Origin of the sequence: Streptomyces sp. NPDC001222 (assembly GCF_042896945.1) — a bacterium.
Lineage (GTDB): Bacteria > Actinomycetota > Actinomycetes > Streptomycetales > Streptomycetaceae > Streptomyces > Streptomyces gibsoniae.
Map to the genome: position 1 here is coordinate 197,570 of NZ_JBIAXT010000005.1, position 57,671 is coordinate 255,240.

Annotated in this window: 45 protein-coding genes and 2 pseudogenes (1 of these 47 cut by a window edge); 24 read left to right on the forward strand and 23 right to left on the reverse strand. The window is 72.3% G+C overall.

The genetic code is table 11. From position 1 onward, the window contains the following. The 7 genes from ACFY2Z_RS10055 to ACFY2Z_RS10085 form a co-directional block, all read right to left on the reverse strand. The coding region (locus ACFY2Z_RS10055; RefSeq protein ID WP_390743693.1) for a TetR/AcrR family transcriptional regulator at positions 1 to 600 on the reverse strand (600 nt) is incomplete at its 3' end. Beyond that, positions 588 to 1,319, reverse strand: a complete 732-nt coding sequence (locus ACFY2Z_RS10060; protein WP_390743694.1) for an enoyl-CoA hydratase family protein — start codon at positions 1,317 to 1,319, stop codon at positions 588 to 590. The genes ACFY2Z_RS10055 and ACFY2Z_RS10060, both read right to left, overlap by 13 nt. Positions 1,320 to 1,369: 50 nt before the next feature. Then, positions 1,370 to 2,530 (reverse strand): acyl-CoA dehydrogenase family protein, encoded by a 1,161-nt coding sequence (locus tag ACFY2Z_RS10065; protein WP_390743695.1) that lies wholly within the window; start codon positions 2,528 to 2,530, stop codon positions 1,370 to 1,372. 20 nt (positions 2,531 to 2,550) lie between these two features. Next, a complete protein-coding gene (locus ACFY2Z_RS10070; RefSeq protein ID WP_390743696.1) occupies positions 2,551 to 4,389 on the reverse strand; it encodes a biotin carboxylase N-terminal domain-containing protein in 1,839 nt (612 codons plus the stop codon). Between the two features lie 6 nt (positions 4,390 to 4,395). Further along, positions 4,396 to 5,994, reverse strand: coding sequence for an acyl-CoA carboxylase subunit beta (locus tag ACFY2Z_RS10075; RefSeq protein ID WP_390743697.1), 1,599 nt, complete (start codon positions 5,992 to 5,994; stop codon positions 4,396 to 4,398). Beyond that, a complete protein-coding gene (locus tag ACFY2Z_RS10080; RefSeq protein ID WP_390743698.1) occupies positions 5,991 to 7,682 on the reverse strand; it encodes an acyclic terpene utilization AtuA family protein in 1,692 nt (563 codons plus the stop codon). Before ACFY2Z_RS10080 ends, ACFY2Z_RS10075 begins: the two co-directional genes overlap by 4 nt. Then, complete coding sequence (locus ACFY2Z_RS10085; protein WP_390743699.1) at positions 7,679 to 8,476, reverse strand: TIGR03084 family metal-binding protein; 798 nt, start codon at positions 8,474 to 8,476, stop codon at positions 7,679 to 7,681. The genes ACFY2Z_RS10080 and ACFY2Z_RS10085 overlap by 4 nt, the downstream gene beginning before the upstream one ends. Before the next feature lie 581 nt (positions 8,477 to 9,057). Here ACFY2Z_RS10085 and ACFY2Z_RS10090 point away from each other — a divergent pair. The 3 genes from ACFY2Z_RS10090 (at position 9,058) to ACFY2Z_RS10100 (ending at position 12,599) form a co-directional block, all read left to right on the forward strand. Next, positions 9,058 to 9,192 carry a hypothetical protein gene (locus ACFY2Z_RS10090; protein ID WP_311694577.1) on the forward strand — a complete coding sequence of 45 codons (135 nt, stop codon included), beginning with the start codon at positions 9,058 to 9,060 and terminating at the stop codon, positions 9,190 to 9,192. Positions 9,193 to 9,330: 138 nt separating this feature from the next. Then, complete coding sequence (locus ACFY2Z_RS10095) at positions 9,331 to 11,499, forward strand: ABC transporter ATP-binding protein (RefSeq protein WP_390743700.1); 2,169 nt, start codon at positions 9,331 to 9,333, stop codon at positions 11,497 to 11,499. 146 nt (positions 11,500 to 11,645) lie between these two features. Continuing rightward, complete coding sequence (locus ACFY2Z_RS10100; protein ID WP_390743701.1) at positions 11,646 to 12,599, forward strand: DMT family transporter; 954 nt, start codon at positions 11,646 to 11,648, stop codon at positions 12,597 to 12,599. Positions 12,600 to 12,615: 16 nt separating this feature from the next. Here ACFY2Z_RS10100 and ACFY2Z_RS10105 read toward each other — a convergent pair whose 3' ends face one another. The 3 genes from ACFY2Z_RS10105 to ACFY2Z_RS10115 form a co-directional block, all read right to left on the reverse strand. Beyond that, positions 12,616 to 15,090 (reverse strand): MFS transporter, encoded by a 2,475-nt coding sequence (locus ACFY2Z_RS10105; RefSeq protein ID WP_390743702.1) that lies wholly within the window; start codon positions 15,088 to 15,090, stop codon positions 12,616 to 12,618. Between the two features lie 287 nt (positions 15,091 to 15,377). Next, on the reverse strand, positions 15,378 to 16,502 hold the full coding sequence (locus ACFY2Z_RS10110; protein WP_390743703.1) for a lipid II:glycine glycyltransferase FemX: 1,125 nt from the start codon (positions 16,500 to 16,502) through the stop codon (positions 15,378 to 15,380). A gap of 107 nt (positions 16,503 to 16,609) precedes the next feature. Continuing rightward, positions 16,610 to 19,519, reverse strand: coding sequence for an FAD-binding and (Fe-S)-binding domain-containing protein (locus ACFY2Z_RS10115; RefSeq protein ID WP_390743704.1), 2,910 nt, complete (start codon positions 19,517 to 19,519; stop codon positions 16,610 to 16,612). 275 nt (positions 19,520 to 19,794) lie between these two features. Here ACFY2Z_RS10115 and ACFY2Z_RS10120 point away from each other — a divergent pair, with 275 nt between their 5' ends. The 7 genes from ACFY2Z_RS10120 to serC all read left to right on the forward strand — a co-directional run bounded on the left by ACFY2Z_RS10120 (position 19,795) and on the right by serC (position 26,601). After that, a complete protein-coding gene (locus ACFY2Z_RS10120; protein WP_390743705.1) occupies positions 19,795 to 21,588 on the forward strand; it encodes an ATP-binding protein in 1,794 nt (597 codons plus the stop codon). Next, entirely contained in the window at positions 21,585 to 21,992 is a 408-nt protein-coding gene (locus tag ACFY2Z_RS10125) for a roadblock/LC7 domain-containing protein (protein ID WP_311694571.1), read from the forward strand. Before ACFY2Z_RS10120 ends, ACFY2Z_RS10125 begins: the two co-directional genes overlap by 4 nt. Further along, on the forward strand, positions 21,989 to 22,336 hold the full coding sequence (locus tag ACFY2Z_RS10130; RefSeq protein ID WP_390743706.1) for a DUF742 domain-containing protein: 348 nt from the start codon (positions 21,989 to 21,991) through the stop codon (positions 22,334 to 22,336). The genes ACFY2Z_RS10125 and ACFY2Z_RS10130 overlap by 4 nt, the downstream gene beginning before the upstream one ends. Continuing rightward, positions 22,317 to 22,934 carry an ATP/GTP-binding protein gene (locus ACFY2Z_RS10135; RefSeq protein ID WP_390743707.1) on the forward strand — a complete coding sequence of 206 codons (618 nt, stop codon included), beginning with the start codon at positions 22,317 to 22,319 and terminating at the stop codon, positions 22,932 to 22,934. Before ACFY2Z_RS10130 ends, ACFY2Z_RS10135 begins: the two co-directional genes overlap by 20 nt. Further along, positions 22,931 to 24,154, forward strand: a complete 1,224-nt coding sequence (locus ACFY2Z_RS10140; RefSeq protein ID WP_390743708.1) for a cytochrome P450 — start codon at positions 22,931 to 22,933, stop codon at positions 24,152 to 24,154. Before ACFY2Z_RS10135 ends, ACFY2Z_RS10140 begins: the two co-directional genes overlap by 4 nt. Next, on the forward strand, positions 24,151 to 25,374 hold the full coding sequence (locus ACFY2Z_RS10145) for a cytochrome P450 (protein ID WP_390743709.1): 1,224 nt from the start codon (positions 24,151 to 24,153) through the stop codon (positions 25,372 to 25,374). The genes ACFY2Z_RS10140 and ACFY2Z_RS10145 overlap by 4 nt, the downstream gene beginning before the upstream one ends. A gap of 108 nt (positions 25,375 to 25,482) precedes the next feature. Further along, positions 25,483 to 26,601: a phosphoserine transaminase gene (gene serC, locus ACFY2Z_RS10150; protein ID WP_390743710.1), complete on the forward strand. Its 1,119-nt coding sequence runs from the start codon at positions 25,483 to 25,485 to the stop codon at positions 26,599 to 26,601. Between the two features lie 12 nt (positions 26,602 to 26,613). Here the strand turns inward: serC and ACFY2Z_RS10155 are convergent, their stop codons facing one another. Beyond that, positions 26,614 to 27,654 (reverse strand): WD40 repeat domain-containing protein, encoded by a 1,041-nt coding sequence (locus tag ACFY2Z_RS10155; protein ID WP_390743711.1) that lies wholly within the window; start codon positions 27,652 to 27,654, stop codon positions 26,614 to 26,616. A gap of 140 nt (positions 27,655 to 27,794) precedes the next feature. Here ACFY2Z_RS10155 and ACFY2Z_RS10160 point away from each other — a divergent pair, with 140 nt between their 5' ends. From ACFY2Z_RS10160 to ACFY2Z_RS10170, 3 genes and pseudogenes are all read left to right on the forward strand, one after another. Next, positions 27,795 to 28,478: an SGNH/GDSL hydrolase family protein gene (locus ACFY2Z_RS10160; protein WP_390743712.1), complete on the forward strand. Its 684-nt coding sequence runs from the start codon at positions 27,795 to 27,797 to the stop codon at positions 28,476 to 28,478. Between the two features lie 90 nt (positions 28,479 to 28,568). Further along, positions 28,569 to 29,166: pseudogene (locus tag ACFY2Z_RS10165) on the forward strand (Uma2 family endonuclease). 59 nt (positions 29,167 to 29,225) lie between these two features. After that, entirely contained in the window at positions 29,226 to 30,218 is a 993-nt protein-coding gene (locus ACFY2Z_RS10170; protein ID WP_390743713.1) for an aldo/keto reductase, read from the forward strand. A 304-nt stretch (positions 30,219 to 30,522) separates the two neighbouring features. On the opposite strand, the gene thpR is transcribed toward ACFY2Z_RS10170, so the two are convergent. Continuing rightward, a complete protein-coding gene (gene thpR, locus ACFY2Z_RS10175; RefSeq protein WP_390743714.1) occupies positions 30,523 to 31,095 on the reverse strand; it encodes an RNA 2',3'-cyclic phosphodiesterase in 573 nt (190 codons plus the stop codon). A 105-nt stretch (positions 31,096 to 31,200) separates the two neighbouring features. Between thpR and ACFY2Z_RS10180 the strand changes: the two are divergent. Beyond that, a pseudogene (locus ACFY2Z_RS10180) lies at positions 31,201 to 31,788 on the forward strand (Uma2 family endonuclease). Positions 31,789 to 31,833: 45 nt separating this feature from the next. Here the strand turns inward: ACFY2Z_RS10180 and ACFY2Z_RS10185 are convergent. Then, positions 31,834 to 33,309, reverse strand: a complete 1,476-nt coding sequence (locus ACFY2Z_RS10185) for an MFS transporter (protein WP_390743715.1) — start codon at positions 33,307 to 33,309, stop codon at positions 31,834 to 31,836. Positions 33,310 to 33,398: 89 nt separating this feature from the next. Continuing rightward, positions 33,399 to 33,836 carry a MarR family transcriptional regulator gene (locus ACFY2Z_RS10190; RefSeq protein ID WP_311694561.1) on the reverse strand — a complete coding sequence of 146 codons (438 nt, stop codon included), beginning with the start codon at positions 33,834 to 33,836 and terminating at the stop codon, positions 33,399 to 33,401. A 191-nt stretch (positions 33,837 to 34,027) separates the two neighbouring features. On the opposite strand from ACFY2Z_RS10190, the gene ACFY2Z_RS10195 reads away from it, so the two are divergent. Further along, positions 34,028 to 34,210 carry a ribbon-helix-helix protein, CopG family gene (locus tag ACFY2Z_RS10195; RefSeq protein ID WP_390743716.1) on the forward strand — a complete coding sequence of 61 codons (183 nt, stop codon included), beginning with the start codon at positions 34,028 to 34,030 and terminating at the stop codon, positions 34,208 to 34,210. Between the two features lie 15 nt (positions 34,211 to 34,225). On the opposite strand, the gene ACFY2Z_RS10200 is transcribed toward ACFY2Z_RS10195, so the two are convergent. Next, entirely contained in the window at positions 34,226 to 35,674 is a 1,449-nt protein-coding gene (locus tag ACFY2Z_RS10200) for an NCS2 family permease (RefSeq protein WP_390743717.1), read from the reverse strand. A gap of 257 nt (positions 35,675 to 35,931) precedes the next feature. Here ACFY2Z_RS10200 and ACFY2Z_RS10205 point away from each other — a divergent pair, with 257 nt between their 5' ends. Both ACFY2Z_RS10205 and ACFY2Z_RS10210 read left to right on the forward strand, forming a co-directional pair. After that, the gene (locus ACFY2Z_RS10205) at positions 35,932 to 36,201 is read left to right on the forward strand and encodes a DUF2530 domain-containing protein (protein WP_390743718.1); all 270 of its coding nucleotides are present in this window, start codon (positions 35,932 to 35,934) and stop codon (positions 36,199 to 36,201) included. 105 nt (positions 36,202 to 36,306) lie between these two features. Next, the gene (locus ACFY2Z_RS10210; RefSeq protein WP_390743719.1) at positions 36,307 to 38,700 is read left to right on the forward strand and encodes an HAD-IC family P-type ATPase; all 2,394 of its coding nucleotides are present in this window, start codon (positions 36,307 to 36,309) and stop codon (positions 38,698 to 38,700) included. A gap of 6 nt (positions 38,701 to 38,706) precedes the next feature. On the opposite strand, the gene ACFY2Z_RS10215 is transcribed toward ACFY2Z_RS10210, so the two are convergent. The 5 genes from ACFY2Z_RS10215 to ACFY2Z_RS10235 form a co-directional block, all read right to left on the reverse strand. Further along, a complete protein-coding gene (locus ACFY2Z_RS10215; protein WP_390743720.1) occupies positions 38,707 to 40,248 on the reverse strand; it encodes an FG-GAP-like repeat-containing protein in 1,542 nt (513 codons plus the stop codon). Between the two features lie 107 nt (positions 40,249 to 40,355). Continuing rightward, positions 40,356 to 40,835: a hypothetical protein gene (locus tag ACFY2Z_RS10220; RefSeq protein ID WP_390743721.1), complete on the reverse strand. Its 480-nt coding sequence runs from the start codon at positions 40,833 to 40,835 to the stop codon at positions 40,356 to 40,358. Positions 40,836 to 41,419: 584 nt separating this feature from the next. Further along, positions 41,420 to 42,343 (reverse strand): hypothetical protein, encoded by a 924-nt coding sequence (locus ACFY2Z_RS10225; RefSeq protein ID WP_390743722.1) that lies wholly within the window; start codon positions 42,341 to 42,343, stop codon positions 41,420 to 41,422. Positions 42,344 to 42,569: 226 nt separating this feature from the next. After that, positions 42,570 to 45,686: a sacsin N-terminal ATP-binding-like domain-containing protein gene (locus ACFY2Z_RS10230; RefSeq protein ID WP_390743723.1), complete on the reverse strand. Its 3,117-nt coding sequence runs from the start codon at positions 45,684 to 45,686 to the stop codon at positions 42,570 to 42,572. Positions 45,687 to 45,989: 303 nt separating this feature from the next. After that, the gene (locus ACFY2Z_RS10235; RefSeq protein WP_390743724.1) at positions 45,990 to 46,916 is read right to left on the reverse strand and encodes a DUF3027 domain-containing protein; all 927 of its coding nucleotides are present in this window, start codon (positions 46,914 to 46,916) and stop codon (positions 45,990 to 45,992) included. Positions 46,917 to 47,317: 401 nt separating this feature from the next. Between ACFY2Z_RS10235 and ACFY2Z_RS10240 the strand changes: the two genes are divergently transcribed. The 4 genes from ACFY2Z_RS10240 (at position 47,318) to ACFY2Z_RS10255 (ending at position 50,859) form a co-directional block, all read left to right on the forward strand. Continuing rightward, positions 47,318 to 48,736, forward strand: a complete 1,419-nt coding sequence (locus tag ACFY2Z_RS10240; protein ID WP_390743725.1) for an MFS transporter — start codon at positions 47,318 to 47,320, stop codon at positions 48,734 to 48,736. A 71-nt stretch (positions 48,737 to 48,807) separates the two neighbouring features. Next, entirely contained in the window at positions 48,808 to 49,269 is a 462-nt protein-coding gene (locus ACFY2Z_RS10245; RefSeq protein ID WP_390743726.1) for a DUF2771 domain-containing protein, read from the forward strand. Next, positions 49,266 to 50,015 carry a futalosine hydrolase gene (locus tag ACFY2Z_RS10250; protein ID WP_390743808.1) on the forward strand — a complete coding sequence of 250 codons (750 nt, stop codon included), beginning with the start codon at positions 49,266 to 49,268 and terminating at the stop codon, positions 50,013 to 50,015. Before ACFY2Z_RS10245 ends, ACFY2Z_RS10250 begins: the two co-directional genes overlap by 4 nt. Next, positions 49,999 to 50,859 carry a 1,4-dihydroxy-6-naphthoate synthase gene (locus ACFY2Z_RS10255; protein WP_390743727.1) on the forward strand — a complete coding sequence of 287 codons (861 nt, stop codon included), beginning with the start codon at positions 49,999 to 50,001 and terminating at the stop codon, positions 50,857 to 50,859. Before ACFY2Z_RS10250 ends, ACFY2Z_RS10255 begins: the two co-directional genes overlap by 17 nt. Positions 50,860 to 50,887: 28 nt before the next feature. Here ACFY2Z_RS10255 and ACFY2Z_RS10260 read toward each other — a convergent pair whose 3' ends face one another. Beyond that, positions 50,888 to 51,271, reverse strand: a complete 384-nt coding sequence (locus ACFY2Z_RS10260; RefSeq protein ID WP_390743728.1) for a cold-shock protein — start codon at positions 51,269 to 51,271, stop codon at positions 50,888 to 50,890. A 175-nt stretch (positions 51,272 to 51,446) separates the two neighbouring features. Between ACFY2Z_RS10260 and ACFY2Z_RS10265 the strand changes: the two genes are divergently transcribed. After that, on the forward strand, positions 51,447 to 51,698 hold the full coding sequence (locus ACFY2Z_RS10265; protein WP_390743729.1) for a hypothetical protein: 252 nt from the start codon (positions 51,447 to 51,449) through the stop codon (positions 51,696 to 51,698). Between the two features lie 79 nt (positions 51,699 to 51,777). Here the strand turns inward: ACFY2Z_RS10265 and ACFY2Z_RS10270 are convergent, their stop codons facing one another. Both ACFY2Z_RS10270 and ACFY2Z_RS10275 read right to left on the reverse strand, forming a co-directional pair. After that, a complete protein-coding gene (locus ACFY2Z_RS10270) occupies positions 51,778 to 52,395 on the reverse strand; it encodes an HAD family hydrolase (protein ID WP_390743730.1) in 618 nt (205 codons plus the stop codon). Positions 52,396 to 52,458: 63 nt separating this feature from the next. Next, the gene (locus tag ACFY2Z_RS10275; protein ID WP_390743731.1) at positions 52,459 to 53,490 is read right to left on the reverse strand and encodes a hypothetical protein; all 1,032 of its coding nucleotides are present in this window, start codon (positions 53,488 to 53,490) and stop codon (positions 52,459 to 52,461) included. Positions 53,491 to 53,660: 170 nt separating this feature from the next. On the opposite strand from ACFY2Z_RS10275, the gene ACFY2Z_RS10280 reads away from it, so the two are divergent. Both ACFY2Z_RS10280 and ACFY2Z_RS10285 read left to right on the forward strand, forming a co-directional pair. Further along, positions 53,661 to 56,237: a helicase-associated domain-containing protein gene (locus ACFY2Z_RS10280; protein ID WP_390743732.1), complete on the forward strand. Its 2,577-nt coding sequence runs from the start codon at positions 53,661 to 53,663 to the stop codon at positions 56,235 to 56,237. Between the two features lie 66 nt (positions 56,238 to 56,303). Then, positions 56,304 to 57,671: the 5' portion of a DNA repair helicase XPB gene (locus ACFY2Z_RS10285; RefSeq protein ID WP_390743733.1), read on the forward strand. Its footprint extends 276 nt past the window's final position; the window shows 1,368 of its 1,644 coding nt (coding positions 1–1,368); it begins with the start codon at positions 56,304 to 56,306; its stop codon lies off the right edge, out of view.

Consider the following 57,671-nt stretch of genomic DNA (forward strand, 5'->3'; position numbering starts at 1 on the left):
GTGGCCCAGAACCTCGTCCAGCAGTGCTCCCCACTGGGCCACCACCCGTTCCCGGCGGCCCGCATCGTCCGTGAGGAGGTTGGCGAGGCCCAGGCCGCGGGCCATGTCCAGCAGGCCCTGTACGGTCTCGCGCACCCCGGGCCGGGACTCGTCGGCACCCAGCAGTTCGACCGCCATACGGTGGGTCTCCCGGCCGACGCGGGCCTCCAGTTCCGTCACCCGCGGGCCCAGTTGCTCCTCGCTGGAGGCGGCGACCCACAGATGCAGGGCCGCGCGGAACAGCGGCCCGGTGTAGAGGTCGACGAGGGCGGCGACCACCGCGCGCCGGTCGGCGGCACCCTCCGGGAACAGCGCCCGTACCGCCGTCGAGCGCTGCTCGGCCATGTACTCGACGGCTCCCGTGAACAGGTCCTCGCGGGTCGGGAAGTGGTGCTGGGCGGCGCCGCGGGAGACGCCCGCACGCTCGGCGACGACGGAGACGGTGGAGCCCGACCAGCCACGTTCGGCGAGGCACGCCACCGCCGCTTCCAGGAGCCGCTGCCGGGTGGCCCTGCTGCGGTCCTGCTTGGGAACGCGGTCGGCCGTGCTCACACCACCCATACGGGATCCCGTCTCTCGAGGAAGGCCGTCATCCCCTCGCGGGCCTGCGGGGAGGCGAACAGCCGGGCCGAGAGCGCGGTCAGGTCGGCGGCGTCCCGGTCGAAGGTCTCCAGCACAGTAGCCGTGAGCAGCCGTTTGGTCTCGGCCAGGCCCTGGGGCGAGGCCCGGCGCAGTCCGTCGAGCACGGGCGCGAGGACCTCGTCGACGTCCGTGCCCGAGGCCGTGAGCAGTCCGGTGCGTACGGCCTCGGCGGCGTCGAAGCGTTCGCCGGTGAGGTAGTAGCGGGCGAGCGCGCGGGGGTCCGTGCGGGGCAGCAGGGGCAGGGAGATCACGGCGGGGGCCACGCCGATGCGGACCTCGGTGAAGGCGAAGGTGGCGTCGGTGGAGGCGACCGCGATGTCGCACGCTCCCAGCAGACCGAGGCCGCCCGCCCGTACGTGCCCGGTCACCCGGGCGACGACAGGCATGCGCAGCTCGACGATCTGCCGCAGCAGCCCGACCAGTGCGTCGGGGTGCGGCGGGTCGCGCAGGTCGGCGCCCGCGCAGAAGGTGTTGCCGGTGTGGGTGAGGACCACGGCGCGTACGTCGTGGTCCTTGCCACAGCGGGTGAGCGCGTCCGTCAGGCCCTGGACCAGCTCGGCCGACAGGGCGTTTCGGTTGCCGGGCGAATCGAGGGTGAGGGTGGTGATGCCCCGGTGGTCGGCGGCACGGACGGACATGGCTCCTCCTGGTACGTGCGACTCGGTTCGGCCTCGTACGGCCGTACGGCCTAGTAGGACTTCGGCAGGCCGAGGCTCTGGTGGGAGACGTAGTTGAGGACCATCTCCCGGCTGACGGGCGCGATCCGGGACACGCGTGCCGCCGTGATCAGCGAGGCGAGTCCGAACTCGCGGGTCAGGCCGTTGCCGCCGAGGGTGTGCACGGCCTGGTCGACGGCCCGTACACAGGCCTCCCCGGCGGCGTACTTGGCCATGTTGGCGGCCTCCCCGGCGGCGATGTCGTCCCCGGAGTCGTACAGGAAGGCGGCCTTCTGCATCATCAGCCGCGCCAGTTCGAGGTCGATGTGCGCCTGGGCGAGGGGATGCGCGATCGCCTGGTGGGCGCCGATGGGCTGCTTCCAGACGGTGCGGTCGCGCGCGTACTCGACGGCCCGGGAGATCGCGTAGCGGCCCATGCCGATCGCGAAGGCGGCGGTCATGACGCGCTCGGGGTTGAGACCGGCGAACAGCTGCAGCAGCCCGGCGTCCTCGTCGCCGACGAGGGCGTCGGCGGGCAGCCGTACCTCGTCCAGGGTCAGTTCGAACTGCTTCTCCGCGCTGCTGAGTTCCATGTCGATCGGGCGGCGCTCGAACCCGGGCGTCTCGCGCGGGACGACGAACAGACAGGGCTTGAGCTTCCCGGTGCGGGCGTCCTCGGCGCGGCCGACGATCAGGGTCGCGTCGGCGATGTCGACGCCGGAGATGAACACCTTGCGGCCGCTCAGCACCCAGTCGGTGCCGTCGCGGCGGGCGGTGGTGGTGATGCGGTGGGAGTTGGAGCCGGCGTCGGGTTCGGTGATCCCGAAGGCCATGGTGCGGGTGCCGTCCGCGAGGCCCGGCAGCCACTGCCGCTTCTGCTCCCCGGTGCCGAAGCGGGCGATCACGGTGCCGCAGATGGCGGGCGAGACGACGAGCATGAGGAGCGGGCAGCCCGCGGCGCCCAGTTCCTCCAGCACGATGGACAGTTCGGCGATGCCGCCGCCTCCGCCCCCGTACTCCTCGGGGAGGTTCACGCCGAGGTAGCCGAGCTTGGCGGCCTCCGCCCACAGCTCGGTGGGGTGGCGGCCCTCGGCGACGACCGTGGCGAGGTAGCCGCGGCCGTAGCGCTTGCCGAGGGCGGATACAGCGGATCGGAGTGCCTTGTGCTCTTCGGTTTCTGCGACGGGGGTCATGGGGCCTCCTCGGAGGACGGTCAAGGGGCTTGTACGACGGCGAGCAGGGTGCCGACCTCCACCTGTCGGCCGGGGGTCGCGTGCAGGGCCGTGAGCGTGCCGCTGACGGGCGCCGTGATCCTGTGCTCCATCTTCATCGCCTCCAGCCAGAGCAGGGGCTCTCCGGCCTGCACGGGCGATCCGACGGTCAGGTTCTGGGCGACGCGTACGACGGTTCCCGGCATGGGCGCGAGCAGGGAGCCGGGGGCGTGGTCGGGGGCCGGCTCCCGGAAGCGGGGCAGGGCGGTGAGGGCGGTGGCACCGGCGTACACCTGGTCGCCGTACCGGCTCACCGCGAACTTCCGCCGTACCCCGGCCACTTCGAGAATCACGAGCCGGGCGTCCGCGTGCACGACGCTCACCCCGTCCGCGGTCAGGCCCTCGCGGGTGTGCCGGTAGCGCACCTCGTGCTCCTCGCCCGCCACGAGATACCGCTTGACCTGCTCCTGGGACGGAAGATTGCGCCAGCCGCCGAACCGTGAGCGGCCGTGCGCGTCGGCGAGGGCGGCGGCCAGCGGCGCGTACGGGTCGGGGGCGGGCTCGGTCAGCGCGGTCAGATGGCGGTCGTAGAAGCCCGTGTCCATACGGGCCGCCGTGAACTCCTCGTGGCGCAGGGAGCGTACGAGCAGGTCCCGGTTGGTCGCCGGGCCGTGGATCTCGGCCCGCTCCAGGGCGCCCGCGAGCCCCCGGACGGCCTCCGCGCGCGTGGGGGCGTGGACGACGGCCTTGGCGAGCATCGGGTCGTAGTGGACGCCGATCGCGTCGCCGTCGGTGTACCCGGAGTCCAGGCGGGCGCCCGGCACGGCGAGCCGGTGCAGGGTGCCGGTCTGCGGGGCCCAGCCGCGCGCGGGGTCCTCGGCGTAGAGGCGGGCCTCGATCGCGTGACCGTGCGCGCGGGGCCGCTCGCCGTCGAGCGCGGCGCCCTCCGCGACCCGGATCTGCAGCGCCACCAGGTCGATCCCGAACACCTCCTCGGTGACGGGGTGTTCCACCTGGAGCCGGGTGTTCATCTCCAGGAAGTGCGCCCGGCCGTCCGCGACCAGGAACTCCACGGTGCCCGCGCCCACGTAGTCGACGGCCAGGGCGGCCCGTCGGGCCATCTCCTCCAGGGAGTCGGCGAGTTCCGGGGTGAGGCCCGGCGCCGGGGCCTCCTCGATCACCTTCTGGTGGCGCCGCTGGAGAGTGCAGTCGCGAGTGCCGAGCGTCCACACCGTGCCATGGGTGTCGGCGAGGACCTGCACCTCGATATGGCGTCCGCCCTCCACATACGGCTCGACGAAGACCTCGTCGTCACCGAAGGCGGCGAGGGCCTCGGCGCGCGCGGCGGTCAGCTCGGCGTCCAGGTCGGCCAGGTCCCGTACGACGCGCATGCCGCGACCGCCGCCGCCGGCCGCCGCCTTGACCAGGACGGGCAGATCGTCGGCCGTGACCGTGGCCAGGGGCTCCAGGCCCATCAGCTTCTTGGCGCGGGTCTTGGAGGCCATCGCCTCGATCGCCTCGGGCGGCGGCCCGATCCAGGTCAGTCCCGCGTCGAGCACCGCGCGGGCGAAGCCGGCGTTCTCGGACAGGAAGCCGTACCCGGGGTGCACGGCGTCGGCGCCGGCCGCGAGCGCCGCCTGAACGATCAGGTCGCCGCGCAGATACGTGTCCGCGGAGGCCGACCCCGGCAGCCGTACCGCCGCGTCGGCCACGCGCGCGTGGAGCGCGTCCGCGTCGGCGTCCGAGTGCACGGCGACCGTGCGGATGCCGAGCTCACGGCAGGTACGGACGATACGGCAGGCGATCTCGCCGCGGTTCGCCACCAGAACGGAATCAATCACGGGGCCTCACATCCGGAAGACGCCGAACCCGCCACGCACGCCCTCGTAGGGCGCCGTGTGGATCGCGGACAGGCACAGGCCGAGCACGGTACGGGTGTCGCGGGGGTCGATGACCCCGTCGTCGTACAGCCGCCCGGACAGGAACATCGGCAGGGACTCGGACTCGATCTGCTGCTCCACCATCGCGCGCAGGGCCGCGTCCGCGTCCTCGTCGTAGGGCCGGCCCTTGGCGGCCGCGGACTGGCGGGCGACGATCGACAGGACGCCGGCGAGCTGCTGGGGGCCCATCACGGCGGACTTGGCGCTGGGCCAGGCGAACAGGAAGCGCGGGTCGTAGGCGCGTCCGCACATGCCGTAGTGCCCGGCCCCGTACGAGGCGCCCATGAGCACGGACAGATGCGGGACCCGGCTGTTGGACACCGCATTGATCATCATCGCGCCGTGCTTGATGATGCCGCCCTGCTCGTACTCCTTGCCGACCATGTAGCCGGTGGTGTTGTGCAGGAACAGCAGCGGGATGTCGCGCTGGTTGGCCAGCTGGATGAACTGGGCCGCCTTCTGCGACTCCTCGCTGAACAGCACCCCCTGGGCGTTGGCCAGCACCCCGACCGGATAGCCGTGCAGGGCCGCCCATCCGGTGCACAGGCTTCTGCCGTACAGCGGTTTGAACTCGTCGAAGTCGGAGCCGTCGACGATCCGGGCGATGACCTCGCGCGGGTCGAAGGGCACCTTCAGATCGCCGGGCACGATCCCGAGGAGTTCGTCCGCGTCGTACTTGGGAGGGATCGCCGGGCCCGGATCAGGGTGCGCCTTGCGGTGGTTGAGGCGCGCGACCACCCGGCGGGCCTGGCGCAGGGCGTCCTGCTCGTCCACGGCGTGGTAGTCGGCGAGGCCCGACACGCGCGCGTGCATCTCGGCGCCGCCCAGGGACTCGTCGTCGCTCTCCTCGCCGGTGGCCATCTTCACGAGCGGGGGTCCGCCGAGGAAGACCTTGGCCCGCTCCTTCACCATGATCACGTGGTCGGACATGCCGGGGATGTAGGCGCCTCCGGCGGTGGAGTTGCCGAAGACGACGGCGACGGTGGGGATCCCGGCGGCGGACAGCCGGGTCAAGTCCCTGAAGATCGCACCACCGGGGATGAAGATCTCCTTCTGGGACGGCAGGTCCGCGCCCCCGGACTCCACCAGGCTGATGCAGGGCAGCCGGTTCTCCAGCGCGATGTCGTTGGCCCGCAGGGCCTTCTTCAGGCTCCACGGGTTGCTGGCGCCACCGCGCACGGTGGGGTCGTTGGCGGTGATCAGGCACTCGACGCCCTCGACGACACCGATCCCGGTGACGAGCGAGGCGCCCACCGTGTGCTCGCTGCCCCAGGCGGCGAGCGGGGACAGCTCCAGGAACGGGGTGTCGGGATCGAGGAGCAGCTCGATCCGCTCACGGGCGAGGAGCTTGCCGCGGGCGCGGTGCCGCTCCACGTACTTCTCGCCGCCGCCCGCCAGTGCCTTGGCGTGTTCGGCGTCCAGCTCGGCGAGCTTGGCGAGCATGGCCTCGCGGTTGGCCCGGTACTCCGGGCCGCCCGTGTCCAGGGCCGAGGCAAGGACGGTCACAACAGGTCCTCCGGTATGTCCAGGTGGCGGGCGCGCAGCCATTCGCCCAGGCCCTTGGCCTGCGGATCGAAGCGGTGCTGTGCGGCGACGCCCTCGCCGAGGAGCCCCTCGACGACGAAGTTCAGGGCGCGCAGATTCGGCAGGACGTGCCGTGCGACGGGCAGTCCGGCCGTCTCCGGCAGGAGTCCGCGGAAGCGGTCGACGGTGAGCGCCCGGACGAGCCACCGCCAGGCGGCGTCCGTGCGCACCCACACCCCGACGTTGGCGCTGCCGCCCTTGTCACCGCTGCGGGCGCCGGCGACCAGACCGAGGGGCGCACGCCGGGTCGGACCCTGGGGCCCCGGCTCCGGCAGGGGCGGCTCCGGTACGTCGTCGAGTACGCGGGTGTCGCGGCCGCCCGGCACCGGGATCCGGCGGCCGTCGTGGAGCACCGCGGTGTGCTCGACGGCATCGCGGTGCACGTAGGCAGCCTCGAAGACCCCGTAGGGGGAGCCCTTTCCCGGTGGGGCGACCACATGAAAGCCGGGGTAACTCGCGAGCGCCAGCTCGATCGCGGCACCGCTGAACGCCCGGCCCACCGCCTCCTGGGCGGCGTCGCGCACGACCAGCCGGAGCAGGGCGCTCGCCGTCTCCTCGGTCGGGGCGTCGGAGTGGTCGGTACGGACGAGGTCCCAGCGGATCTGCGCGGGCCGGGACTTGGCCCCCTCCAGGGCCGCGTCCATCTGGTCGCGCACGTACGCGGCCTTGGCCTCGATGTCGAGCCCCGTCAGCACGAAGGTGACCTCGTTGCGGAAGCCGCCCAGCCGGTTCAGGCCCACCTTGAGGGTCGGGGGCGGCGCCTCTCCCCGTACGCCCTCCACCCGTACCCGGTCGGGCCCCTCCTGGGTGAGCCGGACCGTGTCGAGGCGGGCGGTGACGTCCGGGCCCGCGTACCGCGCGCCGGCCGTCTCGTACAGCAGCTGCGCGGTGACCGTGCCGAGGTCGACGACACCGCCGGTGCCGTCGTGCTTGGTGATGACGCTGCTGCCGTCCTCGTGGAGTTCGGCGAGCGGGAAGCCGGGGCGGCGCAGCAGTGCGGGCGGGTGCTCGGCGAAGAAGGAGTAGTTGCCGCCGGTGGCCTGGGTTCCGCACTCCAGGATGTGCCCGGCGACCACGGCGCCCGCCAGCCGGTCGTACTCCTCGGGTCCCCAGCCGAAGTGGGCGACGGCGGGCCCGGTGACCAGCGCGGCGTCCGTGACGCGGCCGGTGACCACGACGTCGGCGCCCTCGCGCAGACAGGCGGCGATGCCCTGGCCGCCGAGGTAGGCGTGGGCGGCGAGGGTGCCCGGGTGTGCGGCGGTGAGGTCGTCGCCCTCGACATGGGCCACGCGTACGGGGATGCCGAGGCGGCCGGCCAGCTCTCGTACGGCGTCGGCGAGTCCGGCGGGGTTGAGGCCGCCCGCGTTCGTCACGATGCGGACCCCGCGCGCGTGGGCGAGGCCGAGGCACTCCTCCAACTGGCCCAGGAAGGTGCGCGCGTAGCCCCCGGCGGGGTTCTTCAGGCGGTCGCGGCCGAGGAGCAGCATGGTCAGCTCGGCGAGATAGTCGCCGGTGACGACGTCGAGCGGGCCGCCGGTGAGCATGTCGCGCAGGGCGTCGAAGCGGTCGCCGTAGAAACCGGAGGCGTTGCCTATGCGCAGGGGCCTCACGTGGCGTCCCCCTTCGGCGGGCGTCCGGCGCCGGGCGGGCCCGCGAAGGCCTGGGCGATGTCCAGCCAGCGGTCGGCGTCCGGGCCCTCGGCCCGCACCGCGAGGTCGGCGCGGTGCGCGCGCCGGGTGACCAGCAGGCAGAAGTCCAGGGCCGGGCCGGTCACCCGCTGGGCGGCGTCCTCGGGGCCGTAGGTCCACAGGTCGTCACCTGACGGTGAGACCAGCTCCACCCGGAACTCCTCGCGCGGTGCGCTCAATTGCCTTACGGCATAGGCATAGTCCCGCGCCCGTACCCCGATGCGGGCCACATGTCGCAGCCGGTCGGTGGGGGTGCGCACCACACCGAGGGTGTCGGCGATGTCCTGCCCGTGCGCCCAGGTCTCCATCAGCCGGGCCGTCGCCATGGAGGCGGCGGACATGGGCGGGCCGTACCAGGGGAAGCGGCTGCCGGCGGGGGCGGCGCGCAGGGCGCGGTCCAGGGCGGCCCGTCCGCTGCGCCACTCGGCGAGCAGCCGCGCGGGCGGCAGCACGGCGCCCTCGCGCGCGGCCTCGTCGACCCAGGTGCCGGGCGATGCCAGCGCTTTCTCCACCTCCGTCGCGAACCCCTCCGGGTCGGTGACGGACAGCAGCGCGGCGCGGTCCGTCCAGGCGAGATGCGCGATCTGATGGGCGACGGTCCAGCCCGGGGCGGGCGTGGCGAGCGCCCAGCGCTCCTCCCCCGACTCGGCTACCAGCCGGTCGAGTTCCTCGCTCTCCCGGCCCAGATCGTCGATCACTGACGATGCGTCGGACACGATGCGCTCCCCTCCGGGGACGACGGCGTGCGTGGCGGTGCGCTGAGGAGCATGGCAGCGGGGCGCGAAACAATCAAGCGTGCTTGCATGATTTGGCTCCCGTGTGCTGCAGACTCAAGCCGCCGTTCCCTTCGCGTCCTCGGCGGGCAGGTGTTCCCTTCGCGTCCTCGGCGGGCAGGCAGGCTGAGCGCCGGGCACGAGACCGACCCCAGTCCGCTCGCATCTCACTGTGTCGCGGCAATGGTCAGGAAACGGCGTCCGGGCCCGCCGTCCCCGGCGTGCGACTGCCTCGCGCGCAGGTTCGCACCCGTTCGAGTTCGGCAACCCGGTCATCAACTGGGATCTCACAGCGAAGAGCCCGGGCTACACGGAACGCTCAGGTTCCTCCGGCAACTGCCAGCGACTCCAAAGGCTTTCACAGGCCCCGTTTGCTCTTTCTTGCCCAAGAGGGCGGGGAGGGGCATGTAAGTTCTTTCTCGTCGGGCCGCGGAGGGAATTCCAAAGGCGAACAGCCGGAATTCCCGTCCCAGTCCGCCGAGAATTCTCGCACCATGGCACAGCACCACTCTCAAGGAGTCGTAATGAGCTTCAAGAAGCTTGCCCCGCTGCCCCCGAAGCCCAAGTCGAAGCAGCTCCCGCCCCCGCCCCCGCCGAAGCCGAAGAAGCGTCACGAGCCGAAGCCGCTGCCCAAGCCGCTGCCCGGCCAGGACCGCTGACACATCTCTGAAAAAGAGGGCCGACGGTGCACAGTCGGCCCTCTTCGGCATTTCCCGGAATAATTGTCGCGGCATCTCACAGGTTATTGCGAGGGAATTCCCAGGGGTGGCCAATGCGGGTGACAGAGCCTGGTGGGCATGACCGGTACGGATGGGTACGAGCACGCGAACGTGACCGAGCGCGCCGAGCGCGCGGACGACGAGGCGTACACGGACGACGACGAGTACGGCGAGGCCCCGACCATCCCCGCGCGTACCGCCTTTCGGCGCTTCTGGCCCCTCACCAAGGGACTGCGGGGCTGGCTGGTGGCCGTCTGGGTGTGCACGGTGCTGTCCGCGCTCGCCGAGACCGAGGCCATCCTGCTGTTCAGCGACCTCACCGACCACGCCCTGAAGAAGGGCTCGTTGAGCGCGTTCTGGGATCCGGCCGTCAAGTGGCTGGGCATCGCGGTGGTCGGCGCGATCGTGGCGTACGCCGGCAACTCGCTCGCCGCCTGGATCACCGAACGCTTCGTGATGCGGTTGCGCGAGCATGTCTTCGACCACGTACAGCAGTTGCCGCCGCACTTCTTCCAACGACACCGGCAGGGCGACCTGCTGTCCCGACTGACCAGTGACGTCGAGGCGATCGAGACGATGGTCGTCTCCGGTCTCGTCGGCGCGGCCTCGGCGGCGTTCAGCGCGCTCTTCTACGCGGCCGCCGCGTTCTGGCTGCGCTGGGACCTGGCCGCGGCCACCTTCGTCCTCGCGCCCCTGTTCTGGCTGGCGGCCCGCCGCTTCTCCGGCTCCATCAAGGACGTCTCCCGTGCGGGCCGGGTCGCCGACGGCGCGATCACGTCCGTGGTGGAGGAGTCGCTCGGCAACATCGTCCTGACCCAGGCCTACGACCGCAGGGACGCCGAACGCAGGCGGCTGAGCGAGGAGGCGAACGCCTGGTTCCGCGCCTCGGTCCGCTCGACGCGGCTCAACGAGGCCTACGAGCAGCTCGTAGGGATCATCGAGACGGTGTGCGTGCTCGCGGTGATCGGCATCGGCGCATGGGAGATCTCCACCGGCCGTATGACCCTCGGCCAGCTCCTCGCCTTCGCCGCCTTCCTCGGCTATCTCTACCCGCCGGTCCGCGGCCTCGCCCAGCTCGGGCTGACGGTCAACGCGGCCACGGCGGGTGCCGAGCGGCTGATCGAGATCCTGGATGTACGGCCCGCGGTGGGCGACCCGGCGCGCTCCCCGGACACCTCGGTCGGCCGGCCCGACGGCGCCGTGGAGGTGCGGGACCTGTCCTTCCGCTACCCCGGCACGGACAAGGCGGCCCTGGACGGACTGTCCTTCTCCGTCGAGCCCGGCGAGCTGGTGATCATCACCGGGCCGAGCGGCGCCGGCAAGTCCACCGTCTCCAAGATGCTGCTGCGCTTCTACGATCCCGACTCCGGCACGGTCCTGCTCGACGGAACCCCGATCCGCGACTTCCCGCTGGCCCGGCTGCGCGAGTACGTCACGCTGCTGCCGCAGGAGACCCTCGTCCTGCACGACACCGTCCGTGCGAACCTCGCCTGCGGGCGGCCCGGCGCGAGCGACCGGGCCATCGTCGAGGCGGCGCGGGCGGCGGACGCGCACGACTTCGTCATGAAGCTGCCGGAGGGCTACGACACCAAGGTCGACCCCAACTCGGCGCGGCTGTCCGGCGGCCAGCTCCAGCGTCTGGCGATCGCGCGCGCCATCCTGCGCGACGCGCCGGTCCTCGTCCTGGACGAGCCGACGACCGGCCTGGACGCGATGGCCGCCCGCCGGGTCGTCCGGCCGCTGCGGCGCCTGATGACCGGCCGGACCACGATCGTGATCACGCACGATCTGAATCTGGCGCCGGACGCCGACCGCATCCTCGTGGTCGACCAGGGCCGGATCGTCGAGACGGGCCGGCACGAGGAGCTGCTCGCCCGGGGCGGGGCCTACGCCCGGCTGCACCGGTCGCAGAACAACGCGCTGATGGACACCGGAGAGCTACGGCTGCCGCTGTTCCCCGAGCCGGCGGCGGCTCCCGCCGGGGGCCCGGTGGGGTACGTGGGGGCGGAACCATACCCGGGCTGGGCTCCCCACCCTCACGGCCACCCCTTCGAGTACACCGGCGATCCGGTCGGCGCCGGGGCCCGTCACCTTCCCGGCCAGCTTCCCGACGGCCGTCCTCTCTTCCGTGACGAGCTCCCCGCGGGATTCCACGACGGAGTCCAGGACGGATTCCAAGGCACCTACCAGGACGGGTTCCACGAGGGGTTCCACAACGGGACGCACCCGTACGGCCACGGAGGCTGATCCCTCCCGGTCGACCCGGTCCTCCTGGTTCCCTGGTTCTGCCGGGACAGGCTCGTTTAGGGTTCACACACCTGACCGAGTCCACTACCCTGGACTCTTGAGTGCAGCACACTGCACACGCCACGTCGAGTCCTCTGGAAGGCCCCGTGAACCCCGCCAGTGCCGCCCCCTCCTCCCCGGTCCCGGCCGCGACCGCGACTGAACGCGCGCCGTCGGTGTCCGGCGGGCCGGGCCGTCGCGGTTCCCTCGGGCCGGTGGGGCTCGTGCTCGCCGGAGGCGTCTCCGTGCAGTTCGGCGGGGCGCTCGCGGTGAGCCTGATGCCGCGGGCCGGCGCGCTCGGTGTGGTCACCCTGCGGCTCGTCGTGGCGGCCCTCGTCCTGCTGCTGGTCTGCCGGCCCCGGCTGCGGGGGCACTCGCGCGCCGACTGGGGCACGGTGGTGGTCTTCGGTATCACCATGGCCGCGATGAACGGCCTCTTCTACCAGTCGGTGGACCGCATCCCCCTGGGCCTCGCGGTGACGATGGAGGTCCTCGGCCCGCTGGCGCTGTCCGTGTTCGCCTCCCGCCGCCTGGTGAACCTTCTCTGGGCGGGCCTCGCCCTGGCCGGCGTCTTCCTGCTGGGCGGCGGCGGTTTCGGCGAACTGAACGCGGCGGGGGTCGGCTTCGCCCTCGGGGCGGGCGCGATGTGGGCGGCGTACATCGTCTTCAGCGCCCGTACCGGACGGCGTTTCCCCCAGGCCGACGGGCTGGCGCTGGCGATGGGGGTCGCCGCGGTGCTGTTCATGCCGCTGGGGATCGCCGAGTCCGGCACGAAACTGCTCGTACCGGCGACCCTCGGACTGGGCGCGGGCGTGGCGATGCTCTCCTCTGTGCTGCCCTACACCCTGGAACTGCTCGCCCTGCGCCGGCTGCCCGCCTCCACCTTCGCGATCCTGATGAGCCTGGAGCCGGCGATCGCGGCGACCGCCGGTTTCCTGGTCCTCGGCCAGTCCCTGACCGCGACCCAGGCGGCGGCGATCGCCCTGGTCATCGCGGCGAGCATGGGGGCGGTCCGCACCCAGACCCGCCGTGCCGCACCTCCGGTCGAACCCACCGCCTGAAGCGCGCTGCCGGGTCTCACTGGTCCGGGTGGGCCAGCTCCATGTCGTGACCGCTCCGCCCAGGGCCGTCCAGGGACAGCGAGGTGGCCACGGGCGCGTATCCGCTGGCGGTCACCGTGTACTCGCCGCTGTCCAGGTCGGTGAAGACGTACGAACCGTCGTCGTCGGTGATCGCCGTGCCTGCGACATTGCCCGCAGCGTCCACCAGCGTGACCCGCGCGTCGGGCAGCGGCCGGCGGCCGGCCCCCGCCCTCACCGTGCCCTGCAGTACGGCACCGCGGCTCAGGTCGACTTCGAGGCGGGTCATGTGGTCACCCACCTCCACCGGCAGCGCCACCGGCCGGTAGGCAGCGGCGCTGACCGCCACGGTGAAGGTGCCCGCGACCAGTTCGTCGAAGGTGAAGGCACCCGACTCCCCGGTCGTGTGCGTGACCAGCACCTCGCCACGGACATCGGTGACGACGACCATGGCTTCGGCCACCGGATTCCCGTCGGCCGCGTCGCGCACCACTCCGGTCAGGCCGCCTGCACCCGAAAGGACCACGTCGTAGCCGAGCGGTTCCTCCCCCACGACCAGCGTGGACGCTTGCGGTTGACGTCCGTCGGCCGCCGTGATCAGCACGTAGGTGCCGCCGGCGGGCGCCGTCAGTGCGTATCCGCCGTCCGGGCCCACATGGGCGCGGCCCAGCTGTGTGCCCTGCAACGAGATCAGGGTCAACGTGGCCGCTCCGACCGCGGTGCCCGCGCCGTCGCGCACGAATCCGTGAACGACGGTGCCGGGCATGCCGTCCAGGTGAGCCTCCCGGCCGGACGGGCCTGAGAGCGCCGCGGTGTAGCCGGTGGCCGGTTGCCCGACAGCGGTGCCCGCACCCACGAGCTGCGGCTCAGGGGCCGGCTCCCGGACCGTGACCTGGGTGCTCCCTGTCGCGACGGGCGAGGCGGCCGGCTGGCCCGGACGGTTGCGGATGAGGAGGACAGCTGCCGCGCCGCCTGCCAGGATCGCCGCACCCGGGATCAGCACAGCCAGATGCAGTGCCCCGGAGAACGCCTCGCCCACGGCTGCGGTGATCGTCTCCCGCAGAGCGCGGGAGGCTCTGGACGCGGGCGCCCCGCTGCTGACGGCGGCGGTCAGCTTCTCGGCGACCGACGGCCGCAGCCCCCGGCCCGTCAACCGGTCAGGCAGTCGGGACGTCAGCCCGCTGGTGAGGATCGTCCCGGTGACGGTCGCCCCGAGCGTGCCGCCGACCTGGCGGAACAGGTTGACGGTCCCGCTGGCCATGCCACCGTCGGCATGCGGCACGCTGATCACCGACACCGCGGTGACCGGAGGAAGGATCAGCCCTGCCCCGGCCCCGAACATCGCCATCAGGATCCCGACGGTCGTCAAGGACGTCGACGGGTCCTGGTTGATCATCAGCAGGTTACCGGCCGCGGCGAGCAGCGCACCGATCCCCAGCGTCGCCTTGAAGCCGATCGCACGTGCCAGCGGAGCGGCCACGAAGCTGAAGATCACGTAAGCCAGCATCAGCGGCAGCAGCAGGAGACCCGATCTGAGGATCGACTCGTGCCGGACCCGCTCGAGGTAGAGCACCTGGGTGAACGCCGTCGCCACGAATCCGTACTGCGCGATCAGCGCGACCACGTTGGCCGTGGCGAACGACCGAATGCGGAACAGCCGCAGCTTCAGCATCGGTGTGCGCGTACGCGCCTCGACCAGGACGAGCGCCACCAGAGCCAACGCGGCCACGACGAACGCCCCCACGGCCCGGGCCGACCCGAAGCCCGAGTGGCCGCCGTCGATGACGCCGTAGTTGAGAGCGCCGATGGCTGCCACCCCGAGCACCAGGCCCGGGGGGTCGAGATGGCGGCCGGGGTGCCGGCTCTCGGCGACGAAGCGGGGGGTGAGGAGCAGCACGACGGCCGCCAGGCCCACATTGACGAGGAACACCGCGTGCCAGGAGTAACGCTCGAGGATCGCTCCGGCGGCGATCGGGCCGACTCCCAGGCCGATGCCGGAGACCGCGGCCCAGATGCCGACCGCCCTGGTCCGCTCGTGCGCATCGGTGAACAGGTGGGTGACGATCGACAGGCTGTTGGGAAGGACCGCCGCCCCGCCCAGGCCCATGATCGCCTCCCCGGCGAGGACACCGGCCGAACCCGAGGACAGGGAGACGGTCAGGCTTCCCCCGCCCAGCAGGAACGCGCCGAGGGCGAAGATCCGGCGGCGTCCCACGATGTCGCCGACCGTCCCGGCGGACAGGACGAAGCTGGCGACCATCACGGAGTAGAGGCTGGCCATCCAGACGAGGGTCGAGCCGGGGACGTGCAGGTCCTGCTGGATCGGTGTCAGGATCGCTGTCGTCTGCGTGATGTTCACGAACATCACCATTTGTCCGAGGCAGGCGACGAGGAGTCCGATCCACCGCCGTCGCGCCCGCTGGGTGTCGGCTGTCGCCCGGGCGGCAGGCGCCTCAGCGGCGTGGCTCGCCATGCACAGTCCTCTCCAGGTTAGTCCAGCTTTCAAACTTTCACGGCGACCAACCTAGCAAGCTGAGTATCAAAAGCAAACTCAGGTGGACAGGGGAACGCCCCGGTCGGCACGCGCCACCCGATACGCCGGCGCGAAGACCCGCCAGAACTACGCCGGCGCCGACCCCGAAGCGACCGCGTGGTCACACCAAGCCCACGCCCGGCCCGCTCGACACCCCGACGACAAGAAGCGTTCGGCCGGCCTCACCGGCCTCACCGGCCTCACCGGCCTCACCGGCCTCACCGGCCTCACCGGCGGGACATGTACAGGTTCAGCGCCTTGTGCAGCAGGCGGTTGAGGGGGAAGTCCCACTCGCCCAGGTACTCCGCCGCATGACCGCCCGTGCCGACCTTGAAGCGGAGGAGGCCGAGGAGGTGGTCGGTGTCCTCCAGGGTGTCGGTGATGCCGCGCAGGTCGTAGACCGAGGCGCCGAGCGCGTGGGCGTCGCTCAGCATCCGCCACTGGATCGCGTTGCTCGGCTGCACCTCGCGCCTGCGGACGGTGGAGGCGCCGTACGAGTACCAGACGTGGGTGCCGACCGTCAGCATCGTCGCGGCGGCCAGCACCTCGCCGTCGTGATGGGCGAGATAGAGCCGCATACGGTCGGGGTGCTCCGCCGTCAGCGCGGTCCACATCCGCTGGAAGTACGGCAGCGGGCGCGGGACGAAGCGGTCGCGTTCGGCGGTCTCCGTGTAGAGGGCGTAGAAGACCGGCAGATCGTCGCAGCCGCCCTGGACCACCTTCACGCCCGCCTTCTCGGCCTTCTTCACATTGCGCCGCCACTGCTGGTTGAGGCCGCGGTGGAGGTCGTCCAGGGTCCGTCCGGCGAGCGGCACCTGGAAGACGTACCGGGGCTGTCCGGCCGCGAAGCCGTCCTCGCCACCGGGATCCGTCTGCCGCCAGCCCATCCGGCGAAGTCGGTCCGCCAGCTCCGCGGCGCCCGGATCCTCCTCCGTCGCGGGCACGTCCCGCAGCCGCCGCGCCGCCGGGTCCGCGATCGCCGCCTTCACCGCGTCCGCGCTCCAGCGGCGTACGACCACGGGTGGGCCCATCTTCACCGAGAAGGCGCCGCGGCCCTTGAGATACCCGAGCAGCGGCTCCAGCCACCGGTCCAGGTCCGGCGCGTGCCAGTCGATGAGCGGGCCCTCCGGCAGATACGCCAGACTCCGCCCGAGCCCGGGCAGCGGGCGCAGCAGGACCAGGCCCGCCCCGGCCGGCCGTCCGCCGCCCTCCTCGAACCAGCCGAGGCTCTCCGCCCGCCAGTCCGGCTTCACCTCGCCCCAGGACGGCACCTGCATATGGCTGGCCGACGGGCGCGCGGTGACGAAGGCCAGGTGTTCTTCGCGGGAGATCGGGCGGACGCGGAGGGTCATGCGGGGCTCCTCGGTGGGACGCGGTGACACCGGTCCGAGCACAGGCACGGACCCGCTCCTCGATCCTCCCGGAGACCCGCCGGGCCTTCACCCCGGCCGGCGGGATTTCACTGCGCCGGGCTCACCCTCTGCGCCCGGTCCAGGCCGTCCGCCAGGACCTCCGCCAGGTGCCGTGCCCTGCGGCCCGCCAGTTGGGCCAGCTGGGTGCGGCAGGAGAAGCCGTCCGCGAGGACGACCGCGTCCCCGGGCGCCGACCGAACCGCCGGGAGCAGTTGCTCCTCCGCGCAGGCCGTCGAGACCTCGTAGTGGCCCTTCGTGAAGCCGAAGTCGCCGGCCAGTCCGCAGCAGCCGCCGCTCAGCTCGCCGGTCAGGCCGGCCGCCGCGCGCAGCCGGCGGTCGGCCGCGTCGCCCAGGACGGCGTGCTGGTGGCAGTGGTTCTGGCCGACCACCGGACCGTCCAGCGACGGGGGTGTCCAGTCCGGGGCGTGCCGTTCCAGGGCTTCCGCGAAGGTCACGACGGCCGCCGCCAGCCTGGCCGCGCGCGGGTCGTCGTGCAGGAGTTCCGGCAGGTCCGTGCGGAGGGCCGCCGCGCAGCTCGGTTCGAGGACGACCACCGGGAGGCCGGCCGCCAGGACCGGTTCCATCAGGTCGAGGGTGCGCCGCAGGACTGCGCGGGCGCGGTCGAGCTGACCCGTGGAGACGTAGGTCAGGCCGCAGCAGACCCGGCCGTGGGACGCGGGCAGCGGGGCGCGCCGGGCCCGTACCGTCGGCGGCGGGAGCACCCGTAGGCCCGCCGCCTCCAGCACCCGTACGGCCGCCCTGCCGACGGACGGGGACAGATGCTCGGTGAAGGTGTCCGGCCACAGGACGACCCGGTCGCCGGGAGGCGTCCCGGTGCCCGCCCGGTTCCGTCGCGCCCTCTCTCGCCGCCACCACCGGCTGAACGTCTCCCGCGCCGGCCTCGGCAGCCCCCGTTCGGGCGCGATCCCGGCGAGCCGCTTGGCGAGCGCGGCGGCCGGGGCCAGGGCGGCGAGCGCGTTGACCACCGGGGCCGTGCGGGTGCGGGCGACGGCCCGCAGCCACACCGGCAGCCACCCCATCGCGTAGTGCGCGGCCGGTCTGCGCCGTCCCGCGTAGTGGTGGTGCAGGAACTCCGCCTTGTAGGTGGCCATGTCGACGCCGACGGGGCAGTCCGTGCGGCAGCCCTTGCAGGACAGGCACAGGTCCAGGGCGTCCCGTACCTCCGTCGACCGCCAGCCGTCGGTGATCACCTCGCCCGCCAGCATCTCGTGCAGCAGCCGGGCCCGTCCGCGGGTGGAGTGCTCCTCCTCGCCGGTCGCCCGGAACGAGGGGCACATCACCTCCGCGCCGGACCTCGTCGTCGTACGGCACTTGGCGACGCCCACACAGCGCCGGACCGCGGCCGAGAAGTCGCCGCCGTCCGCGGGGTAGCCGAAGGAGACGTCCACCGGTTCGCGGGGCAGCACCGCGAACCGCAGGTCGGCGTCCAGCGGGGCCGGGCGGACCAGCATCCCGGGGTTGAGCAGGTCGTCCGGGTCCCAGACGCCCTTCGCCCGCTCGAACAGGGCGACCAGGTCCGGCCCGTACATCGTGGGCAGCAGTTCCGCCCGGGCCTGCCCGTCGCCGTGCTCCCCGGAGAGCGAGCCGCCGTGGGCGACGACCAGCGCGGCGGCCTCCTCGGAGAAGCGGCGGAAGCGGGCGACGCCCGCCGGGGACAGCAGGTCGAAGTCGATGCGGACGTGGATGCAGCCGTCCCCGAAGTGCCCGTACGGCACCCCGTGCAGGCCGTGTTCGGCCAGCAGGCGCCGGAAGTCACGGAGGTACTCCCCGAGGCGGGCCGGGGGCACCGCGCAGTCCTCCCAGCCCGGCCAGGCCTCCCGGCCGTCCGGTGTGCGGGTCGCGGTGCCGCTCGCGTCCTCGCGCAGCCGCCACAGCGCGCGCTGTCCGGCCGGGTCCGTGATCACCAGGGCGTCCGTGACGTCCGCCGCCCGCACGATCGCCTCCGCACGCGCACGTGCCTCCGCCTCGCTCGCGCCGCCCGTCTCCACGAACAGCCAGGCGCCGCCGCGCGGCAGCCCCGCCGAGACCGGCAGCAGGTCGGCGGCCATGCCCTCCACGGTCAGCGGGCCCCAGGGGAGCAGTCCGGCCGCCGCCTGGGCCGCCGCGCTCTCGTCCGCGTATCCCAGGACGGCGAGGGCCCCTGCGCGCGGCGCCTCGACGAGGTCCACGACCGCCTCCGTCAGCACGCCGAGGGTGCCCTCGGAGCCGCAGAACGAGCGGGCCACGTCCCTGCCGTGCTCGGGGAGCAGCGCGTCCAGCGCGTACCCGGAGATACGGCGCGGGAGGGCCGGGTAGCCGGTGCGCAGCAGCGCCGACTCACCTCCGGCGAGGGCGAGCAGGCCCTCGGGGGCGCCCTTGCCGTCGCGGCCCAGGGTGAGTGCCTCGCCCCGCGCGGTGAGCACCGACAACTCGCGGACGCTGTCCGCCGTGGTGCCCCAGGCCACCGAGTGGGAGCCGCACGCGTTGTTGCCGATCATGCCGCCGAGGGTGCAGCGGGAGTGGGTGGAGGGGTCCGGGCCGAAGCGCAGCCCGTGCGGGGTGGCGGCCTCCTGGAGCCGGTCGAGGACGAGGCCGGGCCGGACCACCGCCGTGCGGGCCTCGGGGTCCAGGGCCACGATCCCGTTCATGAACCGGGTGAAGTCCAGCACCACGCCCGTGCCCGTGGCCTGCCCGGCGATCGAGGTGCCGCCGCCGCGGGCGACCACCGGCACCGCGTGTGTCCGGCACACGGCGAGCACGGCCGCCACGTCGTCCGCGTCCCGGGGGGCGACCACGCCGAGCGGCACCCGCCGGTAGTTGGAGGCGTCCATGGTGTGCAGTGCCCGTGCCGTCGTACGGAAGTCGACGGCACCGCGCACCGCGGCGCTCAGCTCCGCGCGCAGCGCGCCGATGTCCGCGCCGGTGGCCTCCGGCCGGCGTTCCTCGGGATCCGTCATGCTCCCCAGGATGCCTCCGGCGACGGGCGGTGACCGCTCCGGCGCCTCGGGCACGTTCCGTCGGACCACGCGACGAGGGCGCGGAGGACCGCTGCCCTGTTTGCCTCCCCATTGGCTGTCCGTTCGTGCACAGTCAAACGGAATACGTCCATTCCGATCACGAACTCACCTATAGTGACGCGCAGTTGACCAACACGGGTCACTCTCACACTCCGGCTCCCACGCACCGCACCCCACCGCCCTGGACCTGCCCGAGGCTTCCGAGGACACCATTCATGACCGCCCCCACACCGCCCGACGAACGCCCCGCCCTCCGTGCCGTCGCCCCCGCCCCGCTGGCCACCGCCGTGCTCGCGGGCCTCTTCGTCGCCGTCGTGGTCGTCATGGCGCCGAGGACGGCTCGCGTCCCCCTCGTGTGGGGCGGCGGCGCCCTGACGCTGGTGCTGTGCGCGGCTGTCGCCGTCGCCGCCCACGGCCTGCGCTCGGCCCGGCTGGCCCGCCGCCGCCTGGACGCCGCGACCCAGGACGCGGCCCGGCTGCTCCAGGAACGCGCCCGCCTCGCCGAGGACTTCAGCCAGGAGCGGGCCCGGCTGACGGACGGATTCATCGAGGAACGCGTCCGGCTCACCGAGGAGTTCGAGCGGGAACGGGCCCGGCTCGCCGAGGAGTCCGCACGGGAGCGCATCCGCTGGGCCGACGAGTCCGCGCAGGAACGCGCCCTGCTCAACGACGAGTTCGACCGCGAGCGCGACCGGCTCACCGCCGACCTCGCCCGGCTCACCGAGGAGAACGCCCGGCTCACCCGCGGCCTGCGCCGGGCGGCGAACGCCCGGGACTCGGCCGTCTCCGTCACCGCCAACGTCGCCGGCCGGATGCAGGCCCTGGCCACCGGCATGCTCGCCGACCTGCGCACGATGGAGGAGAAGCACAGCGACGAGGACGTCCTCGCCGACCTGCTCCACCTCGACCACCGCACCGCACAGACGGGCCGCCTCGCCGACTCCGTCGCCGTGCTCACCGGTGCCCGCTCCGGCCGCCGCTGGGCGCGCCCCATCGCCATGGAGTCGATCCTGCGCGGCGCGATGGGCCGTATCAGCGGCTACCAGCGCGTCCGCGTCCACTCCGCCAGCGCCGCCGCGGTCACCGGGCACGCCGCCGAGGGCGTGATGCACGCCCTCGCCGAACTCCTCGACAACGCCGCGAACTTCTCCCCGCCGACCGCCGAGGTCCACGTCTACGTCGAGGAGGTGCCCTCCGGGGTCATCGTCTCCGTGGAGGACGCGGGACTGGTCATGAGCGACGTGCAGCTGCGCCGCGCCGAGCGCGCGGTCTCCGGGGACGCCGCCGAGCTGAGCGGGCTCACCGGCACCCGGCTCGGTCTCGCGGTCGTCGGCCGGCTCGCCCGCAAGCACGGCCTGAAGGTCTCCTTCCGGCCGTCGGCGCGGGGCGGCACCGGCGTCCTGCTGCTGATCCCGCAGGAGATCCTGGCCCAGTCGGCGCCCTCCCCGGCCGCCGTTCCGAGCGCGACCCCGGTCGCGAGCCCGGCGCTCGCCCAGCCGTCCGGGACCGCGCCCGCGCCGGCCGCCGGGCACCGGCCCTCCTACGCCGCCGCCCGCGCCGTCGAGGATCTCGACCCCGACCCGGTCCCCACCCACGACTCACCCCGCCCGGACACCTCCGGGACCGGGGGACTGCCCCGGCGCCGTCGCGGCCACGCCCTCGCGGCGGCCGAACGCGCCCACCCCGGCGCCCGCGCCGAACGCGAAACGCGCACCCCCGACGACGCCAAGACCCGGGCCGCCCGCTTCAGCAGCTTCCGCCAGGCGGTCCGCGGCACCGTGCCGGACCAGGCCGCGGTGCAGGGCACGACGGCCGAGCCCGAGGCCCTACGGGAGCCGGCACCCGCGGATCGCGTACGGGACCACGACGCCGCGCCCGGCCCCCAGGTCCGGGCCACCCCGCACGAACCGGCCGCACACCGGACACCGACCCCCGGTCCCGTACCGGACCTCGCCGCACTGGACGCGGCCGTCACCCCCTCGCACCCGGAAGGCGACACCACTTCATGACCGGCATCACGACCGCCGACGAGAAGCTCACCTGGCTCATCGAGGGACTGCTCGAGCGCACCCCGGGTGCCCGGCACGCCCTCGTGCTGTCCCGGGACGGGCTGAAGCTGTGCCGCACTCCGGAGCTGTCCGTCGACCAGGCCGACCAGCTGGCCGCGATCTCCGCCGGCATCCAGTCGCTGTCCCACGGCGCGTCCGTGGAGTTCGGCGACGGGAGCGGCGGCGTGCGGTCGGCGATGGCCGAGTTCTACGGCGGGGTCCTGTTCATCGTGGAGGCGGGTCAGGGCGCGCATCTCGCCCTGGTCACCGACGAGGACGCGGACGCGGGTCTCGTCGGGCACAACATGAGCGAACTCGTGGAGCAGCTCGGCGAGCACCTGACCGCGCAGCCGCGTACGTCATGAGCCGCCCCGGCAGGGACGACGCACCCGACCGGCTGTACACCCTCACGGGAGGGCGCAGCCGGTCCGACGCGGCCGCCCGGTTCGACCTGGTGACGCTCGTGGTGGCCGAGTGCGATCCGGTGCCGGGCATGCAGTCGGAGCACGCCACGATCCTGCGGATGTGCGACCGGCCGACGGCGGTCGTGGAGATCGCCGCCGAGCTGCGGCTGCCGGTGAGCATCACGAGGATCCTGCTCTCCGACCTCCTGTCGGCGGGCCGCGTCAGCGCCCGTCACCCCCGCACCGCCGCACTTCCCGATCCCGACGTCCTGGAACAGGTGCTCGTTGGACTCCGCAACCTCTGACACCCGCACTCCGCTGGGTCCCCAGGCCGACAACGGCCTGAAGATCGTGGTCGTCGGCGGCTTCGGCGTCGGCAAGACGACCCTGGTCCGCTCGGTGAGCGAGATCCGCCCGCTCAGCACCGAGGAGACGATGACCCAGGCCGGCGCGACGGTCGACGACGTCAGCGGGGTCCGGGAGAAGTCCGCGACCACCGTCGCCTTCGACTTCGGCCGGATCACCCTGGACGCCCGCAATGTGCTGTACCTGTTCGGGGCGCCGGGCCAGGAGCGGTTCTGGTTCCTGTGGGACCGGCTCTTCACCGGCACCCTGGGCGCGGTGGTCCTCCTCGACACCCGGCGCATCGACGACTCCTGGTACGCCATCGACCGCCTGGAACGCCACGGGATGCCGTTCATCGTGGCCTGCAACGACTTCGGCGGCCCCCGGCACACGCCCTCCGAGGTCCGCGCCGCCCTCGACCTCGACCCGCACATCCCGCTCATGGACTGCGACGCGCGCTCCCGGGAGTCCGGCAAACACGTCCTGATCACGCTCGTCGAACATGTGCGGCGGCTCAGCGCCGCCCCTGCCCCCACCGCCGAACAGGAGCTGGTGTGACCACCGCCCCCGTGCCCCTCAGCGGGCCCCGGTTCCAGACCGAACCCGCCGCGCTGTACCGGGAGATGCGGCGCGAGCACGGCGCCGTGACCCCGGTGGTGCTCGACGGCGGGATACCGGCGTGGCTGGTGCTCGGCTATCGCGAGCTGCACCAGGTCACCGGCGACCCGGTGCTGTTCAGCCGGGACTCCGAGCTGTGGAACCAGTGGGACGGCATCCCCGACGACTGGCCGCTGCTGCCGATGATCGGCCGCCGGCAGCCGTCGATCCTCTACACCGTCGGCGAGCGCCACCGCGAACGCGCCGGGATGATCAGCGACGCGCTGGAGGCCGTCGACCCGTTCGAACTGCGCGGCCACGCCGAGCGGTTCGCGGACGAGCTGATCGACGCGGTGTGCGGCCGGGGCGAGGCGGACCTCGTCGCCGAGTACGCGATGCTGCTGCCCGTACGCGTCCTCGCGATCCTCTACGGCTTCGCGGAGGAGCAGGGCCCGGGGCTGGTCACCGCCCTCAACGACATGATCGACGGTCGGGAGCGGGCGATCGCGGGCCAGACGCATCTGGCCGGCTCCATGACCGAACTGCTGGCCGCCCGGAAGGCGAGCCCCGCGAACGACGTGGTCTCCCGGATGCTCGACGACAAGAGCGGTTTCACCGACGAGGAGATCACCCAGGACCTGATGGTGATGATGGCCGCGGGCCACCAGCCGACCGCGGACTGGATCGGCAACTCGCTGCGGCTGATGCTCACCGACGCCCGTTTCGCCGCCTCCCTCTTCGGCGGCCGCAACAGCGTCGCCGAGGCCATGAACGAGGTGCTGTGGGAGGACACCCCCACCCAGAACGTGGCGGGCCGCTGGGCCTCCCGTGACACCCGGCTGGGCGGTCGGCACATCCGGGCCGGAGACCTGCTGCTGCTCGGCCTGCAGGGCGCCAACAGCGACCCGCAGGTGCGCACCGACGGCTCCGCGCTGACCGGCGGCAACAACGCGCACTTCTCCTTCGGGCACGGTGAGCACCGCTGCCCGTTCCCGGCCCAGGAGGTGGCGGAGGTCATCGCGCGGACGGGCATCGAGGTGGTCCTCGACCGGCTGCCGGACATCGATCTGGCCGTATCCGCCGAGGAGTTGACGCGTCGTCCGTCGCCGTGGCTGCGCGGTCTCACCGCACTGCCGGTGAGCTTCACCCCCACCCCCTCCCTAGGAGGCCCTTCCGCATGACCACGATGGACAGATGCCCCATAGCCCTTGACCCCCTCGTCTCCGATCTGGACGCCGAGAGCGCCCGGCTCCGGGACGCGGGACCCCTCGCCTCCGTGATCCTGCCCGGCGGCGTCCCGGTGTGGGCGGTCACCCACCACGCCGAGGCCCGGCAGCTGCTCACGGACCCCCGGCTGGTGAAGGACATCGACGTCTGGGGTGCCTGGCAGCGGGGCGAGATCGCCCCCGACTGGCCGTTGATCGGGCTCGCCAACCCGGGCCGGTCCATGCTCACCGTGGACGGGGCCGACCACCGGCGGATGCGCACCCTGGTCGCCCAGGCGCTGACGCCCCGACGGGTGGAGGAGATGCGGCAGCGGATCACCGAGCTGACCGAGGAGCTGCTGGACCGGCTGCCCACGGACGGCCGTGAGGTCGACCTCAAGGCGGAGTTCGCCTATCCGCTGCCCATGTACGTCATCGCGGAGCTGATGGGCATCGAGAGGTCCCTGCTGCCGCGACTGCAGGAGCTGTTCGAGAAGTTCTTCTCGACGCAGACCCCGCCCGCGGAGGTCGTCGCGACGCTCACCGAGCTGGCCGGGATCATGGCGGAGACGGTCGCGGCGAAGCGCGCCGAGCCCGGCGAGGACCTCACCTCCGCCCTCGTCCAGGCCTCCGAGGACGGCGACCGCCTCACCGACGAGGAGATCGTCTCCACGCTTCAGCTGATGGTGGCCGCGGGCCATGAGACGACGATCTCCCTGATCGTCAACGCGGTGGTCAATCTGTCGACCCATCCGGAGCAGCGCACCCTCGTCCTCAAGGGTGAAGCGGACTGGTCCGCGGTGGTCGAGGAGACCCTGCGCTGGTCCACCCCCACCTCCCATGTGCTGATCCGGTTCGCGACGGAGGACGTCCCGGTCGGCGACCAGGTCATCCCCGCCGGGGACGCCCTGATCGTGTCGTACGGCGCGATCGGCCGGGACGAGCAGGCGCACGGCCCGACCGCGGGCGCCTTCGACATCACCCGGGAGACAAAGAACCGGCACATCTCCTTCGGCCACGGCCCGCATGTGTGCCCCGGGGCGGCCCTGTCCCGCCTGGAGGCCGGGGTGGCGCTGCCCGCGCTCTACGCCCGCTTCCCCGGCCTGCACCTGGCGGTCCCGGCGGACGAGCTTCGCAACAAGCCGGTGGTGACGCAGAACGACCTCTTCGCGCTGCCGGTGCGGCTGACCTCGTGACACGGCCGCAGAGGTCGTAGGTCCTCACAAGTCCGCGTGCCGGAGGGCGTCGTCTCATCGAACGGACACGTTTCCGCCCGGTTTCTCCGAGGGGATACCCTCCGGCTCGTGGCTGACATCCAGATTCCTGCTGACCTCAAGCCCGCTGACGGTCGTTTCGGCGCGGGTCCCTCCAAGGTGCGGGTGGAGGCGCTGGACGCCCTCGCCGCCACGGGTAGCTCCCTGCTCGGCACGTCCCACCGCCAGGCCCCGGTCAAGAACCTGGTCGGCAAGGTGCGCGAGGGCATCCGCGAGCTCTTCCAGCTCCCCGACGGCTACGAGGTCGTCCTCGGCAACGGCGGCTCCACCGCGTTCTGGGACATCGCGACCCACGGTCTGATCGAGAACAAGTCGCAGCACCTCAGCTTCGGCGAGTTCTCCTCGAAGTTCGCCAAGGCCGCGAAGCTCGCCCCGTGGCTCGCCGAACCCACCGTCATCTCCTCCGAGCCCGGCACGCACCCCGAGGCCGGTGCGGAGGAGGGCGTCGACGTCTACGCCTTCACGCACAACGAGACGTCCACGGGCGTCGCGATGCCGATCAAGCGGGTCGCGGGCGCGGACCCGGGCTCCCTGGTCCTGGTGGACGCCACCTCCGGCGCCGGCGGCCTCCCGGTCGACATCGCCGAGACCGACGTCTACTACTTCGCCCCGCAGAAGTCCTTCGCCTCCGACGGCGGCCTGTGGATCGGTGTGTTCTCCCCGGCCGCGATCGAGCGCGCCGAGCGCGTCCACGCCTCCGGCCGCCACATCCCGGAGTTCTTCAGCCTGCCCACGGCGATCGACAACTCCCGCAAGAACCAGACGTACAACACCCCGGCCCTCGCCACCCTGTTCCTGCTCAACGAGCAGCTGGAGTGGCTGAACGGCCAGGGCGGTCTGGACTTCGCGGTGCGCCGCACGGCCACCTCCGCGCGGACGCTGTACGGCTGGGCCGAGGACGTGAAGTTCGCGACCCCGTTCGTCGCCGACCCGGCCAAGCGGTCGCAGGTCATCGGCACGATCGACTTCCTCGACGAGGTCGACGCGGCCGCCGTCGCCAAGGTGCTGCGCGCCAACGGCATCGTGGACACCGAGCCGTACCGCAAGCTGGGCCGCAACCAGCTGCGTGTCGCGATGTTCCCGGCGATCGACCCGGCGGACGTCGAGGCGCTGACCCGGTGCATCGACTACGTGATCGAGAATCTCTGACCTTCTCGCGCGTCAGGTCCCAGGGGGGCGCCCGGTGTTGTGTGCACCGGCGCCCCTCCGCCGTTCCTGACGCTTCCTGCCCAGCAGCCTCTTGAGGCCGAACACCAGCACCAGGCCCAGGGCCAGGACCAGGGCACCGACCTTGTAGTCGGCGTTCAGGGTCGTACCGCCGCCCGAGCCGGTCTGCGGGGTCCCCTTGCCCGAGGGTGACGCCGAATCGCCGGTTCCGTCGCCCCCGGGCGCGTCCTCGGCCTGCACCGGGCTGTCGCTGCCCTCGCTGCCGTAGAGGAGCTTCGAGCCGTCGGTGCTGTACGTGACCGACTCGCCCTGCCGTTGCAGGGGCACGTTCAATCGCCCCTGCCGTTTGATCTGCCCGCCGTTCCACGCGTAGGCGATACCGCCGAAGTAGCCGCGTACGGCGAGCTGACCGCCGTCCGGCGAGAACGCGGCGTCGGTGGCCCACAGGTCCACGGTGGCGACGGGCCGGAAGACGTTCGCCCCGGTGGACGACAGCTGCGGCGGGCCTTCGTAGAGGTGCCCGCCGTCCTCCTTCTTGTCGATGATGTAGACGCGCCCGGTTCTGGGGTGGACCACCAGGGACTCGGCGTCCCGGGGCCCGTTCGCGTACTTCACCACGTACTGGGTGGCCCGGATCGTCTGGTCCTTGAGCACCTTGGGCTCGGGCAGCCGGTAGATCCACACATAGGGCCATCGGCCGCCGAAGTTGTCGCCGATGTCGCCGACGTAGATCTCGTTCCCCGGACCGACGGATATGGCCTCGACGTCGCGGGGCCTGCCGATGCCGCTCAGGGTGACGGTGGCGACGGTCTTCCCGGTGCGGCTGTCCACGGCGTAGATGTACGGCCCGTCGTTGCTGTCGTTGTGCGTCCAGTAGATCCCGGGGTGCAGACGGGAGGCGGCGAGCCCGCTGGACTCGGTGATCCGGGGGTCCTTGATGGTGAATCCGCCGCCGTCGTCGGCGACGGCGGGCGCCGACGCGGCGAGCGCACCGATGAGAAGGGCCCCGGCAAGGAACGCGAGCGATCGACGCATGGCCCAAGCCTGCCATCCGGCACCCCGGTTCACCGGCCCGGCGGCTTAGCGCGCCGGTGCCGGGCGGGCGTGTCGATCCTCACACCGGCCCGCCCCATACGTCCCCCCTGCGCCCCGGGGCGATCGTCCATGATGAGCGGATGCTCCGGTTCATGCCCGTAGGCGACTCCATGACGATCGGCAGCGCGGGCGAGCACACGTGGCGCTACCGGCTGTGGCGGCATCTGTGCGCGACGTACGACGGCCCGTTCTCGCTGGTCGGCCCGCGCGAGACGCTCCACGACAAGGCGACGGACACCCCCACGTCGTACGCGTACGCCGAACCCGACTTCCCCCGCGCCCATCTGGCGGGCTGGGGCGAGGGCTGGATCCATATGACGCCGCTGATCGGCGGGGCCGTGCGGGAGACCCGCGCGGATGTGCTGCTGGTCTCGCTGGGCCTGATCGACCTGGGCTTCTACACCAACGCGGAGCAGACGGACGAGAACGTACGGAAGTTCGTGGCCGAGGCCCGCCGGGCCAGGCCGCGCATCCGTATGGTGCTGCTGCCGGTGATCCCGAACATCCGGGCCGAGACGGAGGCCCCGTTCGGGGCCCAGGTGACCCTCTTCAACGACCTCCTGGCGAAGACGGCGGCGGATTTGGACGAGCCCGGCTCGCCGATCCTGCTGGCGTCTCCCCCGCCGTCGTACGACATCCACCGGGACACCTACGACGGCACGCATCCGAACGCGAACGGCGAACACAAGATCGCGGGGGCGTTCGCAGAGGCGATGTACCAGGGGTGGGGGGTCGCGGGGCCGTACGAGGCCGGAACGGATTGACCGAACAGCGGCGTCTCCTGGTCACCGTGCGCATCGTTGTACTGCGCGGCTGCATTCGTGCGGAGGGTGGCCGGGGAGGAGCGCCACCATGTGACCGTCCCGGAAGACAGGATCGAGATCGAGATGGCCGACACGAACGTCGAACGCCTGGACCGGTGGTTCGAGCGGCTTGAGCGGATGCCCGTCCCCGAGGGTCACAAGGTTGAGATCGTGGGGGGGCAGTGTCTTCAGGACGCCGCAGCGGGACATCCACTGGGAAACCATTCGCGAGATCCTCCGGGCGCTCGAGGACCACTTCGGGAGAAGGCGCGCACGGGTGTTCTCGGGCGTCCGCATCGACTTTCCCGGCCCGCAGAACAGCTTCTGCCCCGATGTGGCCAAGCTGCGCGAAGGTGCCACCAAGGACGACGAGGGTCGCTGGCGGTACCAGGACGTCGAGTTCATCGGTGAAGTCGTCTCGAAGGGGACGGCCCGGAGCGACTACGGTCCCAAAAAGGCCGCCTAAGCGCTCGCCGAAGTCCCCGTGTACCTCATCGCGGACCCCTACCGGGGCGCATGCCACGTGTACACCGAGCCGAAAGAGGGCGACTACGCCTGCGAGCTGCGCGTCGACTACGGAACCGAGGTCGATATGACCACCACCCCCCTCGGCCTCACTCTCCGGACCGACGACTTCCCCCGCGACTGAACCCGACCGCCCACAACGTCCTTGCCTAGAGCGCACTCCACGCCGTTGGCTAGGCAGTCATGAAGTACACGCAGCTCGGACGCACAGGACTCAAGGTCAGCCGACTCGTCCTCGGGACCATGAACTTCGGCCCGCAGACCGACGAGGCCGACAGCCACGCGATCATGGACGCGGCGCTGGACGCGGGCATCAGCTTCTTCGACACCGCAAACGTGTACGGCTGGGGCGAGAACAAGGGCCGTACCGAGAAGATCATCGGCAGCTGGTTCGCGAAGGGCGGCGACCGGCGGGACAAGGTCGTCCTCGCCACCAAGGTGTACGGCAACATGGCCGCGGACGGCGACGCCTGGCCCAACCACGACAAGCTCTCCGCCCTCAACATCCGCCGGGCCGTCGACGCCAGCCTCAAGCGGCTGGGCACCGACTACATCGACCTGTACCAGTTCCACCACGTCGACCGGAACACTCCCTTCGAGGAGATCTGGCAGGCCATCGACGTCCTGGTGCAGCAGGGCAAGATCCTCTACGTCGGATCCAGCAACTTCCCCGGATACAAGATCGCCCAGGCCAACGAGATCGCGGCTCGGCGCGGCGGCACGATCGGGCTGGTCAGTGAGCAGTGCCTCTACAACCTGGCCGAGCGCCGCGCCGAGATGGAGGTCATCCCGGCCGCGCAGGAGTACGGCCTCGGGGTCATCCCCTGGTCCCCGCTGCACGGCGGCCTGCTGGGCGGGGTGATCAAGAAGGAGGTCGAGGGTGGGCGCCGGGCGTCCGGACGGGCCGCCGACACCCTCGCCAACCCGACCGCACGCGCGCAGATCCAGGCCTACGAGGACCTGCTCGACAAGCACGAGATCGAGCCCGGCGAGGCCGCCCTGGCGTGGCTGCTGACCCGGCCCGGCGTCACCGGCCCGATCGTCGGCCCGCGCACCGGCGAGCAGCTGGAGTCGGCGCTGCGGGCGGTCGAGCTGGAGCTCCCGGAGGAGGTCCTGGCCGGCCTCGAGGAGATCTTCCCCGGGCCCGGACCGTCGCCGGAGGCGTTCGCCTGGTAGCCGACGGGGCCCGGCACCCCTCGGGGGCCGGGCCACGCACGGCGGCGGGGCCGGGCCACGCACGGCGGCGGGAGCCGGACCACACAGCGGCGGGAGCCGGACCACACAGCGGCGGGAGCCGGGCCACACACAGCGGCGGGAGCCGGGCCACACACAGCGGCGGGAGCCGGGCCACACACAGCGGCGGGGGCCTACCTGCCGACCGCCGCCGTCAGCGCCACCACCGCGAACATCAGCACAAGCACACCGGCCATGATCCGGTTACGGGTCTTCGGGTCCACGCATCGAGCGTAACCGGACCTCATCAGGAGCCCGCGCCGAGCCCCCACCGCCCCACGGTCTCGTACCGTGGCTGCTCCCCCGGCACTCCCGACCGTGGCAGCCGGCTGCGCACGAGGCACAGCTCCCCGACCGTCCAGGCGCTCCCCTCGAAGGCGTCCAGCGCGGCGGCGTACGGCCGCAGGTCTGCGCCCCTGCCCCGGCTGCGGGCCAGTGTCAGATGCGCTTTGTAGCGGCGGTGCTCCCCCATGTCCACCCCCGCCTTGTGGCCCGCGGCCTCCGTACGGTCGGCGAGCAGCCGCAGGGCCGTCGTCTCCCCGGAGGCGCCCACCCACAGCGCCCGGTCCCCGAACCGGCCGCCCCCGGCGAGGGCCAGGGGAAACGGCTCGGCACGCCGGGCGGCCCGCGCCAGCCGCTCCGACAGATCCGGTACGACGTCCTCGTCGACCTCGCCGTAGAAGGCGAGCGTGAAGTGCCAGCCCGGCCGTTCCGTCCAGCGCAGCCCGGCCGCGCCCGGCATCCCCTCCAACTCGCGCACGACCGAGGCCAGTTCCTGGATGACGCGCTCCGGCGGCAGCACCGCGGCGAAGAGTCTCATGGCACCAGTGTCCCCGGGGAACGCACGGGTGTGCCCCCGTCACCGTGAGTATCGTCGTACCGCGCGGCTGCATGCGACCAGGCAGCAGCGGGGAGGAGCGGCACAATGACTGTTCTGGCGGACAGGATCGAGATGGCCGACCAGGGCGAGGAGCTCAGCCTCGACACCATGTTCGAGTGGCTGGAGCAGATGCACATCCCCGAGGGTTTCAAGACCGAGATCGTCGAGGGGGGCCGTCTTCGTGACGCCGCAGCGGGACACCCGCTGGGACATCATCGCGGCCCTCTACGACCAGCTGCGCACCAAGTACCCACGCAAGCTCGTGAAGTCCGATGTCCGGATCGACTACCCGGGGCGTCTCAACGGCTTCGCGTCCGACGTCGTGGCGCTCGCGAAGGACGCCCGGAAGGACGGCAAGGGCCACTGGCGCCACGAGGACGTCGAGTTCGTCGCCGAGGTGATCTCCAAGGACACCGCCCGCAACGACTACGGGCCGAAGAAGGCCGCCTATGCCGCCGCCGAGGTGCCGTGTACCTGATCGTGGACCCGTACACCGGCACCTGGCATCTGCACACCCTGCCGCAGGACGGCGGGTACCGCGGCACGCTCAGTCTGGACTTCGGCGAGGAGACCGACCTGACCGGGACCGTGGTGGGCCCGGTTCTCAAGACGGACGAGTTTCCAAGGGGCTGACCCCGGCGCCTCAGGGGCCGGGGCCGGTGGAGCTGCGGTTCGGGATCAGGCCGCCGTCGCCAGCTCCTCCTGCCGCTCGCGGGGGACGAAGCGGACCTGCGGGTGGCCGTGGTTCCAGTCGACCGACAGGCGCAGCCCGCCCGCCCGGGCCAGCAGCAGGCCGATGGTCACGGCCGCCGCGAACGAGACCAGACCGCCCAGGGCGAAGCCCATCCGCGCGCCGTAGGTGTCCGTGATCCAGCCGACCACCGGCGCTCCCAGGGGCGTACCGCCCATGAAGACCATCATGAACAGGGCCATGACGCGGCCGCGCATCGCCGGATCCGTACCCATCTGGACCGCCGTGTTGGCGGTGACGTTCACCGTCAGTCCGGCGATCCCTATCGGAACCATCAGCAGCGCGAACAGCCACAGGGACGGTGCCCCGGCCGTCACGACCTCCAGCCCGCCGAACACCGCCGCGGCAGCGATCAGCACCCGCAGCCGGGCCGTGCCGCGGCGGGCGGCGAGCAGCGCGCCGGTCAGCGAGCCGAGCGCCATCAGCGTGTTGAAGAGGCTGTAGGCACCCGCACCCGCGTGGAAGACGTGTCCTGCGTACGCCGAGAGCCACACCGGGAAGTTGAAGCCGAAGGTGCCGATGAAGCCGACCAGGACGATGGGCCAGATCAGCTCCGGGTGCCCGGCGACATAGTGCAGCCCCTCGCGGAGCTGGCCCTTGCCGCGCGGGGCGCGCTGCACGGCATGCAGCTCACGGGCGCGCATCAGCAGCAGTGCGGCGATGGGGGCGAGGAAGGACAGGCCGTTGAACAGGAACGCCCAGCCCGTGCCGACGCCCGTGATCAGCACGCCCGCGACGGCGGGGCCGACCAGGCGGGCGGACTGGAAGTTCGCCGAGTTCAGGCTCACCGCGTTCTGCAGCTGCTCGGGGCCGACCATCTCCGAGACGAAGGACTGCCGGGCGGGGTTGTCCACGACCGTGGCGAGTCCGGCGGCGAAGGCGGCGAGATACACATGCCAGACCTGGACATGACCGGAGAGCGTCAGGAAGGCGAGGACAAGGCCCGTGGCACCCATCGCGGACTGCGTGACCAGCAGTGTCGGGCGCTTGGGGAGCCGGTCGACCAGGACACCGCCGTAGAGCCCGAAGAGGAGCATCGGCAGGAACTGCAGGGCCGTCGTGACACCGACGGCGGTGGAGGAACCGGTCAGGCTCAGCACCAGCCAGTCTTGTGCGATGCGCTGCATCCAGGTGCCGGTGTTGGAGACGACCTGGCCCAGGAAGAAGAGCCGGTAGTTCCGGACGCGCAGGGAGCTGAACATCGAGGACGCGCGGGACCCGGACCGGTCGGTGGCGTCCGCGTTCGGAGTCGTGGGAGCCGCGGGGGGCTCAGGGGTCGCGGAGGCCGTGGGGGACTTCGGGGTCCCGGGAGCCGTGGGGGGCTCGGGGGTTTCGGGTAGGAGGGGCGGGGAGTCGTGGGTGGCTGGTGCGGGGGCGGAAGCTGCTCCGGATCCCGTACTCAAAGGGGTTCGCCTCCTAGCGATGACGGCTTCATACGTACGCGGGTGGGGCCGCGTCCGTGGCGGTGGGTGTCCGGCGCGGACGCCCACCGTCACAGATGCGCGAGTTTCTCCAGGACCGGGGCGGCCGCGCGGAGCTTCGCCCACTCGTCCTCGTCCAGGCCCTCGACCAGGCCGGCCAGGAAGGCGTTCCGCTTGCGACGGCTCTCCTCGAGCATCGCCTCGGCCCGCTCGGTCTGAGTGACCACCTTCTGGCGCCGGTCCTCGGGATGCGGCTCCAGCCTGACCAGCCCCTTGCTCTCCAGCAGCGCCACGATGCGGGTCATCGACGGCGGCTGGACATGCTCCTTGCGGGCGAGCTCGCCGGGGGTGGCGGAGCCGCAGCGGGACAGGGTGCCGAGCACCGACATCTCGGTCGGGCTCAGCGACTCGTCGACCCGCTGGTGCTTGAGTCGGCGCGAGAGGCGCATCACAGCGGAGCGGAGAGCGTTCACGGCGGCAGCGTCGTCGCCATGGGTCAGGTCAGCCATGCTCTTTAGGATAAGTCATTACTTTCCCTAAAGACCACCGCGCAACGCCGCCTCCCGGGTGACTCCCGCCACGCAAACCCACGCTTCCCGGCGGCACGGGCAAACTTTCGAGTCACATCTATCACCCAAATGGGTGATAGAGCGGGGGAACGTGACACACCGGCCGTCCGAATCCGGCGACCCTCGTACACATGGGGACCAGTGTGCTCAGTGTGCGGCTGGAGCTGGAGCTGCTCGAACGGCTCCGCCTGCACGCCGCCAAAAGAGGAATGAGCGTCCAGGACTATGTCGTCCGGACGCTCATTCGGGATGACTTCGACGAGCGGTTCCAGGCCGCCGTCGACGAAACGGAGAGGTTCTACGGGGTCACCTGACCCCGCAGGAGCCCATCAGGTCAGACCCAGGGCCGGCATCAGGTAGTAGAAGCCGAACACCGCCGCCACCACGTACATCGCGGCGGGGATCTCCCGGGCACGGCCCGCAGCCAGGCGCAGCACCACGAAGGTGATGAAGCCCATGCCGATGCCGTTCGTGATCGAGTACGTGAAGGGCATCATCAGCATCGTCACGAAGGCCGGGACGGCGATCGTGTAGTCCGCCCAGTCGATCTCCTTGATCGAGTTGGACAGGATCAGGAAGCCGACCGTGACCAGCGCCGGGGTGGCGGCCTGGGACGGGACCATCGTGGCGACCGGGGTGAGGAAGAGGGCCACGGCGAAGAGAAGGCCCGTGACGACGTTGGCGAAGCCCGTGCGCGCGCCCTCGCCGACGCCCGCCGTGGACTCCACGAAGCAGGTGGTGGCCGAGGAGGAGCTGACACCGCCCGCGGCGACCGCGATGCCGTCCACGAAGAGCACCTTGTTCATGCCCGGCATATAGCCCTCGGCGTCGGTCAGCTTGGCCTCGTCGCTGATGCCCATGATCGTGCCCATCGCGTCGAAGAAGCACGACAGCAGGACCGTGAAGACGAAGAGGATGCCGGTCAGGACGCCGACCTTGCCGAAGCCGCCGAACAGGCTGACCTTGCCGATCAGGCCGAAGTCCGGGGTGGCGACCGGGTTGCCCGGCCACTTCGGGACGGTCAGACCCCAGGAGGCGATCTTGGCGGTGGCGTTGAGGATCACCGCGAGCACCGTCATCGCGACGATCGAGATCAGGATGGCCCCCGGCACCTTGCGGACGATCAGCGCGAAGGTGAGCAGGGTGCCCAGGATGAAGACCAGAACCGGCCAGCCGGTCAGATGGCCGCCCGTGCCGAGCTGCAGCGGGACCGTGGTCTGCGCGATGTCCGGGATACGGGTGACGAAGCCGGAGTCGACGAGCCCGATCAGCATGATGAACAGGCCGATACCGATGGCGATGCCCTTGCGCAGACCGAGCGGCACGGCGTTCATCACCCGCTCGCGCAGACCGGTGGCGACCAGCAGCATCACCACGAGGCCGGCGAGGACGACCATGCCCATCGCGTCCGGCCACGACATACGCGGCGCGAGCTGGAGGGCGACGACCGTGTTCACGCCGAGACCGGCGGCGAGAGCGATCGGGACATTGCCGATCACGCCCATGAGCAGCGTGGTGAAGGCGGCGGTGACGGCGGTCGCGGTGACCAGCTGGCCGTGGTCCAGGTGGTGCCCGTACATGTCCTTCGCGCTGCCGAGAATGATCGGGTTCAGCACGATGATGTACGCCATCGCAAAGAAGGTGGCGAAGCCGCCCCGGATCTCACGGGAGAGCGTGCTGCCCCGCTCCGAGATCTTGAAGTAACGGTCGAGGGCACCGGACGGGGGTCGGGTGCCCGGCTGCTGCGGGGCGGCCTTGGCAGGGGCCGAGGTGGACATGCGAGACCTCAGGAGTGCGGGGGACTTCGGACAGGCACAGACATGGACAAACATGATCGAGTCTCGCCGTCACCTGATCACCAACGGGTCTCCCCCATGGCGTTGTTGGTGATTCATACGAATATAAGCGGCCAGACTCGAACTGTTTCAGTATGAACATATGAGGCGTAGATCGCTATCTCCGCGCGTAGACCCTTGGCGCACACGGGCCCGGGGTCCACCCCGACACCGCCGCCCGTCCCTCGTAAGCTGTGCGCATGGCGAAATGGACCCCCAAGCACGAGGCGCCGGAGCCCCTTGAGGGCCCCGTGGTCGCCACCATCACCGGCGGCACGATCCTGTGGTTCGTCCTCTTCCTGGTCCAGCTGCCGTTCTACGGCTGGTTCGCCGACCACGGGCACACCTGGTGGCTGTGGACCTGCCTGGCCGGCGCGGGGCTCGGCTGCATCGGCATCTGGTACGTGCGCAGGCGGGACGCCGCGATCAAGCGGGACGCGGCGCGGAACGAAGCCGCGGCCGAGGGTTAGTCCGGGGCTCCGCGTACGACCACCGCAGGAGAGGCGTCCTCCCCGGGTCGGATCTTCGGCTCGCTCAAGGGGTGAAGGCGCAGTTCCGCACGTACCGTCGAATGCATGAGTCACATCGACGCGGGCGCCGAACTCGATCCCGTGCACCCCGCCCCCGTACCCGGGCGGACTCGGGGACTGTCCGCCGCCGAGGTGGCCGAGCGGGTCGCCCGCGGTGACGTCAACGACATCCCCGTCCGCAGCAGCCGCACCCTCGGCGAGATCGTCCGCGCCAACGTCTTCACCCGCTTCAACGCGATCATCGGTGTGCTCTGGCTGATCATGCTGTTCGTGGCGCCGTTCCAGGACAGCCTCTTCGGCTATGTGATCATCGCCAACACCGGCATCGGCATCATCCAGGAGTGGCGCGCCAAGAAGACCCTGGACTCGCTCGCGGTGATCGGCGAGGCGCGGCCCACGGTCCGCCGGGACGGGGTGACCGCCGCGATCGCCACCTCGGAGATCGTGCTCGACGACATCATCGAGACCGGACCGGGCGACAAGATCGTCGTCGACGGCGTCTGCGTCGAGGCCGACGGACTGGAGATCGACGAGTCACTGCTGACCGGCGAGGCCGACCCCGTCGTCAAACGGACCGGGGCCCCGGTCATGTCCGGCAGCTTCGTCGTCGCCGGCAGCGGCGCCTTCCGCGCGACCAAGGTGGGCCGGGAGGCCTACGCCGCCCAGCTCGCAGAGGAGGCGAGCCGCTTCACCCTCGTCCATTCCGAGCTGCGCAGCGGTATCTCCACGATCCTCAAGTACGTGACGTGGATGATGGTCCCGACCGCGATCGGCCTTGTCATCAGCCAACTGGTGGTCAAGCAGTCCGGATTCAAGAACTCCCTGGCCCGTACGGTCGGCGGCATCGTGCCCATGGTCCCCGAGGGGCTCGTCCTGCTCACCTCCGTGGCCTTTGCCATCGGCGTCATCCGGCTGGGGCGCAAACAGGTCCTGGTCCAGGAACTGCCCGCCATCGAGGGCCTCGCCCGCGTCGACACCGTCTGCCTGGACAAGACCGGCACCCTCACCGAGGGCGGCATGGACGTCACCGAACTCAGGCCGCTCCAGGGCGCCGACGAGACCTATGTACGCAAGGTGCTCGGCGCGCTCGGCGAGTCCGACCCGCGTCCGAACGCCTCCCTCCAGGCGATCATCGACGCCTACCCGGACAGCGAGGAGTGGCGCTGCACCGAGGCCCTGCCCTTCTCCTCCGCCCGTAAGTACAGCGGCGCGTCCTTCAGCGAGGGCGACGGCCAGGCCAGCACCTGGCTGCTCGGCGCCCCGGACGTCCTGCTCGGCCCCGACGACCCGGCCCTGACCGAGACCGAGCGCCTCAACGAGCAGGGGCTGCGGGTGCTGCTGCTGGCCCGCACCAGCCGCGAGCTGGACGACCCCCGGGTCAAGGACGGCACCCGGCCCACCGCGCTGGTCGTGCTGGAGCAGCGGCTGCGCCCGGACGCCGCCGACACCCTGCGCTACTTCGCCGACCAGAACGTCCGCGCCAAGGTGATCTCCGGCGACAACGCGGTGTCCGTGGGCGCGGTCGCCGGGAAGCTCGGCATCGCCGGCGAGGTGATGGACGCCCGCCGCCTTCCGCCGAACCAGGCGGAGATGGCCAAGTCGCTGGACAAGGGCACCGTGTTCGGGCGGGTCACCCCGCAGCAGAAGCGGGACATGGTGGGCGCGCTGCAGTCGCGCGGCCACACGGTGGCGATGACGGGCGACGGCGTGAACGACGTGCTCGCGCTCAAGGACGCGGACATCGGCGTCTCGATGGGCTCCGGCTCGGAGGCGACCCGGGCCGTGGCGCAGATCGTGCTGCTCGACAACAGCTTCGCGACACTCCCGTCTGTGGTCGGCGAGGGCCGGCGGGTGATCGGGAACATCACCCGGGTCGCCACGCTGTTCCTGGTGAAGACGGTCTACTCGGTGCTGCTGGCGGTGCTGGTGGTGTGCTGGCAGGTGGAGTACCCGTTTCTGCCCCGGCATCTGACCCTGCTGTCGACCCTGACGATCGGCGTGCCGGCCTTCTTCCTGGCGCTCGCGCCCAACAGGGAGCGGGCCAGGCCCCACTTCGTACGGCGGGTCATGCGGTACTCGGTCCCGGGCGGGGTCATGGCGGCGGTCGCGACCTTCGTGACGTATCTGATCGCCCGGCACCACTACACGGGCCCCGGCTCGCTGGAGGCGGAGACCAGCGCGGCGACTCTCACGCTCTTCCTGATCTCGATGTGGGTGCTGGCGATCGTCGCCCGGCCCTACACCTGGTGGCGCGTCGCTCTGGTGGCCGCGATGGGTGTGGCGTTCCTGTTCGTCCTGGCCGTGCCCGCGCTGCAGCACTTCTTCGCGCTGAAGCTGGTGGGCGTCTCGATCCCCTGGATCGCGGTGGGGATCGCGGCGGTGGCGGCGGCCGCCCTCGAGTTCGTCTGGAAGTGGGTCGACCGCCGCGTGCCCGCGTGAGGGGTGCTACACGGCGGGCCACATGGTCTTGCCGACCGCCAGCTTGCCCTTGCCGTCGCCCGCGTACCAGCGCAGATCGCCGTTGGACCACAGCGCGGCCAGGTCCGCCTTGCCGTCGCCGTTGAAGTCACCGCCGAGCACGGCACGCATGCCGCCCCAGCTCTTGTCGGGGTACATCGAACGGGCCTTGTCGAAGGTCCCGTCGGCCTTGCCCGGGTAGAGGTTCAGGGCGCCGTCGGAGGTGACGGCGGCGATGTCGTCACGACCGTCGCCGTTGAAGTCACCCGTGGCGATGTGCTTCATCTTCCAGGTCTTGTCGGGCCACATGGCCTTCTTCTGGTTGACCAGGTTGCCGCTCGCGTCCCTCTTGTAGGTGTAGAGGGATCCGTCGGGCCACTGGAACAGCAGGGTGTCGCGTCCCGCGGTGCCGGTCTTGAGGGCGGCGGCGGGCAGGCCGTCCTTCCAGGTGGCGTCGGTCCAGAGCTTGGTCCGCTTCCACATCGTCGGCACCCAGGTGTGCTGTGCCAGGAACATGTCACCGTCGTTCTCGACCATGGCCACTTCCGGGCCCGCCCCGTCCCCGAAGTCGCCCGCGACGAGCTGTGCCGGCGTGGTGCGGCTGAAGGTCGGGCCCAGGTACGCCCCGTACTGGAGCGTGCCGTCGGGACGGCCGTAGAAGACATGGGCGGGGCCGCGGGTCAGGACGGCCGCGATGTCCGTACGCCCGTCACCGTTGAAGTCCGCCGCCGTGATGGCGTCGGTGACGAAGTCCTTCCGGGTCGTCAGCCGGACCCGCTGCACCCAGTCCGCGATGTCGTCGACCCGGGTGGCGACGGCACCGGTGCGGGTCTCCTGGGAGCCGAGGCAGCCGCCTCCCCAGGAGGCGTCGACCACGCCGACCAGATCGCCGTTCGCGTTGAGGACGGGGCCGCCGGCGTCGCCCTGGCACAGGGCACCGCCGCCGTTGCTCGGGGAGATGGCCAGGGTCGAGGCGCCCACGGTGTCCACGGTGAAGGAGCCGGTGTGCGCCCGGGCGGGGACCCACTCGTCCCTGGTGCGGCCGAACCCGTCGGCCTTGAGCTGGTCGCCCTGGGCCGGTGCGGTGGTGCCGAGTTCGGCCTCGTCGATGTCGGGGAACGGGCCGTCCAGCGGGTTGTCGATCGTGGCCGGGTTGGTGATCCGCGCCATGACCAGGTCGCGGTCGGGGTGCGGGACGAGCTCCAGGACCTTCTGCTTCACGATCGCTTCCGCGCTGGGGCGGTTGCCGTCGGCGGTGACCACGGTGGTGTACGCGGGCTTGCCGGCGGGGATCTTCGACGGGTGCTGGGGGTCGGCGGCGAAGCAACTGGCGGTGGTGAGCACCCACTGGCCGTCGACCAGGGTGCCGGAGCAACTGCGCTCGTTGTCGTTCCCGAGGTCGATGTGGAGCTTCACCGTGAACTGGTCGGCGCCGTCGGCCACCTGATCACCCACCACCGACTGGGCGGGCGGAGCGGCCAGCAGACCGGTCGTGAGGCCGGCCGTCACCAGACCGGTCACCCATGCCATGCGCTGTGTGCGCGGACGAACGTTTTTCACTGTTCCTCGAATCACCAAGAAGTTCTGCGCGGACGGAAGAGGGGACGGGGCGCCTCGACGGGCACCGGTGCGGCCGGTCAGCCGGTCACCCGGAGCTCGACGAGCACCGACCTGGCGCCGTCGCTGGTGCCCTCGCCGACGGACTGGTAGCCGTCCTTGGGCACGTTGACGGTCGTGGTGGAGCCGTTGGCGGTGAGGTCCGCGCTCACCGGGTGGTCCGTGGTCTCGACCCCGAAGACCCGGGGGAGTTCCAGGGTCAGCCGGCCCGTCGGGCCGAGCGCCTTGAAGCAGTAGGTGCCCCGGCGGCCGACGGAGTCGTCCTTGACGGTGAGCACCCGGATCTGCTGGGCGGCCTGGTCGCAGTCGACCAGCAGGATGTGACCGTCACCCTTCTTCAGCTTGATGCCCTGCTCGGTGAGGATCCGGTCCGCCGAGGGGTAGTTGTAGCCCTCGACCGCGACGGGCGGCGTGTCGGAGGACGGGGGCACGGGCGGGTCGTCGGCGGCGGCGATGGACACACCGCCCACCGTGGCGATCCCGGCCACGACTGCGGACACGACTATTTTCCGGGCGTGGAAAGGCACGCGAGAGTCCTTTCGGAAACGGGTCGCCGAAAAGAGGGACCCGCCGAGAAGTAAGGAACGAAAAAGCCTGCGGAGAAGCAGAAGAGGTCAGTTGAGTGCCGGGCCGTGACAGGCCGGTCCGCACCGCTGAAGACGCCTCAAAGCAACCCCCGTGATTGCGTCGAAAAACCAAGGCGCCGACGACTTCACAGACGGAAGGGCGCGAATGGTTGAAATCCCCTGGCCGAAAGCCACCGCTGGTCAGGCGGAGACAAAGGCGGGGCATACGTTAGTCAAAGCCTCACTGTTCGTCAATACAAGACCTCTACGCCTTGCTCGGCAACTCGCCATGAACCCAACGCGATCACGCCATGGGACCGCAGCCGATACACCGCCATAGGGGGAACAACGGGACATTTCTCCGGAGCGGCCGCCCATCGATCGCATCGGCCCTGAATCGGATTCGATTGCACGGATCCCGGGGCCGCTCAGCCCTATTTCGATTTCGGTGTCCGTTCGCGAAAAACGGCCGCCCCCGCCGGGATTCCGGCGAGGGCGGCCTTGGTGGGGTGAAAGGGTTACTTCACGTCGACGAAGTCACCCGTGGCGTTGACCGCCGGGGTGGTCGAGGTGCCCGAGAAGGAGTAGCGGTAGTACCCGTCGACGGACGCCTTGACCGTGGTCTTCAGGTTGCCCGCGCTGTCCGTCTTGATGGTCTTGAGCGTGGTGTAGGTGTTGCTGCCCTTCTTGCGGAACTGCAGCTTCACCGACTGGCCCGAGAACCCGACGTACTTGTGGGCCTGCCAGTCGGCACGGGACAGCTTGCCCTTGACCGTGAGGGTCGCGCCCTTCCTCACCGGCTCCGGCGAAGCGTCGGCCGTCAGCGCGGAGTTGCGCTGGATAAGGGTCGTCGCGAGGCCGCCCTTCTCGGCGACGCCGATCTTGGACGGGTCCGGGTTGCTCGAGTCCAGCTGGCCGTTCCAGTCGATGGCGCCGGCGGCGGCGCCCCAGGAGCCCGCGTTCGCGTTCTCCAGGTCACCCTCGGCCGGGTAGATGTCGATCGTGCCCTTGCAGGTGGCGACGGTCGACGAGGTGGCGGTGCACTTGGCCGGGGCGTCGCCGAAGAGGACGTTGTCCGCGTCGGCGTAAGAACCCTTGTAGAGGTACGGGTCCGTCTCGAAGTCCGGCGAGGTGATGTCGACGTCGGTGCCGTGGGTCATGGTGTACGAGACCGGGATGGACACGTGGCCGCCGGTGCCCACCTTGTAGGCCTTGCCGATCTTGAAGCCGGAGAAGGTGACGTTCAGGGCGTACGGCTCGCCCGACGTGCCGGTGCCGGCGGTGAACGCCCGCATGCCGGAGGCGGCGTGGGCGGACTGCAGGACCTTCGCGACGGCCGCGCGGTGAGCCGGGGCGGCGGGTGCGGCCTGCGCGGCCGACACGGCGAAGGCGGAGAGGGCCAGGGCGCCGGTGACGGCGGCCGCAGTGGCACGGATACGCATGACGTTCTCCAAGTGGAGAAAGGGGCCGCGGACTGACTCACGGAGCCCCGGAGTGTCTGGGGAGTCGGTTGACTCGCATGATCAGATCCATGGCCTGAACACATGGTTGTACGTGGCTGGATCTTTTTTCACGCGCATTACCCGACTGCTCCACACCCCTTCACATGGGGCGACGTCCCGGCAGCCGTCGCCCCACGTGCAGGCCCCGTACGAGCGCGGGCCGGACTCAGTCGAACCAGCGGTCCCGTGCCAGCTCGTCCGTGCGTGAGGGGTCCTCCAGAAGCGCGGCGACCTCGAAGCGGCGCGGCCACTGGCCCGTCGCCCAGGCGAGACCCGCGGCGACGCCCTCCAGGGTGGCGGCGTGCAGCACGCCGTCCGTGGTCAGCCGCCAGTCGATCTCCACGCCGTCGACGACGAGTTCCTCGTGCTCCACGTACGACGCCGGGGTGGACTGCCCGAGCAGGACCCGCACGGACTCCGGGACGTCGTGCTCGGCGCCCTCGGAGGTCACCTCGCCCGTCACCGACTCGCTCAGCCGCCGCACCTGGAACAGCTCGGCGAGATCGGCGGCCCGCGTCGGGCGCACCGGCAGCAGCGGGACGCCCTCGGTGAAGGGCAGCAGGTCGGGCGAGTCGACGACCACCGCGTCGGCGGCGTCCACGACACCCACCCGGCCGTCGACCACCGCGCGCAGCTCGTCCGGCAGGGTCACCTGTTCCGGGTCGAGATCGGCCAGGGCCGTGTAGAGGGCGTGCAGCTGGGCCGCGGAGACGGGCCGCCCGGGGTCGGCGAGCCGATCGAGCAGTTCGGCCGCACCGCCCGGCTCGTCGAGCAGGGCGGCCACGGAGGTCCGTACGCCGAGCGCCCGCAGCACCTGCTCGTCCTCGAAGCCGGTGGCGTCGGCCTCGTCGTACAGCCCGTGCAGCAGCGGGTCGCCGCCCGCGGCACGCAGACCCGCGGGGCGGCGACCGCCGAGGACCGGGTTCCCGCGCAGCCACCAGGCGGTGTACGGCCGTACGACCTCATGGGTGCCGTCGGGCAGCAGAATCCGCACCGGCTGGGTGAGCGCGTCCCGCAGCGGGGGCTCGGACAGCAGGGCGAGGGCCTGCGGCCAGTGGTCGTCGTCGACGAGGTCCAGATCGCGCACGGCGACGATCTCGGTCGCCACCGGCGGCACAGGGGTGTCGGGCAGCCGGTCCAGGACGTCCTCGCACCACACGTCGACGGCGTCGAGCAGTCCGACGTCGTCCGGCTCGGCGAAGTCCCCGTCGCGGGGATCGAGCTCGTCGGGGTCCAGGACCACGTCGGCGGCGCGGACCAGGGCGAAGTTCGCCAGCACCCCGCAGGCGGTCAGCGGCTGTTCACCCCAGCGTTCGGCCAACTCACCGTCGACCAGCGCGAGTTCCTCCTCGCGCATGACGCTCGCGAAGGGGCTGCCGGGGAGCACGAGTTCCCCGGCGGGCGCGAGCTCGCCGTCCTCGTCGGGCAGGGCGAGGGCGCCGAGCCAGGGCTCGTCGCCGGGGCCGAGCGCGGCCTCCCGGACCAGGGCGAGGACGGTGTCGGCGAGTTCCTCGGCGTCCAGGCCCTCCTGGTCCCAGCCGGGCCCCTCGTCGTCGAGGGAGGCGGCGACGGCGGCCCGCACCTGCGGGGTGGTGAGCACCGCGCGCGGGGTGGCCGGCAGGGCGCCCAGCTTCTCCAGGAGCGGATGGGCGGCCTCCGGATGGGCGACCTTCAGACCCAGCCGAGCCAGGGCCTCGGGCGTCACCGGCGGCCCGTCCAGGGTCGGCAGCAGCACCTGACGGGGCCCGATGGTCGTACGGCCGTCGGCGAGCGGCACGGGCAGCCCGGTCAGCCGGTCCGGGTCGACGCCGGCCAGGCTGTCGTACAGCCGCCACCACCACTCGGGCTCCTTCTCCAGGCCCGCCAGCCGGTCCACCGCCTCGGTCAGCGGGACCCGGGCCACGCCCAGGGTCCGCAGCTCGGCACGGCGCTCCAGGCCCGCGGGGAGGAGGCTCGGCAGCACCTCGGCGAGGACCCGCACGGTCTCGGCGCCGGCCCCCTCGACGATCTCGGCGTCCCGCGGCCGCAGCGCCTCGGGCAGCTCGGAGTCCTCGACCAGGTCGTGGGCGGGCGGCAGGAACGCGGTGCGCGGCAGCCGGTCCAGGACGGCCCGGCGCAGGGCGCCGTCCAGCTCGCCCTTGCCCAGCGGGCCGGGCACCAGGTCGATGGCGCCGGGGGTCACCGGGCGCCAGTCGGCGAGGAGTTCGGCGTACGCGTCGGCCGCGCGCTCCACCAGGAAGTCGGTCAGCGGGCCGGGCGCGGCGTGGCGGCGGGTGGGGTCCAGCGGGAACGAGGCGATGAGCAGCGCGGGCACGCCGAGCGCCTCGTCGCTGGGTGTGGGGGCGTGCACGACGGCTGCGGTACGGGGCCGGGCCGGGGTGCCGTCGTCGGCGACGGGGACGGCCCAGGTGACGGACCAGTGCGGACGCAGCCGCTCCTCGACCGGACGGTCGGCGAGCAGGTCCGGGGTGAGGGGGCCGTGCCGGGACTCGGTGCGCCAGCGGGAGGTGCCGTCGCGGGAGTCGTCGACCACGGTGTCGGTGCCTTCGGCGCGCCGGCGCAGGGTCCGCACCTCGTCGCCGATCTCGACGACGACCTCCTCCAGGCCGGGCAGGGCGAGCAGGAGGGCGTCGTCGACGGTGTGCAGCAGCCGCTCGGCCAGGTCGGCGGCGGCCGTGTCGCGCAGCGGGAGGATGACGACGGTGTCGTACGGGTCGGGGGCGCTGCCCTCGGCGGCGAACGGCAGCCGCAGCAGCGGCACATGGCCGTCGCGGCGGCGGATCTCGTCCCCGAGGCCGGCACTGTGCAGGGCGGTCTCGCCGGCCAGTTCCCGGGCCTCGGCCAGGGACCAGCGGACCCCGCCGTGCCGGCCGACGACGGCGGGCTCGTCGCTGACCGCGAGGACGGCCGCGAAGCCGACGCCGAAGCGCCCGACGGCCTGCTCATGGGTGTCGCGCTTGGCCGAGGCGCGGAGGGTGGACAGCGACTCGACGCCGACCGCGTCGAGAGGGGCACCGGTGTTGGCGGCGACGAGCACGCCGTCGCGCAGGGTGAGCCGCAGCCGGCCGGGGGTCCCGGCCCGGGCCGCGGCGTCGGCGGCGTTCTGCGCGAGCTCGACGACCAGACGGTCGCGGTACCCGCCGAGTACCAGGTCCTCCTCGGCGTTGGCGTCCTCGCGGAACCGGGCCGGGCTGGTGGCCCAGGCGTCCAGCACCCCGCGCCGCAGCCGGGCCGTTCCGAACGGGTCCGCGCCTTCGGCTGCCGGCCGCACGAATACGCTCACGCTTTCACTCTCCCTCTCGCGGCGTGCCCGTGCCTGCCGCGGGACGAAAGTACCGTCTGCCGGATCGGCCGTTCCCGGGGGTGGCGCCCCCGGGCCCCTCGCCGCGGCCCGCACGGCCGCGCTGCGCGGTGACGGGACGGGCCCGACCGGGGCCGGACCGGAGGTCGCGGACAGGGCCGTCACGGCACGTCGGAGGGGCCGGGCGAGAGCGGCGAAAGAGCCGCTGACGAGGGCGCGCGGGTCGCGCGCCGGGGCGGGCCTCGGCGGGGTCGCTCCTACGGGCGGGCCCCGACGGGGGCGCTCCTAGGAGTGCCCCAGCTCGGCCGCCGCCTCGTCCGCCACGGCCGGTACCGAACCCGAGTCCGGAGAGGGACGCAGCGGGAACGGCTCCACCCTCGTCTCGTCGACCACCGGCGGGGGCGGCTGCGGAGCCTTGGGCATGACCGCCGCCTCGGAGTGGCCGCCGCAGCCGTAGGCGAGAGAGACCACATGGCCGTCGGCAGGGGAGAACTCGTTCGCGCACACACCGAAGGCCTGGCCGAGCGAGCCCCCGAGCGCCACCAGGAAACCGCAGCTGACACAGGAGGCGGGCGCCGCCTGCGCCATCGGCGTCTTCGGGCCGAACGCCTCCTCCCAGCGGTCGGCGGCGACATGCAGTCCGTAGCGGGACAGGACCCGGGCTCGGCGCATGCCCAGTTCCTCCGCCACCGCGGCGATCGAGCCGCGCGAGGGGGCCATCGGCAGGTTCGCGGGAACGCCCGCGGTCACCTCCACGTCCTCCGCCTCGACCAGCTCCGCCATCTCGCCCGAGACCGGGGAGTTCGGCGGGGGCTCCTCCTCGCCCGAGAAGCCGGGCTCCAGGCGCAGATCCTCGGCGTCCGTCGGCAGCAGGTCGCCGGGGCCCATGTCGCCCGGGCGCAGCCGCTCGCTCCACGGCACCCACTCGGGCGCGAGCAGCGCGTCGGGGCCGGGCAGCAGCACCGTCTCGTCGAGCGTGACGATCTTCGCGCGGGACGCCCGTGCGACCGTCACCGCCCAGCGCCAGCCCCGGTAACCCATTTCCTTGCACTCGAAGAAGTGGGTGACAACGCGGTCGCCCTCGGCCACCATCCCGGTGTGCTCGCCGACGATGCCGGGCGCGGCGACCTCCTCGGCGGCGGTGCGGGCGAGGTCGACGGCCTCGGCGCACAGGCGGTCGGGGGTGCGGCTTCGCGTTGTCGCTGCGCTCACAGGTATCGCTTCTCTCCTACGCCGTCTCACGGGTGCGCCATTCCCGGCTGTGAGTGCGAACGGAGCGGACCGGAGGACCGCGTCGACGTCCGCGCCCGATCGCACTCGGGCGCACCTACCCCATCCATTCTGCGGGATGGATGAGAGGCGCGCGGCCGAGAACAATCGCCACGACGCGCTACGCACGCTACCCTCTCCGCGCCCCGGGGCCCACACCGAGTGGCTGCGCTTTCCCGGAGGCGGGCCCTCCGAGCCGGGCCGGTACGGCGTGGGCGCGGTTTCCGGACCGTCCGGCGCGCCCGGCCGACCGCGCACCCCCGCCCGTCCTGTACGGGACACCACGCGCCCCGATCCGCGCGGTAACCGCACTACCCCCGGCCTTCTCGGGGCACTATGACGGGGTGGCAGCCGCGAGGTCGTCCCACGAAGCCGCCGGCGTGAGCGGGGCCGAGGGACGCAGCCGGGGTGGCGGTTCGGGCCGGTTCGGCGGTTCCGTCCGCGCGGTCGGCCGTGCCCTGCACTTCCCGGTCACCGGCGCCGCCCGGGGCATCCGCAAGGTGACCCACGCGCACGGCGCCGGCGAATCCGGGCTCGGCAAGCTGATCGAGCTGCACGCGGTGAACGGTGCCGGCGACGTCATGGTCACCGTCGCCCTCGCGTCCACCGTCTTCTTCTCCGTGCCGACCGACGAGGCCCGCGGCCGCGTGGCCCTCTACCTCGCCATCACGATGGCCCCGTTCACGGTCCTCGCCCCCGTGATCGGCCCGCTCCTGGACCGGCTGCCGCACGGCCGCAGGGCCGCGATGGCGGGCGCGATGCTCGCCCGGGCCCTGCTCGCGCTGATCATCTCGGGGGCGGTCGCGAGCGGAAGCCTGGAGCTGTACCCGGCGGCGCTCGGCGTCCTCGTGGCCTCCAAGGCGTACGGCGTGGTCCGCAGCGCCGTCGTGCCCCGGCTGCTGCCGCCCGGCTTCTCCCTGGTGAAGGCCAACTCCCGGGTGACCCTCGGCGGTCTCCTCGCCACCGGCGTGGCCGCCCCCATCGGCGCGGGCCTGCACACGATAGGACCGGCGTGGCCCCTCTACGGGGCCTTCCTGATCTTCGTCGCGGGGACGTTTCTGTCGTTCTCGCTGCCCCCGAAGGTCGACTCCGCCAAGGGCGAGGACATCGCGCTGCTCGCCGCGGACGCCGAACACCTGCACGGGCCACGCCGCCGGGCGACCGGGCGCCGTCCGGGGCTGCGGACGGTCGGCCCCGCCGTCACCCACGCCTTGGCCGCCAACGCCGCCCTGCGCTGTCTGTCCGGCTTCCTGATCTTCTTCCTCGCCTTCCTGCTGCGCGAGCACCCGCTCACCGGGGAGAGCGCCGCGGTGTCGCTCGGCATAGTCGGCGTCGCGGCGGGCGCGGGCAACGCGCTGGGCACGGCGGTCGGCTCCTGGCTGAGGTCCCGCGCCCCGGAAGTGATCATCGTGACGGTCGTGGCGATCGTGCTGGGCACGGCGATCATCGCGGCGGTCTTCTTCGGCGCGTTCCTCGTGGCGTGTCTGGCGGCGGTCGCCGGGTTCGCGCAGGCGCTCGCCAAGCTGTCGCTGGACGCGCTGATCCAGCGGGACGTGCCGGAGCTGGTGCGGACCTCGGCGTTCGCGCGCTCGGAGACGCTGCTCCAGGTGGCCTGGGTGCTGGGCGGCGCGATCGGCATCGTGCTGCCGCTGAACGGGGTGCTGGGGCTCGTGGTGGGCGCCGCGCTCGTCGCCGCGGGCTGGCTGGCGACCGTACGGGGTCTGCTCGCCTCGGCCCGCCGCGGCACCCGCGCGGGCACCTGATCGCACGAGTACGCGGCACGTCGCGCACCCCACGTGGCAAGGGGACTGGACGTGCCCGATAGCCTTCGGCCATGACCGCACTGCGTTCCCGCCGCGCCGTAGCCGCCCTCGGCGCCGTTTCCGCCGGACTTCTCCTGCTGTCCGCCTGTAACAAGCCGACGCCGCTCGCGACCGTCACGGTCGGCACGGACTCGGTGAGCTCCCAGACCGACTGCTACAACGACGGCAACGAAGTCGCGGCCGCGGATCTGGCGAAGTGCCTGAAGTCCAAGGACATCAAGACGATCAGCGTCGACCCCGATGCGACCGTCCGGTTCGGCGTGGACCCGGCCATCGCGGACAACGGCTGGACGATCCTCATGAACGGTCAGCCGCTGACCGACGCCAGCAAGAAGACGTACCGCACGATCCCGGGCAGCGTGTTCTTCAACGCGCAGTACGGCGCGAGCGGCAACACCACCCTCGTCTCCATCAAGGAGGGCGCGAACAAGGTGACGGGTCTGTGGACCTTCAAGCTCAAGAAGGAATCCTGACCACGTCGTCCGTCGAGGCGTCCCCCGCTCGCGGGGGCGGCATCCTGGTGGCCACCGCGGTCCCGGCCGAACGGGACGCGGTGGCCAGGGCGTTTCCGGGGCCGGTGACCGAGGCGCCGCTGCCCGCGGCCGTCCTGCACCGGACCGGGGCCGTGGACCTCCTCGCCGTCGGGGTCGGGCCCGCCCTCGCCGCCGCCTCCACCGCCTCCGCGCTGACCGCCGCCGCGCTCGCGGGCGCCCCCTACGACCTCGTGGTCAGCGTCGGCATCGCGGGCGGCTTCGCCCCGGACGCCCCCCTCGGCGCGCTCGTCGTCGCCGACGACATCGTGGCCGCCGACCTCGGTGCCGAGAGCCCGGACGGCTTCCTCCCGGTCACCGACCTCGGGTTCGGGACCGTCAGCCACCGGCCGCCCGCATCACTCGTACGAGAACTCGCGGCCGCCGCCGGTGCGCTCACCGGCACCGTCCTCACCGTCTCGACCGTCACCGGCAGCGCCGGGCGCGCCGCGGAGCTGCGCGCCCGGCATCCGTCTGCGCTCGCCGAGGCGATGGAGGGCTTCGGCGTCGCGGAGGCGGCCGCCGCGCACGGCACGCCCGTCGTGGAGATCCGGGCCGTCTCCAACCCCGTCGGCCCCCGCGACCGCGCCGCCTGGCGCATCGGCGACGCCCTCGCGGCCCTCACCGAGGGCTTCGGGAAGTTCGCGCACGTACTCGAGAGTTGGACACAGCATGACCGCACCCACTGAGTCCCGGCCCCTGCAGATCGCCTACTCCCCCTGCCCGAACGACACGTTCGTCTTCGAGGCATGGGCCCACGGCCGCGTTCCCGGCGCACCGGCGCTCGACGTCACCTTCGCCGACATCGACGTCACCAACGGCATGGCCGAGCGCGGTGAGTTCGACGTGCTGAAGGTGTCGTACGCCGTGCTGCCGTACGTCCTGGACGAGTACGCCCTGCTGCCGTGCGGGGGCGCGCTGGGCCGGGGCTGCGGGCCGCTGGTGCTCACCCGGGAGCCGGACGCCCCGCTCACCGGGCGGACGGTCGCCGTGCCGAGCGAGACGTCGACGGCGTATCTGCTCTTCCGGCTGTGGGCCGCGGACACCGTGCCGGGAGGCGTCGGCGAGATCGTCGTCATGCCGTTCCACGAGATCATGCCGGCCGTGCGGGACGGGAAGGTCGACGCCGGGCTCGTGATCCACGAGGCCCGGTTCACCTACCAGAACTACGGGCTGCACAAGCTCGCCGACATGGGCGAGCACTGGGAGGCCACGACCGGACTGCCCATCCCGCTGGGCGCGATCATCGCCAGGCGTTCGCTGGGCGAGGACACGCTGATGCTGCTCGCCGAGTCCGCCCGGGCCTCCGTACGGGCGGCCTGGGACGACACCGAGGCCTCCCGTGCGTATGTCATGGAGCATGCGCAGGAGATGGATCCGGCGGTGGCGGACGCGCACATCGGGCTGTATGTCAACGAGTTCACCGCGGACCTGGGCGAGGACGGCTACGCCGCGGTCCGGGGCCTGCTCACGCGCGCGGCGGCCGAGGGGCTGGTGCCGTCCCTCGGCCCGAACGCGCTGGCGTTCCCCTGACGGGGGTTCCGGACCGGCTCGCGCGCGGTCAGACGTCCAACTGGTCGGCGACCGCGCGCAGCAGGCCCGCGATCTTCTTGCCGGAGGCCTTGTCGGGGTAGCGGCCCGCCTCCAGCATCGGGGTGATGTTCTCCAGGAGCGTCGTGAGGTCCTGGACGATGGACGCCAGTTCGTCCGGCTTCTTGCGCTGGGCGGCCGCGACCGAGGGCGTCGGATCCAAAAGGGTGACGGACAGCGCCTGGTCACCACGCTGACCGGCGACCACTCCGAACTCCACGCGCTGTCCCGGCTTCAGGGAATCGACTCCGGCGGGGAGAACCGAGGAGTGGACGAAGACGTCGCCGCCGTCGTCGCGGGAGAGAAAGCCGAAGCCTTTCTCGCTGTTGAACCACTTGACCTTGCCGGTAGGCACGTCTGTCCTCGTCCTCGTACTCGTCGGAAACTGCGTCTGCAAAGTATTTCGGGAAACCGCTCTGGAGAGCACTGCAGCGGGTCCCCCGGACCCGCCGGTACCAAGGCTAATGGTCCGGGGGCCGGTGACAAGACGTCGCCGAGTCGTTCCTCGCGACGGGAACTACCCTGGTCCGGTGCGTGACGAAACCCAAGCGAATTCCGCCGCGGCCGGCGACCGGCTGATCCGTGCCGGTGCGATCGTCTTCTTCATCGGAGCGGTGGCCACTTTGGTCACCGTGGCCCCGCTCCTGCTCGGGACGAAGCCCTTCCCGACGTTCCTGTACGGCCTGAGCATGCTCATGGGCGTCGGTTTCCTGCTGGCCGGCGCGGGCTTGCTGCGCTCGATCGCGCAGGGCCGCAAACGGGCCCGCGAGGCACGCTCCTGACGGACGGGCGCTCTCCCGACGGACCGGAACTCTCCTGATGGACCGGAGCTCTCCCGTGGGACCGGCGGGGGGCGCCTCTCTACCGGGCCGCGTACTCCGTCAGCCAGGCGGGGAACTCGGTCAGGTCGGCGAGGACGACGTCCGCGCCTGCCGCCCGCAGCTCCTCGGCGGGGCAGGGGCCGGTGGCCACGGCGACGGAGTACGCGCGGGCCTTACGGGCGCCGCGCACGTCCCCGACGTGGTCGCCGACGTAGACGCCGGCCGCGTGCTCCAGGAGCGCCTCGGCCTTCTGCTCCGCCCACAGGTCGCCGATCACCTCGTCCGGCTCGATCCCGAGGTGCTCCAGGTGCAGCTTCGCGTTGGGCTCGTACTTGGCGGTGACGACGATCGCGCGCCCGTCGGCCGCCCGCACGGCCTCGATCGCCTCACGGGCGCCGGTCAGGGCGGGCGTCGCGGCGATCGCGACGGCGGGGTACATCGCACGGTAGAGATCGGCCATCTCGTCGATCCGCTCCGCCGGGAACCAGTTGACCAGTTCGTCCACCAGCGGGGGCCCGAGCCGGGTGATCGCGAGGTCGGCGTCGATGTACGTTCCCGTCCGCGCCGACAGCTCCCGGTAGCAGGCGTGGATCCCGGGCCGGGAGTCGATCAGGGTCATGTCGAGGTCGAAGCCGACGGTGAGGGCGCGAGACGTCATGGGAGCCATTGTCCCAGCGCCGCGGGTGGGCACCGGCGGCGGCTCCGCCCGCCGGACCGTGCCTCACTTCTGCCGCTGCGACCGCCACACCAGATACAGGGCCGAGGCGACGGCCGCTCCCCGCACCACCCAGGGCCAGGTCTGGGCGACGGCGTCGTTCATGTGCCCCTGGGCGATCGGATCGCCCCAGCGGCCACTGGTGCGGCCCCAGAGCCAGACGATCCCCGAGGCGACGGCCAGACCGGGCAGGACCATGACCGCCCACTTGGACTCGGCGGGGGTCAGCCGGCGCGAGCCCCAGGCGATCAGCCAGCCGAGCCCGAGGGCGAACCAGTTGCCGAGCACGGCCCCGGCGACGAGGAGTCCGGCGGCCAGGAGCAGCAGCGGGTTGCTCCGGGCGGTGAGCAGGGGCAGCCGCCGGCGGGCGGCGCGCTCCTTGGCGGCGGGGGCGGCCTCGACGACGGGTTCCGCCGCGGTCGGCTCCTTCCCCTTCGGCTCCCTGGCGGCCGGTCCCCCACCGCCGTCCGGCTTCGGCGGACCGCCCGGCGCGGGCGGCGGCTTCAGCAGTTCGGGGATCTCCACCCCGCCCGTGAACCCCGGTACCGGGTCGCCGAGCGCGAACCCGCCGCCGGGGGCGCCGTCCACCCGCCACCAGTCGGGCCGGACGGCGCTGTCGCCCAACTCGTCGGCACCGGCCAGATGAGGCGGCGAGGCGGCGTTCCTGGACGGGCCCGCGGGGCCGGGCTCGGCGGGCCGGGGGCGGGGCACGACACGGCGCAGGCCCCTGGGGCGGCCGGGGTCCTCGAAGCCCTTCGACCGCTGCTCGGGTACGGCCGCGGGACGGCTCGGAACGGCACCGCCCGAGGTGTCCTCGGACGCGGCGGCCACGACCTCGTCGGGGGTGCCCAGCCGGTCGAGGATCCGCCGGACGGCGGCCGGGCTGTCCACCGGGGACTTCGCCCGCCGCCGGTCGATCTCCTCGCGCAGCCCGGACACGAGCCGCATCCGCGCGGCCGACGGCAGCTGGCGCTGCTGGGCCACGTCTCCGACCCGGCTCAGATAGTCGAAGACGATCTGGTCGCTCTCGATCCCCACGAAGCCCCTCCGGGGTGGGCCGCTGTCGGTACGTACCGTATCCCGGCGGACGCTTCCCGTGAGCTGCGCCCGGGCCTCCCGTCGGCCCCGCCGCCCGCCACGGCCTCGCCGGCCCGCTCCCCCGGTGCCGGACGGGCTGGGAAGGCGGATCACCCGCTACGGTTGACCGGATGACCCCCGAGCAGCGCTCACGCAAGGAAGCCGCGGGCACCGGCGCCGCCGCGCCCCGCTCACTGGCCGAGTCCCTGCGTGCGCGGGACGACGCCTCCCTGTCCGCCCTCCTGCGCGCCCGCCCGGACCTCATCACCCCCGTCCCCACCGACCTCACCCAGCTCGCGACCCGCGCCGCCACCCGGGCGAGCGTCGTCCGCGCGCTGGAGCGCCTCGACCGGTTCGCCCTGCAGACGGCGGAGGCCCTGGCCGTGGCCCCGGACCCGGCGTCGTACGACGAACTGCTGAATCTGATGGCCGGGGACGGCGGCGCGGAGACCGACCCGGTCGTCGCCGAGGCTCTCCCCCGCGCCCTCGCCGTCCTGCGCGAACAGGCCCTGGCCTGGGGCCCCGACGACCGCCTCCGCCTCGTCCGCACGGCCCGGGAGCTGCTCTCCCCGTCCCCGCAGCACCCCTCGCCCACCGGCCTCGGCCCGACCGTCACCGAGGCCGCCTCCGGCATGTCCCCGGGCCGGATCCAGGAGATCCTGACCGTCACCGGGCTGCCCAGCACCCATGACGCCGTGTCCGCGACGGCCTCCCTGACCGCCCTGTTCGCCGACCGCGCCCGGATGGCCGCGCTTCTCGCGACCGCGCCCGCCGAGTCCCTCGAGGTGCTGACCCGCCTGGTGTGGGGACCGCCGTACGGCCAGGTCACCCCGGATCCCGCGCCGCGGCTGCGCTGGCTGCTCGACCGCGGGCTGCTGCTGCCGACCGCCCCCGGGACCGTCGTCCTGCCCCGGGAGGTGGCCCTGCATCTGCGGTCCGGCCGCGCACACCGGCACACCGAGCCGCTGCCGCCCGCCCTCGCGACCGCCGCCACCCACCGTCCGCAGATGGTGGACGCGACGGCGGCCGGTCAGGCGTACACCGCGCTGGCGACCGTCGAGGAGCTGCTGAAGGACTGGGACGAGGGCGGCCCGGCGGTGCTGCGCGCGGGCGGTCTGAGCGTGCGCGACCTGAAGCGGACCGCGGTGGCGCTCGACGTGCCCGAGCCCATGGCCGCCTTCTGGGTCGAACTCGCCTACGCGGCGGGGCTGCTGGCCTCCGACGGCGAGGCCGACGAGCGGTACGCGGCGACCCCGGCGTACGACGAGTGGCTCGAACTGCCCCCCGCCGTGCGGTGGACCCGGCTGGCCACGGCCTGGCTGGCGGCGACCCGCGCGCCGGGCCTGGTCGGCGGCCGGGACGCGAAGGACCGCGCACTGTCCGCGCTCGGCCCCGGACTTGACCGCTCCGCCGCCCCCGAGGTCCGCCACCGGGTGCTGGCCCTGCTCGCCGGCCTGCCCGAGGGCGCGGCGGCCGGCCACGACTCGGTCGTCGCCCGGCTCCGCTGGGAACGCCCGCTGCGCGGCGCCCAGCCCACGGCGGAGGACCTGCGCGGCCGCCTCGCCGAGTGGGCGCTGTCCGAGGCGGAGCTGCTGGGGGTCACGGGCCGCGGAGCGCTGTCCGCGCACGGCCGTGCGCTGCTCGGTGATGCCGCGGAGCACGCCCCGGCCGCCGAGCCGGCCGGCCCCGGCGACAAGCTGCCGGTGCACCACCGGCACCACCGCCCCGCGCTCCGCGAGCCCCTCACGGCGGCCGACCGGGCGGCGGCGGCCGACCGCGCCGCGGCGCTGCTCGCCCCGCTGCTGCCCGAGCCCCTGGACCATGTGCTGCTGCAGGCGGACCTGACGGCGGTGGCCCCCGGTCCGCTCCAGCGGCCGCTGGCCGACATGCTCGGGGTTCTCGCCGACGTCGAGTCGAAGGGCGGCGCGACGGTCTACCGCTTCACGCCCGCCTCCGTACGCCGCGCCCTGGACGCGGGGCGCAGCGCCAGCGATCTGCACACGTTCCTGACCGCGCACTCCCGCACTCCGGTGCCGCAGCCGCTCGCCTATCTGATCGACGACGTGGCGCGCAGGCACGGGCATCTGCGCGTCGGGGCGGCCTCGGCGTATGTGCGCTGCGACGACGACAGCGTGCTGAACGAGATCCTCGCCGACAAGCGCTCCGCCTCGCTGCGCCTGCGCCGGCTGGCCCCGACGGTCCTCGCCGCGGGGGCCGACCCGGCGACGCTCCTGGAGGGGCTGCGCGCCATGGGCTTCGCCCCCGCCGCGGAGTCCGCGGAGGGCGACGTCCTGATCACCCGGGCCCATGCCCACCGCACCCCGCCCCGCACCGCACCGGAGCCGGTCCCGGACGGGCCGCCGACGCCCGACGCGACGCTGCTGACCGCGGCGCTGCGCGCCATCCGGGCCGGCGACCTCGCCTCGACGGCGCCCCGCAAGCCCGGCCCGGAGCCCGCCGCCGACGGCGACCTGCCGCGCACCACCTCCGCCGAGACCCTGGCCACCATGCAGGCCGCCGTCCTCACCGGCACCGCCCTGTGGATCGGCTACGTCAACGCCGAGGGCACAGCCTCCCAGCGCGTCATCGCTCCGCTCCGGGTGGAGGGCGGCTTCGTCACGGCGTACGACCACACGGCGGACGAGGTCCGCACCTATCCGCTGCACCGGGTCACGGGAGTGGCCGAGCTGGCGGACGACCAGCTGTGATCACCTCCGGATGAGGCACACTGGACGTTTGGCCGAGCTGTTGGCCACACGGAAAGGGTGCCGCGCGTGAATGGTCCGCTCATCGTTCAGTCCGACAAGACCCTGCTTCTCGAAGTCGATCACGAGCAGGCCGACGACTGTCGTCGCGCCATCGCGCCGTTCGCCGAACTGGAGCGGGCGCCCGAGCACATCCACACCTACCGGGTGACCCCTCTTGGCCTGTGGAACGCCCGGGCCGCCGGGCACGACGCCGAGCAGGTCGTCGACGCCCTCGTGCAGTACAGCCGCTATCCGGTGCCGCACGCCCTGCTCGTCGACATCGCCGAGACCATGGACCGGTACGGACGGCTGACCCTCAGCAAGCACCCGGCCCACGGTCTGGTCCTGACGACCACCGACCGGCCGGTGCTCGAGGAGGTGCTGCGCTCCAAGCGCATCGCCCCGCTGGTCGGGACCCGGATCGACCAGGACACGGTCGCCGTGCATCCCTCCGAACGCGGGCAGATCAAGCAGGTGCTGCTCAAGCTGGGCTGGCCCGCCGAGGACCTCGCGGGATACGTCGACGGCGAGGCGCACCCGATCGAGCTGGCCGAGGACGGCTGGGCGCTCAGGCCCTACCAGAAGCAGGCCGTGGAGAACTTCTGGCACGGCGGCAGCGGGGTCGTCGTGCTGCCCTGCGGCGCCGGCAAGACGCTGGTCGGCGCCGGGTCCATGGCCCAGGCCAAGGCCACCACCCTGATCCTGGTCACCAACACCGTCTCCGCCCGGCAGTGGAAGCACGAGCTGGTGAAGCGGACCTCGCTCACCGAGGACGAGATCGGCGAGTACTCCGGTACGCGCAAGGAGATCCGGCCGGTCACCATCGCCACGTACCAGGTGCTCACCACCAAGCGGAAGGGTGTCTACCCGCACCTGGAGCTGTTCGACTCCCGCGACTGGGGGCTCATCGTCTACGACGAGGTGCATCTGCTCCCCGCGCCCGTCTTCAAGTTCACGGCGGACCTCCAGGCGCGCCGGCGGCTCGGACTGACCGCGACGCTGGTGCGCGAGGACGGCCGCGAGTCGGACGTGTTCTCCCTCATCGGGCCCAAGCGGTTCGACGCGCCCTGGAAGGAGATCGAGGCCCAGGGCTATATCGCCCCCGCCGACTGCGTCGAGGTGCGGGTGAACCTCACCGACTCCGAGCGGCTCGCGTACGCCACCGCCGAGACCGAGGAGAAGTACCGCTTCTGCGCCACCACCGACACCAAGCGGAAGGTGACCGAGGCGCTGGTGCGGCGCTTCGCGGGACAGCAGATCCTGGTCATCGGCCAGTACATCGACCAGCTGGACGAGCTGGGCGAGCACCTGGGCGCGCCCGTCATCAAGGGCGAGACCTCCAACGCGCAGCGCGAGAGGCTCTTCGACGCCTTCCGCGAGGGCGAGATCAACGTG

Bases quoted from the DNA above. Each gene is read 5' to 3' on its own strand.
- ACFY2Z_RS10060 (WP_390743694.1), bottom strand. From the start codon at position 1,319: ATGTCCGTCCGTGCCGCCGACCACCGGGGCATCACCACCCTCACCCTC.
- ACFY2Z_RS10065 (WP_390743695.1), bottom strand. From the start codon at position 2,530: ATGACCCCCGTCGCAGAAACCGAAGAGCACAAGGCACTCCGATCCGCT.
- ACFY2Z_RS10090 (WP_311694577.1), top strand. From the start codon at position 9,058: ATGAGCTTCAAGAAGCTTGCCCCGCTGCCCCCGAAGCCCAAGTCGAAG.
- ACFY2Z_RS10095 (WP_390743700.1), top strand. From the start codon at position 9,331: ATGACCGGTACGGATGGGTACGAGCACGCGAACGTGACCGAGCGCGCC.
- ACFY2Z_RS10105 (WP_390743702.1), bottom strand. From the start codon at position 15,090: ATGGCGAGCCACGCCGCTGAGGCGCCTGCCGCCCGGGCGACAGCCGAC.
- ACFY2Z_RS10110 (WP_390743703.1), bottom strand. From the start codon at position 16,502: ATGACCCTCCGCGTCCGCCCGATCTCCCGCGAAGAACACCTGGCCTTC.
- ACFY2Z_RS10115 (WP_390743704.1), bottom strand. From the start codon at position 19,519: ATGACGGATCCCGAGGAACGCCGGCCGGAGGCCACCGGCGCGGACATC.
- ACFY2Z_RS10120 (WP_390743705.1), top strand. From the start codon at position 19,795: ATGACCGCCCCCACACCGCCCGACGAACGCCCCGCCCTCCGTGCCGTC.
- ACFY2Z_RS10125 (WP_311694571.1), top strand. From the start codon at position 21,585: ATGACCGGCATCACGACCGCCGACGAGAAGCTCACCTGGCTCATCGAG.
- ACFY2Z_RS10130 (WP_390743706.1), top strand. From the start codon at position 21,989: ATGAGCCGCCCCGGCAGGGACGACGCACCCGACCGGCTGTACACCCTC.
- ACFY2Z_RS10145 (WP_390743709.1), top strand. From the start codon at position 24,151: ATGACCACGATGGACAGATGCCCCATAGCCCTTGACCCCCTCGTCTCC.
- ACFY2Z_RS10155 (WP_390743711.1), bottom strand. From the start codon at position 27,654: ATGCGTCGATCGCTCGCGTTCCTTGCCGGGGCCCTTCTCATCGGTGCG.
- ACFY2Z_RS10160 (WP_390743712.1), top strand. From the start codon at position 27,795: ATGCTCCGGTTCATGCCCGTAGGCGACTCCATGACGATCGGCAGCGCG.
- ACFY2Z_RS10170 (WP_390743713.1), top strand. From the start codon at position 29,226: ATGAAGTACACGCAGCTCGGACGCACAGGACTCAAGGTCAGCCGACTC.
- thpR (WP_390743714.1), bottom strand. From the start codon at position 31,095: ATGAGACTCTTCGCCGCGGTGCTGCCGCCGGAGCGCGTCATCCAGGAA.
- ACFY2Z_RS10190 (WP_311694561.1), bottom strand. From the start codon at position 33,836: ATGGCTGACCTGACCCATGGCGACGACGCTGCCGCCGTGAACGCTCTC.
- ACFY2Z_RS10195 (WP_390743716.1), top strand. From the start codon at position 34,028: ATGGGGACCAGTGTGCTCAGTGTGCGGCTGGAGCTGGAGCTGCTCGAA.
- ACFY2Z_RS10200 (WP_390743717.1), bottom strand. From the start codon at position 35,674: ATGTCCACCTCGGCCCCTGCCAAGGCCGCCCCGCAGCAGCCGGGCACC.
- ACFY2Z_RS10205 (WP_390743718.1), top strand. From the start codon at position 35,932: ATGGCGAAATGGACCCCCAAGCACGAGGCGCCGGAGCCCCTTGAGGGC.
- ACFY2Z_RS10210 (WP_390743719.1), top strand. From the start codon at position 36,307: ATGAGTCACATCGACGCGGGCGCCGAACTCGATCCCGTGCACCCCGCC.
- ACFY2Z_RS10215 (WP_390743720.1), bottom strand. From the start codon at position 40,248: ATGGCATGGGTGACCGGTCTGGTGACGGCCGGCCTCACGACCGGTCTG.
- ACFY2Z_RS10225 (WP_390743722.1), bottom strand. From the start codon at position 42,343: ATGCGTATCCGTGCCACTGCGGCCGCCGTCACCGGCGCCCTGGCCCTC.
- ACFY2Z_RS10245 (WP_390743726.1), top strand. From the start codon at position 48,808: ATGACCGCACTGCGTTCCCGCCGCGCCGTAGCCGCCCTCGGCGCCGTT.
- ACFY2Z_RS10255 (WP_390743727.1), top strand. From the start codon at position 49,999: ATGACCGCACCCACTGAGTCCCGGCCCCTGCAGATCGCCTACTCCCCC.
- ACFY2Z_RS10270 (WP_390743730.1), bottom strand. From the start codon at position 52,395: ATGACGTCTCGCGCCCTCACCGTCGGCTTCGACCTCGACATGACCCTG.
- ACFY2Z_RS10280 (WP_390743732.1), top strand. From the start codon at position 53,661: ATGACCCCCGAGCAGCGCTCACGCAAGGAAGCCGCGGGCACCGGCGCC.